55 protein-coding genes and 1 rRNA gene (1 of these 56 only partly in view) are annotated in these 56,991 nt (G+C 55.6%); 21 read left to right on the top strand and 35 right to left on the bottom strand.

The features are described from left to right. Window positions 1-725 carry the 3' portion of a DMT family transporter gene (locus H598_RS0111835; protein ID WP_028113209.1) on the top strand. It extends 160 nt beyond the left edge of the window, so the window shows 725 of its 885 coding nt (coding positions 161-885); the start codon falls outside the window, past its left edge; it ends in the stop codon at window positions 723-725. A 61-nt stretch (window positions 726-786) separates the two neighbouring features. On the opposite strand, the gene H598_RS0111830 is transcribed toward H598_RS0111835, so the two are convergent. The 19 genes from H598_RS0111830 to rpmH all read right to left on the bottom strand — a co-directional run bounded on the left by H598_RS0111830 (window position 787) and on the right by rpmH (window position 17,232). Further along, window positions 787-1,215 (bottom strand): F0F1 ATP synthase subunit epsilon, encoded by a 429-nt coding sequence (locus H598_RS0111830; RefSeq protein WP_028113208.1) that lies wholly within the window; start codon window positions 1,213-1,215, stop codon window positions 787-789. Window positions 1,216-1,236: 21 nt separating this feature from the next. After that, a complete protein-coding gene (gene atpD / locus H598_RS0111825) occupies window positions 1,237-2,640 on the bottom strand; it encodes a F0F1 ATP synthase subunit beta (protein WP_028113207.1) in 1,404 nt (467 codons plus the stop codon). A gap of 33 nt (window positions 2,641-2,673) precedes the next feature. Continuing rightward, entirely contained in the window at window positions 2,674-3,534 is an 861-nt protein-coding gene (atpG, locus tag H598_RS0111820; protein WP_028113206.1) for a F0F1 ATP synthase subunit gamma, read from the bottom strand. A gap of 16 nt (window positions 3,535-3,550) precedes the next feature. After that, window positions 3,551-5,092 (bottom strand): F0F1 ATP synthase subunit alpha, encoded by a 1,542-nt coding sequence (gene atpA, locus H598_RS0111815; RefSeq protein ID WP_028113205.1) that lies wholly within the window; start codon window positions 5,090-5,092, stop codon window positions 3,551-3,553. A 13-nt stretch (window positions 5,093-5,105) separates the two neighbouring features. Next, window positions 5,106-5,639 (bottom strand): F0F1 ATP synthase subunit delta, encoded by a 534-nt coding sequence (atpH, locus tag H598_RS0111810; protein ID WP_028113204.1) that lies wholly within the window; start codon window positions 5,637-5,639, stop codon window positions 5,106-5,108. Window positions 5,640-5,654: 15 nt separating this feature from the next. After that, window positions 5,655-6,125: a F0F1 ATP synthase subunit B gene (atpF, locus tag H598_RS0111805; protein ID WP_028113203.1), complete on the bottom strand. Its 471-nt coding sequence runs from the start codon at window positions 6,123-6,125 to the stop codon at window positions 5,655-5,657. Between the two features lie 77 nt (window positions 6,126-6,202). Continuing rightward, window positions 6,203-6,424 carry a F0F1 ATP synthase subunit C gene (atpE, locus tag H598_RS0111800; protein ID WP_028110369.1) on the bottom strand — a complete coding sequence of 74 codons (222 nt, stop codon included), beginning with the start codon at window positions 6,422-6,424 and terminating at the stop codon, window positions 6,203-6,205. 42 nt (window positions 6,425-6,466) lie between these two features. Next, the gene (gene atpB, locus H598_RS0111795) at window positions 6,467-7,270 is read right to left on the bottom strand and encodes a F0F1 ATP synthase subunit A (protein ID WP_028113202.1); all 804 of its coding nucleotides are present in this window, start codon (window positions 7,268-7,270) and stop codon (window positions 6,467-6,469) included. A gap of 3 nt (window positions 7,271-7,273) precedes the next feature. Continuing rightward, window positions 7,274-7,666: an ATP synthase subunit I gene (locus H598_RS0111790; RefSeq protein WP_028113201.1), complete on the bottom strand. Its 393-nt coding sequence runs from the start codon at window positions 7,664-7,666 to the stop codon at window positions 7,274-7,276. Between the two features lie 422 nt (window positions 7,667-8,088). Continuing rightward, the gene (locus tag H598_RS0111785; protein ID WP_028113200.1) at window positions 8,089-9,015 is read right to left on the bottom strand and encodes a ParB/RepB/Spo0J family partition protein; all 927 of its coding nucleotides are present in this window, start codon (window positions 9,013-9,015) and stop codon (window positions 8,089-8,091) included. Window positions 9,016-9,024: 9 nt separating this feature from the next. Further along, window positions 9,025-9,816, bottom strand: coding sequence for a ParA family protein (locus tag H598_RS0111780; RefSeq protein ID WP_028113199.1), 792 nt, complete (start codon window positions 9,814-9,816; stop codon window positions 9,025-9,027). Window positions 9,817-9,831: 15 nt separating this feature from the next. Next, a complete protein-coding gene (rsmG, locus tag H598_RS0111775) occupies window positions 9,832-10,455 on the bottom strand; it encodes a 16S rRNA (guanine(527)-N(7))-methyltransferase RsmG (protein ID WP_028113198.1) in 624 nt (207 codons plus the stop codon). Between the two features lie 84 nt (window positions 10,456-10,539). Then, the gene (gene mnmG / locus H598_RS0111770) at window positions 10,540-12,429 is read right to left on the bottom strand and encodes a tRNA uridine-5-carboxymethylaminomethyl(34) synthesis enzyme MnmG (RefSeq protein ID WP_028113197.1); all 1,890 of its coding nucleotides are present in this window, start codon (window positions 12,427-12,429) and stop codon (window positions 10,540-10,542) included. A 421-nt stretch (window positions 12,430-12,850) separates the two neighbouring features. Continuing rightward, window positions 12,851-13,288, bottom strand: a complete 438-nt coding sequence (mioC, locus tag H598_RS0111760) for an FMN-binding protein MioC (RefSeq protein ID WP_028113195.1) — start codon at window positions 13,286-13,288, stop codon at window positions 12,851-12,853. A 115-nt stretch (window positions 13,289-13,403) separates the two neighbouring features. Next, window positions 13,404-14,771 carry a tRNA uridine-5-carboxymethylaminomethyl(34) synthesis GTPase MnmE gene (gene mnmE / locus H598_RS0111755; protein ID WP_028113194.1) on the bottom strand — a complete coding sequence of 456 codons (1,368 nt, stop codon included), beginning with the start codon at window positions 14,769-14,771 and terminating at the stop codon, window positions 13,404-13,406. A 104-nt stretch (window positions 14,772-14,875) separates the two neighbouring features. Beyond that, window positions 14,876-16,492 (bottom strand): membrane protein insertase YidC, encoded by a 1,617-nt coding sequence (gene yidC / locus H598_RS0111750; protein WP_028113193.1) that lies wholly within the window; start codon window positions 16,490-16,492, stop codon window positions 14,876-14,878. Window positions 16,493-16,510: 18 nt separating this feature from the next. Further along, a complete protein-coding gene (gene yidD, locus H598_RS26010) occupies window positions 16,511-16,729 on the bottom strand; it encodes a membrane protein insertion efficiency factor YidD (RefSeq protein WP_084144436.1) in 219 nt (72 codons plus the stop codon). Next, window positions 16,684-17,088 carry a ribonuclease P protein component gene (gene rnpA / locus H598_RS26005; protein ID WP_084144435.1) on the bottom strand — a complete coding sequence of 135 codons (405 nt, stop codon included), beginning with the start codon at window positions 17,086-17,088 and terminating at the stop codon, window positions 16,684-16,686. Before rnpA ends, yidD begins: the two co-directional genes overlap by 46 nt. A gap of 9 nt (window positions 17,089-17,097) precedes the next feature. After that, window positions 17,098-17,232, bottom strand: a complete 135-nt coding sequence (rpmH, locus tag H598_RS26000) for a 50S ribosomal protein L34 (RefSeq protein WP_084144434.1) — start codon at window positions 17,230-17,232, stop codon at window positions 17,098-17,100. Between the two features lie 415 nt (window positions 17,233-17,647). On the opposite strand from rpmH, the gene dnaA reads away from it, so the two are divergent. From dnaA to gyrB, 4 genes are read left to right on the top strand one after another with little or no spacing between them, the layout of a single operon-like run. Further along, a complete protein-coding gene (gene dnaA / locus H598_RS0111740) occupies window positions 17,648-19,027 on the top strand; it encodes a chromosomal replication initiator protein DnaA (RefSeq protein WP_028113192.1) in 1,380 nt (459 codons plus the stop codon). Window positions 19,028-19,043: 16 nt separating this feature from the next. After that, the gene (gene dnaN / locus H598_RS0111735; RefSeq protein ID WP_028113191.1) at window positions 19,044-20,144 is read left to right on the top strand and encodes a DNA polymerase III subunit beta; all 1,101 of its coding nucleotides are present in this window, start codon (window positions 19,044-19,046) and stop codon (window positions 20,142-20,144) included. Beyond that, window positions 20,144-21,211, top strand: a complete 1,068-nt coding sequence (recF, locus tag H598_RS0111730; protein ID WP_028113190.1) for a DNA replication/repair protein RecF — start codon at window positions 20,144-20,146, stop codon at window positions 21,209-21,211. The genes dnaN and recF overlap by 1 nt, the downstream gene beginning before the upstream one ends. Before the next feature lie 14 nt (window positions 21,212-21,225). Next, window positions 21,226-23,640 (top strand): DNA topoisomerase (ATP-hydrolyzing) subunit B, encoded by a 2,415-nt coding sequence (gene gyrB / locus H598_RS0111725; RefSeq protein WP_028113189.1) that lies wholly within the window; start codon window positions 21,226-21,228, stop codon window positions 23,638-23,640. Window positions 23,641-23,932: 292 nt separating this feature from the next. On the opposite strand, the gene H598_RS0111720 is transcribed toward gyrB, so the two are convergent. The 3 genes from H598_RS0111720 to glyQ all read right to left on the bottom strand — a co-directional run bounded on the left by H598_RS0111720 (window position 23,933) and on the right by glyQ (window position 28,189). Next, window positions 23,933-24,970 (bottom strand): GMP reductase, encoded by a 1,038-nt coding sequence (locus tag H598_RS0111720; RefSeq protein WP_028113188.1) that lies wholly within the window; start codon window positions 24,968-24,970, stop codon window positions 23,933-23,935. Window positions 24,971-25,197: 227 nt separating this feature from the next. Then, window positions 25,198-27,270: a glycine--tRNA ligase subunit beta gene (glyS, locus tag H598_RS0111715; protein WP_028113187.1), complete on the bottom strand. Its 2,073-nt coding sequence runs from the start codon at window positions 27,268-27,270 to the stop codon at window positions 25,198-25,200. Between the two features lie 7 nt (window positions 27,271-27,277). Then, complete coding sequence (gene glyQ, locus H598_RS0111710; RefSeq protein ID WP_028113186.1) at window positions 27,278-28,189, bottom strand: glycine--tRNA ligase subunit alpha; 912 nt, start codon at window positions 28,187-28,189, stop codon at window positions 27,278-27,280. A 123-nt stretch (window positions 28,190-28,312) separates the two neighbouring features. Between glyQ and H598_RS0111705 the strand changes: the two genes are divergently transcribed. Then, the gene (locus H598_RS0111705; RefSeq protein ID WP_028113185.1) at window positions 28,313-28,891 is read left to right on the top strand and encodes a DNA-3-methyladenine glycosylase I; all 579 of its coding nucleotides are present in this window, start codon (window positions 28,313-28,315) and stop codon (window positions 28,889-28,891) included. A gap of 45 nt (window positions 28,892-28,936) precedes the next feature. On the opposite strand, the gene H598_RS0111700 is transcribed toward H598_RS0111705, so the two are convergent. The 4 genes from H598_RS0111700 to fadB form a co-directional block, all read right to left on the bottom strand. Beyond that, complete coding sequence (locus H598_RS0111700; RefSeq protein ID WP_028113184.1) at window positions 28,937-32,110, bottom strand: amidohydrolase family protein; 3,174 nt, start codon at window positions 32,108-32,110, stop codon at window positions 28,937-28,939. A 227-nt stretch (window positions 32,111-32,337) separates the two neighbouring features. Continuing rightward, complete coding sequence (gene tusA, locus H598_RS0111695) at window positions 32,338-32,583, bottom strand: sulfurtransferase TusA (protein ID WP_028113183.1); 246 nt, start codon at window positions 32,581-32,583, stop codon at window positions 32,338-32,340. Window positions 32,584-32,733: 150 nt separating this feature from the next. Further along, window positions 32,734-33,897, bottom strand: a complete 1,164-nt coding sequence (gene fadA, locus H598_RS0111690; RefSeq protein WP_028113182.1) for an acetyl-CoA C-acyltransferase FadA — start codon at window positions 33,895-33,897, stop codon at window positions 32,734-32,736. A gap of 11 nt (window positions 33,898-33,908) precedes the next feature. Further along, window positions 33,909-36,062, bottom strand: coding sequence for a fatty acid oxidation complex subunit alpha FadB (fadB, locus tag H598_RS0111685; RefSeq protein ID WP_028113181.1), 2,154 nt, complete (start codon window positions 36,060-36,062; stop codon window positions 33,909-33,911). A gap of 197 nt (window positions 36,063-36,259) precedes the next feature. On the opposite strand from fadB, the gene pepQ reads away from it, so the two are divergent. Genes pepQ through hemG (H598_RS0111665) form a run of 4 tightly spaced genes read left to right on the top strand, consistent with a single transcriptional unit; the run spans window position 36,260 to window position 40,218 of the window. Further along, the gene (gene pepQ, locus H598_RS0111680; RefSeq protein WP_028113180.1) at window positions 36,260-37,579 is read left to right on the top strand and encodes a Xaa-Pro dipeptidase; all 1,320 of its coding nucleotides are present in this window, start codon (window positions 36,260-36,262) and stop codon (window positions 37,577-37,579) included. Further along, window positions 37,579-38,190: a YigZ family protein gene (locus H598_RS0111675; protein ID WP_028113179.1), complete on the top strand. Its 612-nt coding sequence runs from the start codon at window positions 37,579-37,581 to the stop codon at window positions 38,188-38,190. The genes pepQ and H598_RS0111675 overlap by 1 nt, the downstream gene beginning before the upstream one ends. A 35-nt stretch (window positions 38,191-38,225) precedes the next feature. Then, window positions 38,226-39,683, top strand: a complete 1,458-nt coding sequence (locus tag H598_RS0111670; RefSeq protein ID WP_028113178.1) for a TrkH family potassium uptake protein — start codon at window positions 38,226-38,228, stop codon at window positions 39,681-39,683. Window positions 39,684-39,693: 10 nt separating this feature from the next. Next, a complete protein-coding gene (gene hemG, locus H598_RS0111665) occupies window positions 39,694-40,218 on the top strand; it encodes a menaquinone-dependent protoporphyrinogen IX dehydrogenase (RefSeq protein ID WP_028113177.1) in 525 nt (174 codons plus the stop codon). A 35-nt stretch (window positions 40,219-40,253) separates the two neighbouring features. Here hemG (H598_RS0111665) and H598_RS0111660 read toward each other — a convergent pair whose 3' ends face one another. Then, complete coding sequence (locus H598_RS0111660) at window positions 40,254-40,568, bottom strand: ArsR/SmtB family transcription factor (RefSeq protein ID WP_028113176.1); 315 nt, start codon at window positions 40,566-40,568, stop codon at window positions 40,254-40,256. Between the two features lie 182 nt (window positions 40,569-40,750). On the opposite strand from H598_RS0111660, the gene hemG (H598_RS0111655) reads away from it, so the two are divergent. Beyond that, the gene (hemG, locus tag H598_RS0111655) at window positions 40,751-41,290 is read left to right on the top strand and encodes a menaquinone-dependent protoporphyrinogen IX dehydrogenase (RefSeq protein ID WP_028113175.1); all 540 of its coding nucleotides are present in this window, start codon (window positions 40,751-40,753) and stop codon (window positions 41,288-41,290) included. 78 nt (window positions 41,291-41,368) lie between these two features. On the opposite strand, the gene H598_RS0111650 is transcribed toward hemG (H598_RS0111655), so the two are convergent. Genes H598_RS0111650 through def form a run of 5 tightly spaced genes read right to left on the bottom strand, consistent with a single transcriptional unit; the run spans window position 41,369 to window position 47,000 of the window. Next, window positions 41,369-42,811 carry a TrkH family potassium uptake protein gene (locus H598_RS0111650; protein ID WP_028113174.1) on the bottom strand — a complete coding sequence of 481 codons (1,443 nt, stop codon included), beginning with the start codon at window positions 42,809-42,811 and terminating at the stop codon, window positions 41,369-41,371. Between the two features lie 14 nt (window positions 42,812-42,825). Then, window positions 42,826-44,226, bottom strand: a complete 1,401-nt coding sequence (gene trkA, locus H598_RS0111645; RefSeq protein WP_028113173.1) for a Trk system potassium transporter TrkA — start codon at window positions 44,224-44,226, stop codon at window positions 42,826-42,828. Window positions 44,227-44,232: 6 nt separating this feature from the next. Next, on the bottom strand, window positions 44,233-45,537 hold the full coding sequence (rsmB, locus tag H598_RS0111640) for a 16S rRNA (cytosine(967)-C(5))-methyltransferase RsmB (protein ID WP_028113172.1): 1,305 nt from the start codon (window positions 45,535-45,537) through the stop codon (window positions 44,233-44,235). After that, window positions 45,534-46,478, bottom strand: a complete 945-nt coding sequence (gene fmt, locus H598_RS0111635; protein ID WP_028113171.1) for a methionyl-tRNA formyltransferase — start codon at window positions 46,476-46,478, stop codon at window positions 45,534-45,536. Before fmt ends, rsmB begins: the two co-directional genes overlap by 4 nt. Window positions 46,479-46,487: 9 nt before the next feature. Continuing rightward, the gene (gene def / locus H598_RS0111630; protein WP_028113170.1) at window positions 46,488-47,000 is read right to left on the bottom strand and encodes a peptide deformylase; all 513 of its coding nucleotides are present in this window, start codon (window positions 46,998-47,000) and stop codon (window positions 46,488-46,490) included. Between the two features lie 134 nt (window positions 47,001-47,134). Between def and H598_RS0111625 the strand changes: the two genes are divergently transcribed. Genes H598_RS0111625 through H598_RS0111615 form a run of 3 tightly spaced genes read left to right on the top strand, consistent with a single transcriptional unit; the run spans window position 47,135 to window position 49,655 of the window. After that, the gene (locus H598_RS0111625; RefSeq protein WP_028113169.1) at window positions 47,135-48,121 is read left to right on the top strand and encodes a LysM peptidoglycan-binding domain-containing protein; all 987 of its coding nucleotides are present in this window, start codon (window positions 47,135-47,137) and stop codon (window positions 48,119-48,121) included. After that, on the top strand, window positions 48,102-49,178 hold the full coding sequence (gene dprA / locus H598_RS0111620) for a DNA-processing protein DprA (protein ID WP_028113168.1): 1,077 nt from the start codon (window positions 48,102-48,104) through the stop codon (window positions 49,176-49,178). Before H598_RS0111625 ends, dprA begins: the two co-directional genes overlap by 20 nt. Before the next feature lie 3 nt (window positions 49,179-49,181). Then, window positions 49,182-49,655, top strand: coding sequence for a DUF494 family protein (locus H598_RS0111615; RefSeq protein WP_028113167.1), 474 nt, complete (start codon window positions 49,182-49,184; stop codon window positions 49,653-49,655). A gap of 58 nt (window positions 49,656-49,713) precedes the next feature. Here the strand turns inward: H598_RS0111615 and H598_RS0111610 are convergent, their stop codons facing one another. Continuing rightward, on the bottom strand, window positions 49,714-51,468 hold the full coding sequence (locus H598_RS0111610; RefSeq protein WP_028113166.1) for a collagenase: 1,755 nt from the start codon (window positions 51,466-51,468) through the stop codon (window positions 49,714-49,716). 146 nt (window positions 51,469-51,614) lie between these two features. On the opposite strand from H598_RS0111610, the gene H598_RS25995 reads away from it, so the two are divergent. From H598_RS25995 to hemF, 4 genes are read left to right on the top strand one after another with little or no spacing between them, the layout of a single operon-like run. Next, window positions 51,615-52,175 carry a DNA topoisomerase family protein gene (locus H598_RS25995; protein ID WP_084144433.1) on the top strand — a complete coding sequence of 187 codons (561 nt, stop codon included), beginning with the start codon at window positions 51,615-51,617 and terminating at the stop codon, window positions 52,173-52,175. Between the two features lie 53 nt (window positions 52,176-52,228). Beyond that, window positions 52,229-52,735 carry a 5-(carboxyamino)imidazole ribonucleotide mutase gene (gene purE / locus H598_RS0111600; protein ID WP_028113164.1) on the top strand — a complete coding sequence of 169 codons (507 nt, stop codon included), beginning with the start codon at window positions 52,229-52,231 and terminating at the stop codon, window positions 52,733-52,735. Window positions 52,736-52,740: 5 nt separating this feature from the next. Further along, window positions 52,741-53,307, top strand: coding sequence for an L-threonylcarbamoyladenylate synthase type 1 TsaC (gene tsaC / locus H598_RS0111595; protein WP_028113163.1), 567 nt, complete (start codon window positions 52,741-52,743; stop codon window positions 53,305-53,307). Window positions 53,308-53,325: 18 nt separating this feature from the next. After that, window positions 53,326-54,243 (top strand): oxygen-dependent coproporphyrinogen oxidase, encoded by a 918-nt coding sequence (gene hemF, locus H598_RS0111590; RefSeq protein ID WP_028113162.1) that lies wholly within the window; start codon window positions 53,326-53,328, stop codon window positions 54,241-54,243. On the opposite strand, the gene H598_RS0111585 is transcribed toward hemF, so the two are convergent. Further along, window positions 54,240-54,674, bottom strand: a complete 435-nt coding sequence (locus tag H598_RS0111585; protein ID WP_028113161.1) for a group II truncated hemoglobin — start codon at window positions 54,672-54,674, stop codon at window positions 54,240-54,242. The two genes, hemF and H598_RS0111585, sit on opposite strands and share 4 nt — an antisense overlap. Before the next feature lie 28 nt (window positions 54,675-54,702). Here H598_RS0111585 and aroE point away from each other — a divergent pair, with 28 nt between their 5' ends. Beyond that, window positions 54,703-55,524 (top strand): shikimate dehydrogenase, encoded by an 822-nt coding sequence (gene aroE / locus H598_RS0111580; RefSeq protein ID WP_028113160.1) that lies wholly within the window; start codon window positions 54,703-54,705, stop codon window positions 55,522-55,524. Then, the gene (locus tag H598_RS0111575; protein ID WP_028113159.1) at window positions 55,521-55,796 is read left to right on the top strand and encodes a DUF1488 family protein; all 276 of its coding nucleotides are present in this window, start codon (window positions 55,521-55,523) and stop codon (window positions 55,794-55,796) included. Before aroE ends, H598_RS0111575 begins: the two co-directional genes overlap by 4 nt. A gap of 26 nt (window positions 55,797-55,822) precedes the next feature. On the opposite strand, the gene H598_RS0111570 is transcribed toward H598_RS0111575, so the two are convergent. Next, entirely contained in the window at window positions 55,823-56,356 is a 534-nt protein-coding gene (locus H598_RS0111570; RefSeq protein ID WP_028113158.1) for a gamma carbonic anhydrase family protein, read from the bottom strand. Between the two features lie 415 nt (window positions 56,357-56,771). On the opposite strand from H598_RS0111570, the gene H598_RS0111565 reads away from it, so the two are divergent. Further along, window positions 56,772-56,991, top strand: a 16S ribosomal RNA gene (locus tag H598_RS0111565); the annotation flags it as partial.

The raw sequence follows: 56,991 nt of genomic DNA, 5'->3' as shown, positions 1-56,991 counted from the left end.
TGATGCAATACCACCGCCAGCTGCATTGGCCAGGCTGGGCCAATGTCGGCCGCTACAGCCTGATAAGCCTGCCGTTAACCGGCTTCTTCCTGCTGATGTTCATGGCCGGAGAAACCGCCTCATCCCTGGCAATGGGGAGCCTGTCGACACTGATTCCCCTGTGCAGCTGCTTGTTTGCCTGGCTGTTCTGGCGTCAACTGCCGCAACCACAGCGACTGCTGGCCCTGTGCTGTGGTGTCGCCGGTGCCCTGTGGGTACTGACCGGCGGTCAGTTACACCAACTGAGCCAGGGCGGATGGCCGCCGGGAAACAGTTTATTTGTGGTGGCGTGCTTGCTGATGGGGGCCTACCCACTGGTATTGAAATCCCTGCATCGGGGCGAACCGATGTTAACCGTAACCGGCTGGTCACTGATCACCGGCTGCCTGTGGCTCAGCCTGGCCCTAGCCCTGCTGCAGCCTCAATGGATTACGCCGACGACGCCACAACTGGCTGCCATAATGTGGCTGGCCACGGCCACCACCATGTTGACGTTCTTCCTGTTTCAGTCTGCCAGCCTGGTGGTCGGCGGCAGCTCTGCCAACGCCTACAGCCTACTGACACCGGCACTGGTGCTGGTCATCGATCTGTTGATGGGCAAACCGCTGCCATCGTTATGGGTGCTACCCGGCATCGGGCTTATCGTCATAACCCTGCTGGTGCTGTTAAAGCTGGACAGCGACTGAGCCGTCGCCGAAGCAATAAAAAAGGCGGCCAATGGCCGCCTTTTTGATGAGGTCTCCGAGCTTACTTGCCCAGGCCTCTTCGGATGGTATCAACAACGCGAAGTTGTGCCATCGCTTTCGCCAGTTCGATTGCGGCTGCTTCGTAGTCCATGTCCACAGAGGCGGTTGCCATCTGCTCTTCGGCTGCGCGCTTGGCTGCTTCCGCAGCCTCCACATCGATATCTTCACCACGTACGGCGACATCGGCCAGCACGGAGACATTATCGGGTTGAACCTCGAGAATGCCGCCTGACAGGTAGATTACCTCTTCACTGTCGTCCTGCTTTTTGATGCGAACCATGCCTGGCTTGATGGCGGTGAGCAATGGAGTGTGGCCATGCATAATACCCAGTTCACCCTCGGTACCTGTTACTTGCAGGTACTGAGCACGACCAGAAAAAATGCTTTCTTCCGCACTGACTACATCCAAATGAAGTGTCATAGCTGCCATCTCATCCTCCCCGAAGCCGGGTTATACAGTCTTCGCTTTCTCGACTGCTTCGTCGATGCCACCAACCATGTAGAACGCCTGCTCAGGCAGTTCATCGTACTCGCCGGACAGAATGCCCTTAAAGCCTGCGATGGTGTCTTTCAGCGATACGTACTTACCAGGTGCACCGGTAAATACTTCGGCTACGAAGAATGGCTGAGACAGGAATCGCTCAATCTTACGAGCACGGGCAACGGTCTGCTTATCTTCTTCAGACAGTTCGTCCATACCCAGAATCGCGATGATGTCTTTCAGCTCTTTGTAGCGCTGCAGTACAGTCTGTACGCCACGAGCGGCTTCGTAGTGTTCCTGACCGATGACCAGAGGATCCAGCTGACGAGAGGTGGAATCCAGTGGGTCAATCGCAGGGTAAATACCACGAGCGGCGATGTCACGGCTCAGTACAACGGTCGCGTCCAAGTGAGCGAAGGTGGTAGCTGGAGACGGGTCAGTCAAGTCATCCGCAGGTACGTATACCGCCTGAACAGAAGTAATGGAGCCTGTCTTGGTGGAGGTAATACGCTCCTGCAGAACACCCATCTCTTCAGCCAGAGTCGGCTGGTAACCTACCGCTGAAGGCATACGACCCAGCAGTGCAGATACCTCGGTACCGGCCAGGGTGTAACGGTAGATGTTGTCCACGAACAACAGTACGTCACGACCCTCGTCACGGAACTTCTCGGCCATGGTCAGGCCGGTCAGTGCTACGCGCAGACGGTTTCCTGGTGGCTCGTTCATCTGACCGTAAACCATGGCTACTTTTGACTGTACTTTGTCATCCAGGTTTACAACGCCGGATTCAGCCATTTCGTAGTAGAAGTCGTTACCCTCACGGGTACGCTCACCAACACCAGCGAATACAGACAGACCGGAGTGTGCCTTCGCGATGTTGTTGATCAACTCCATCATGTTTACGGTTTTACCTACACCCGCACCACCGAACAGACCGATTTTACCACCCTTGGCGAATGGGCAAACCAGGTCGATTACCTTGATGCCGGTTTCCAGCAGTTCAGTCGCGCTGGACTGATCTTCGTAGCTAGGTGCTTCGCGGTGGATTTCCCACTGCTCTTCCTCACCGATAGAGCCACACTCATCGATAGGGTCACCCAGTACGTTCATAATACGACCCAGGGTCGCAGTACCTACTGGAACTTTAATTGCGCTACCAGTGTTGGTAGCTACCAGTCCGCGACGCAGACCTTCTGACGCACCCATCGCAATAGTACGAACAACACCGCCACCAAGCTGCTGCTGAACTTCCAGCACCAGTTTGCCACCGTCATTGTCGATATTCAGGGCGTCGTATACCTTCGGTACGGAATCTTGTGGAAACTCCACGTCAACAACCGCACCAATCACTTGAACGACAGTACCTGTGCTCATGATTAATCCTCTGATTATCTCGTTTCCGCTGCCTTAAACTGCCGCAGCACCGGCACAAATCTCAGACAGTTCCTGCGTAATCGCAGCCTGACGAGCCTTGTTGTATACCAGTTCCAGGTCATTGATCAGGTCACCGGCGTTATCGGTTGCAGATTTCATTGCAACCATACGGGCGGCCTGTTCAGACGCGACATTCTCTACAACACCTTGATAAACCTGAGATTCGACGTAGCGAACCAACAGTTTGTCCAACAACGCTTTCGGATCGGGCTCATAGATGTAGTCCCAAGCGTGAGCGCGTTGTTTGGTGTCGTCTTTCGGCAACGGCAGAAGCTGATCGATCACTGGGTCCTGCTTCATGGTGTTCACAAACTTGTTGTACACCAGATACAGGCGGTCCAGCTTGCCCTCGTTGTAGGCATCCAGCATCACCTTAACGGAACCAATCAGGTCCGTCAGGGATGGTGCATCGCCCAGGCCAGAAGCCTGTGCAGCAACGTCACCACCAAAGCTCTGGAAGAATCCTGCGCCTTTGGAACCGATGGCCGCATAAGAGACGTTCACGCCCTTTTGCTTCCACTCGGTGGTTGCCTGAGCAACCTGTTTGAACAGGTTAATGTTCAAACCACCACACAGACCACGGTCAGTAGAGATGACGATGTAACCGACACTCTTTACTTCACGCTCTTCCAGGTAGGGATGCTTGTACTCCAGAGAGCCCTGCGCTACGTGACCAATCACCTTACGCATGTTCTCCGCGTATGGACGGCTGGCGTGCATACGATCCTGCGCTCTGCGCATTTTCGATGCCGCTACCATTTCCATGGCAGAGGTGATCTTCTGAGTGTTTTTCACACTCCCGATCTTGGTACGGATCTCTTTAGCGCCGGCCATCTTCTATCTCCCCCTGTTACCAGGTTTGAGTCGCAACGAACTTGTCCATAGCCGCTTGCAGCTGAGATTCGATGTCGGAGTTGTAGTCTCCAGTCTCGTTGATCAGCTTCAGCAGGTCAGCATGTTCGGCGTTCATGTAGGAGAGCAGGGACGCTTCGAAGTCACCAATCTTGTTTACTGCGATTGCGGACAGGAAGCCTTTTTCTGCTGCGAAGATGACAACGGCTTGATCAGCGACGCTCATTGGCGCGTACTGCTTCTGTTTCATCAGTTCGGTTACCCGCTCACCATGCTCCAGCTGGGCACGAGTGGCGTCGTCCAAATCGGATGAGAACTGAGCGAAGGCCGCCAATTCACGGTACTGTGCCAGAGCGGTACGAATACCACCGGACAGCTTCTTGATGATCTTAGTCTGAGCCGAACCACCTACACGAGATACCGAGATACCTGGGTTAACCGCAGGGCGCAGGCCCGCGTTAAACAGGTCGGTTTCCAGGAAGATCTGACCATCGGTAATGGAGATTACGTTGGTCGGTACGAACGCAGATACGTCACCAGCCTGGGTTTCAATGATTGGCAGAGCAGTCAAAGAACCGGTCTGACCCTTCACTTCACCGTTGGTGTAACGCTCAACGTAGTCGGCGTTAACACGTGCTGCACGTTCCAGCAGACGGGAGTGGAGGTAGAAAACGTCACCAGGGTAAGCTTCACGGCCCGGAGGACGCTTCAGCAGCAGTGAGATCTGACGGTAAGCAACAGCTTGCTTAGACAGGTCATCATAGATGATCAGGGAGTCTTCACCGCGGTCGCGGAAGTACTCACCCATTGAACAACCAGAGTAAGGAGCCAGGTACTGCAACGCAGCCGCTTCAGACGCAGAAGCAACAACCACAATGGTGTTCTTCAGTGCATCGTGCTCTTCCAGCTTACGTACCACGTTGGCGATGGTAGAGGCTTTCTGACCAATCGCAACGTACACACACTTAATGCCGGAATCTTTCTGGTTGATGATGGCGTCGATAGCCATCGCAGTCTTACCAGTCTGACGGTCACCAATGATAAGTTCACGCTGACCACGACCGATTGGAATCATGGAGTCAACGGACTTATAACCGGTTTGTACAGGCTGAGAAACAGACTGACGGTCAATTACACCCGGTGCGATAACTTCTACAGGAGAGAAGCCGTCGTTTTCGATTGGGCCTTTGCCATCAATCGGCTCACCCAGGGTGTTAACCACACGGCCCAACAGACCGCGGCCAACTGGCACTTCAAGAATACGACCAGTGGACTTAACTTTTACGCCCTCTGCCAAATCGGCATATGGGCCCATTACTACGGCACCAACGGAGTCACGCTCCAGGTTCAGTGCAATAGCGAAACGGTTGCCAGGAAGCTCAATCATCTCACCCTGCATCACGTCGGCCAGGCCGTGGATGCGGATAATACCGTCGCTTACAGATACGATGGTACCTTCGTTGCGAGCTTCGTTGACAACATTGAACTGCTCAATTCTCTGTTTGATCAGTTCACTGATTTCAGTTGAATTCAGTTGCATGCTTAAATCCCCGTTAGGATTGCAGCGTATCGGCCATGCGGTTTAATTTACCGCGTACCGAGCCATCAATGACCAAGTCACCAGCGTTGATTACAACACCGGCAATAAGCTGCGGGTCAACACTGCAGATCAGTTTCACTTTCCGCGCCAGTTTTTGTTCCAGCGATTCGGCGATCTTCTGCTGCTGTTGTTCGCTAAGTTCTGTCGCTGAAACCACGTGGGCTTCAACCAGCTTTGCCTGTTCGTCAGCAAACTCTTTGTACAGAGTCGCCACTTGAGGCAGCACCGCCAGACGTCCGTTTTCAGCCATCACCTTAATCAGGTTCTGACCGTGGTCGTTCAACTTGCCTTCACAGATCTTCAAGAAGATCTCAGCCAGTTGTTCCACCCCTACGGCGCCGGATAACAGATCCGCAATGGCGTCGTTTTGCGCTACTGCGGCAGCAAAATCCAGTTGGTTTTGCCACTCGTCAATAGCCTGACGCTCAACCGCAAACTCAAATGCAGCTTTGGCATAGGGGCGCGCAACGGTAGTCAGTTCAGACATATGCCCTCTCCCCTATTAAAGCTCCGCGGCCAATTTTTCAACGATGTCGCTGTGGGCGTCAACGTCGATGGTACGCTCAATGATCTTCTCAGCACCGGCGACGGCCAGAATAGCCACTTGCTTACGCAGGGCTTCTTTGGCGCGGTTACGCTCGGCTTCAATTTCCGCCTGGCCTTGAGCAATGATCTTAGCTCGCTCGGCTTCGGCTTCTTCTTTCGCTTCGTCGACAATTTGCGCTTTACGCTTGTTTGCCTGCTCAATGATCGCACCGGCTTGTACTTTGGCTTCTTTCAGCTGTTCGCCGACGTTCGCCTGAGCCAGTTCAAGATCTTTTGATGCACGGTCAGCGTTTGCCAGTCCATCCGCAATTGTCTTCTGTCTGGCTTCGATGGCACCCATCAATGGGGGCCACACATACTTCATGCAGAACCAAACAAAAACAATAAAGGCGATAGTCTGACCAATAAAAGTCGCGTTGATATTCACAACGGCTCCTCCTCAAAACCCATTCAAAGTCGGTCCCGGATTAGCGGAACACAAAGACATTGGATTAAAGGGTCGCCTTAAACACCAACAACGAACAGGATGTACAGGCCGATACCTACACCAATCATTGGAACGGCATCCAGCAGACCCGCCATAATGAACATTTTGGTTTGCAGTGCAGGAGTCATTTCAGGCTGACGACCAACACTTTCCAGGAATTTACCGCCCAGCAGACCGAAACCAATGGCAGTACCCAGAGCACCCAGGCCAATCAACAGAGCAACAGCAATAGCAGTCATCGTTTTCTCCAGTTTCTAAAAAATGTTACTTAATCTTAAAAATTAATGATCTTCATGAGCCATGCTGAGATAAACAATCGTCAGCATCATGAAGATAAACGCCTGCAGTGTAATCACCAGAATGTGGAAAATGGCCCACGCAATCTGAGCAACGCCGCCCAGGGCGCCAATTGCTGCATTACCGGTGTACATTAGAGCAATAAGAATAAAGATCAGCTCACCCGCATACATGTTGCCAAACAGTCGAAGGCCCAGGGATACAGGTTTAGAGATCAGTCCTACAATCTCAAGCAGGAAGTTAAAAGGAATCATTAACTTGTTGTTAAACGGCTGGAGCGTCAACTCCTTAACGAACCCAGATACGCCTTTGATCTTAATGCTGTAGAACAACATCAGGAAGAAGACGCTGAAGCTCATCGCCAGGGTAATGTTCAAATCGGTAGAAGGAACAACCTTCAGATAATGAACGCCCGCAGCGCCAGCAGCACTAGGTAGCCAATCGACCGGAATCAGATCCATCAGGTTCATCAGGAAAACCCAGACGAAGATGGTCAGAGCCAAAGGTGCGATAAGCTTATTCTTGCCATGGAAGGATTCTTTAACGCTGGTATCGACAAACTCAACCAGCATCTCGATAAAGCATTGCAGCTTACCGGGAACGCCAGTGGTCGCCTTCACACCAACACGGCGGAATAACCAAAGGAAGAAAACGCCGAGTCCAACCGAAAACAGCAACGAATCAACGTTCCAAGTCCAAAAACAGTACCCATCAGCCGGGCAGCTAGACGCCCGATACTGTAAGTTCTGCAAGTGGTGCAGAATATACTCCTGCGGATTTGCAGCCATGATTCATCCCAAATGTTTTCGTTGAAACAACAAAGGTGCCATCCATAACACCATCAGCGCTGATATGTAGCAGCCAAACACGGCCCTAGGGTCAGATTTAACTACTGCAAATGCCAGCACAAAGAGAGTTACGGTTAGCATCAGCTTAATCGCTTCCCCGCGGTAAAAGGCATTCACCACATTACCGGTTACTTTTTCCCACTTGTGAGAAAAAGTCAGAGTCGCGAAAACGAAGTTGGGGATTACGGCCACACTGCCGCCCATCAGGGCCGACAACGCCAGCTGTTCTCCCCATAATACGAAACAAAACGTACTGATCAGAGCTACCACTATGGCTTGGGAAGCGACCAACCTAAACGCGGTTAATCGGCCTTTTCGCTTCGGGTCTCGTTTCAACGCTTTGGCTCCGTAAGTTTTCCAAATTGATGGGTCAATCGACCCATAATCTGCCTAAAAGCAAGCGAAAGTATACCTACTTACCTTAGCGATGCAACCAAGTGGAGGTTGGGAAACTGTGATCTCAAGCCGCAGCAGCAGGGGATGGAGGTGGAGCCACCTCACAGGCAGTCAGTCATATTTGTTATTGATCAACAAGAGCTGATTATAACCTGTCAAAAACGACGGATATTGAGCACTTATCCACCGAGGTTGATTTGTTTTAACGATTCATAAATACAGTTTAAACGGATTTCTTATCAGAATTAATTGATAAAACCGAGGCCAGCAGCATTTATTCCCCCCCGCCTGCCGGATAAAAAAAACGAAGTTTGTGGTAAGGATCACAAGCACAAAAAAACCTCCCGAAGGAGGTCTTTATGTTAATCAGTGATTACGCGACTTATGATCCCATCAAGCTGGTCCAAACTGTCATAGTTAATCACCAGCCGGCCCTTGCCCTTACTGCCCTGCTGGATGGCGACCTGAGCCCCCAGCCGTTCCGTCAGCTGATTGATCAGCCGCGTCACATCGGGATCTTCCACCTTGGCGGGCTTTTCAGGCTTAGGCTGCAGTTGGTTGGCCACCAGTTTTTCGGTGTCTCGAACCGTCAGGCCTTTGGCCACCACCACTCGAGCCGACAGCGTCTGAGCATCGCCGTCGAGCCCCAGTAGGGCACGAGCATGGCCCATTTCCAGATCACCATGTTCCAACAGGGTCTTAACCTCGTCGTTAAGGTTATTCAGACGTAACAGGTTGGTCACCGTGGCTCTGGACTTGCCCACCGCCTTGGCGACGTCGGCATGAGTCATCTCAAACTCGTCCGCCAGTCGCTGCAACGCAATGGCCTCTTCCATGGCGTTGAGGTTTTCACGCTGAATGTTCTCTATCAGGGCGATGGCCACCGCCGCTTCATCGGCAACATTCTTAACGATGCAGGGAACGGTCTCCAGACCGGCCATCTGCGAGGCCCGCCAGCGACGTTCGCCCGCCAGAATCTCATACTGTCCCGGTTGCAGAGGTCGAACGACGATGGGTTGCAATATTCCCTGGCTGCGAATGGAATCCGCCAACTCTTCCAGGGCTTCGGTGGACATGTCCCGACGCGGTTGGTACTCACCACGCTGCAACAACTCCAAGCGCAAGTGCACCAGGCCATCCTGTGAATCTGCCGGTACCGCAACCTCAGGAGCAGGGGCAGGTGACGGTTCCGGGGCCGATGCGATCTGCTCCCGGCGATCCATCACCGACTTACTGGTTCCCAGAAGGGCATCCAAGCCTTTTCCTAAACCGCGTTTTTTCGCTGACATGATTTCCCCTTATGCCTCTTCGGTCTCAGGCTCGCTGCGTTCGGCGCGGCGCAACATCTCGCCCGCCAAAGCCAGGTACGCCTTGGCGCCGGCACTGCTTTTGTCGTAATAGATGGCCGGTGATCCGAAGCTGGGTGCCTCCGCCAGGCGGACATTGCGCGGAATCACCGTCCGGTAGACTTTGTCACCGAAGTGTTGTTTTAGCTGATCGGACACATCATTGGCCAACCGGTTTCGAGGGTCGTACATGGTCCGAAGAATACCCTCGATGCCGAGATTCGGATTGACCACTGCCGCCAATTTACTGATGGTGTCAATCAACGCGGTCAGGCCCTCCAGGGCATAGTATTCGCATTGCATCGGGACTAATACCGAATCGGCGGCCCCCATGGCATTGACCGTCAGCATGTTCAAAGCCGGCGGGCAATCGATAAAGATGAAGTCGTACTGGTCTTTGATCGGCTCCAGCGCATTACGCAGCCGCAACTCGCGAGCAAAAAACTCCATCAGTTTAATCTCCGCCGCGGTCACGTCACCGTTGGCCGAGATCAGGTCATATTTGCCGTTGGTGTCTTTAACGATTACCTGCTCAGCAGGAACCTCGTCCACCAGCAGATCGTACGCGGTATGCTCCACCTCGTATTTATCGACGCCGCTGCCCATGGTGGCGTTCCCTTGCGGGTCGAGATCGATAACCAGCACCCGACGACGGGTAGCGGCCAAGGATGCGGCCAGATTGACACAGGTGGTGGTCTTACCGACTCCGCCTTTCTGGTTGGCTACTGCTATCACTCTTGCCATCAATAAGTCCCCAAACTATGACACTTTTCGAACGTTGACCAGATGCCGCTGGGCATCCAGTTCAGGCACCAGCAGCGGTTGCTGGCCAATCACTTCGAATCCCGACGGGATGTCGGCCAGCTCCTGCGGATCCAGTTGCCCCTTCAGAGCATAAAACTGCCCATGAGCGGCTGGCAGGTGATGGCACCATTGCAGCATATCAGACAATGAGGCAAAGGCTCGGCTCAGTACGCCGTCAAACCCCTGCTCCGGTTGATAGGCTTCCACCCGACTCTGTACCGGGGTGACGTTCTTCAGTCCCAGGGTGTGTACCACAGTAGTGATAAAGCGAATGCGCTTACCCAGGCTGTCCAGCAGTACAAAGGATTTATCAGGGTTGCAGATAGCCAACGGCAATCCGGGCAATCCCGGACCGGTTCCCACGTCAATGAAACGACTGCCCTGAAGGTGAGGGCCGACCACCACGCTGTCGAGAATATGGCGAACCAGCATCTCCTTGGGGTCGCGGACCGAGGTCAGGTTGTAGGCCTTGTTCCATTTGTTGAGCAACTCCACCAGTTGAACCAGTTGTTGCTGCTGTAGGTCGGTGAGGTGCAGATCGGTTTGCGCGATCAAATCGGCAAGCCTGGTGGCTAACACGTGTTGATATCCTTCGTCTGAGAAAAATGACAATTGGGTATTATGCGGGGATGAGCGGGGCTTGGAAAGCCCCGCGTGCGGTGGTTAAGCGGTTTTTCGCAGCAGACCGTGTTTTTTAAGGTAAACCAGCAGCAAAGAGATGGCGGCCGGAGTAATGCCAGAGATACGGGACGCCGCTCCCAGGGTTTCCGGGCGATGTTCCTTGAGTTTGGCTACCACTTCGTTGGACAAACCGGAAACCTGTTCGAAATCGATGTTGTCTGGCAACAGCGTCTGCTCATTGCGCAAGGTCTTGGCAATCTCATCTTTCTGGCGCTCGATGTAACCGGCGTACTTGATCTGAATTTCCACCTGTTCAGCAGCACGGCGATCCGCCAGTCCCGGTCCCAGATCCGTCACCTGCATCAGGGTCTGGTAGGTCAGTTCCGGCCGTCGAATCAGCTCTTCAAGATTGGCTTCTCGTGATAACGGCGTTTTTAACTTTGGATTCAGTTCGTCGGCCTGCACGCCGGTTTTTTGCACATAGGTGCTACGCAGTCGCTGCCGTTCCTGCTCAATGGCTTCCACCTTGTCGTTGAACGCCGCCCAGCGGTGATCGTCCACCAGACCCAGTTCCCGCCCTTCGGCAGTCAGTCGCATATCGGCGTTGTCTTCACGCAACAACAAGCGATATTCCGCCCTGGAGGTAAACATTCGGTAGGGTTCTTTGGTTCCCAGAGTCGACAGATCGTCCACCAGGACCCCCAGATACGCTTGATCGCGCTTAGGCGCCCAGGCCTCCAGCTCCTTGACCCGACGTGCGGCATTGAGGCCAGCCAGCAGCCCCTGGGCCCCGGCTTCTTCATAGCCTGTGGTGCCATTGATCTGGCCAGCAAAGAATAAACCCTCGATAAAGCGGGTTTCCAGACTGGATTTCAGATCCCGAGGATCAAAGAAATCGTACTCGATGGCGTAACCGGGACGCAGAATCTGTGCCTGTTCAAACCCGGTAATGGATCGAATCAGTTTTAACTGCACATCAAAGGGCAGGGAGGTGGAGATGCCATTGGGGTAGATTTCAATGCTGTTCAGCCCTTCTGGCTCAACGAAAATCTGGTGGCTGTTCTTATCGGCAAAACGCATCACCTTATCTTCGATGGACGGACAGTACCGTGGCCCAACGCCCTCGATGACGCCGGCATACATTGGGCTGCGATCCAGGTTGGCACGAATGATTTCGTGAGTCCGCTCATTGGTGTGGGTGATGTAACAAGGGATCTGCTGCGGGTGATCCGATGCCTTACCGATGAAAGAGATGGTTGGAATCGGGGTATCTCCAGGCTGTGCCTGCATCACCGAGTAATCCAGAGTACGGGTATCCAGACGGGCCGGGGTACCAGTCTTGAGCCGATCTACCCGAAAAGGCAGTTCACGCAGGCGGCGAGCCAGTGCGTTGGATGGCGGATCGCCGGCACGGCCGCCCTGATAATGATCCAAGCCAATATGAATCTGGCCACCGAGGAAGGTGCCTACTGTCAGTACCACCGTGGCCGCATCGAAACGAACGCCAGCTTGAGTGATCACTCCAACCACTTTGTCCTGCTCGACCACCAGGTCGTCCACCGCCTGTTGAAACACAGTGAGGTTAGGTTGAGCAAACAGAATCGATTGAATTGCCTGACGGTACAGGGCGCGATCGGTCTGAGCCCGAGTCGCACGCACAGCCGGCCCCTTGGAAGCATTCAAAGTACGGAACTGAATGCCGGCTCGATCGGTTGCCAGTGCCATGGCACCACCGAGGGCATCGATCTCTTTAACCAGGTGACCTTTACCGATCCCACCGATCGCCGGGTTGCAGGACATCTGACCCAGAGTATCCAGGTTGTGGGTTAACAGCAGCGTGTTCACCCCCATACGTGCACTGGCTAATGCTGCTTCGGTGCCTGCATGGCCTCCACCCACAACAATAACGTCATAACGATCCTGTGCCTGCATCAGATAGTCACCCCTTCATCGATCGGTCTGAAAAAAAGCGCGCCATTCTATCACTGGATCGCTAAGAGATAAATGGTCATTTTTTAGCCTTGGCGATCCGGCTCCAGACTAATAGATCTTAAGATCTTTATATAAAGATCTTTATTATTTTTACTCTTAGGGATCGCGATCTCTGTGGTTAAGTCATTTTTCATCTTAATGATCATGATCTTAAGTGCGATCGATCCCTGTGGGTAGAGGGCGATCTTATGGCGTACAGGGTGGGGGTAGATCGCCCTTTTATACACAGGCACCAAGGCTTGTGATCGGGGCCGTGGATTAATCCCTAAGTTGATCCCAGTTTGATCCAATGTTACCCACAGTTCCCTGTGAATTAAGATCTAAACTGTGAGTAACTTTGTGAGCCTTGTGCATAAGGATCTCAGTTAAAGATCGAGATAAGCTCGTCGATCCACTCCAAAGCCCGATCCTCCGGTAGATCGACCGCCTGTACATCGATCTCGATCTTATTCACAAGCGGCTGAGCACCGGCCTGTTGAAGAAGTCGATCCAGGGTTCGAGCAGCACCACAGAATGTGTCGTAGCTGCTGTCGCCAATGCCGCAAATCGCAAACTGAGTGCCGGATAATTGAGCGGATTCCAGGCTGTTGGCGAAAGGAAGCAGGTTATCCGGAAGATCACCGGCACCGTGGGTAGAGGTGACAATCAGCCAATGGGGGAATGGGGTCAACTGCTCCAGAGTCGGATCCAGGAACTGCTGGCACTGGATCTGATGTTGAGCCAGCTTGTCTGCCAGTTCGTCTGCCACGGCTTCTGCACCGCCCATGGTGGTACCGACAATAACGGCGAGTGGAGTCATAGATGGGGTCCTGTGTTTGAATGTGACGCCATTATGGCAACTTCCCAGACGGTCACAACAGGGATTTCAGGCATTAAAAAGCCCGCACGATGGCGGGCTTGCTGTCGGAGCGAAGTTATTTGCCGATGCAGAAGGAGGAGAAGATGCGCCCCAGCAGATCGTCGGAGCTGAATTCGCCGGTGATCTCGGTTAATGCCTGTTGGGCCAGTCTTAACTCTTCTGCCAGCAGTTCTCCTGCCTGAAACACTTCCAGTTGCTCGCGTCCCATCAGCAGGTGGTCATCGGCTTGAGCCAGGGCTTCCAGGTGTCTACCGCGAGCCATAAAGCCGCCTTCTCCGCTGCCCTGGTAGCCCATACAGGCTTTCAAATGCTGCTTCAATGCCTGCAGGCCATCGCCGGTCTTGGCGGATAGCTTAAACAGCGGGTAGCGATGATCATCGTCGGTCAATTGGGCTTCGCCGGTGAGATCGACCTTGTTGCGGATGATGGTCAGGCCCATGTCATCCGGCAACTGCTGAATGAACTCTGGCCAGATCTGTTCCGGCTGGGTTTCACTGGTTTCGGTACCGTCGACCATCAGCAATACTCGATCCGCTTGGTTGATCTCTTCCCAGGCGCGCTCGATGCCGATGCGTTCCACTTCATCACTGGCTTCGCGAAGTCCGGCGGTATCGATGATGTGCAGCGGCATGCCATCGATGTGAATGTGTTCGCGCAGTACATCTCGGGTGGTGCCAGCGATGTCGGTGACGATGGCCGATTCACGGCCGGCGAGGGCATTAAGCAGGCTGGATTTGCCAGCATTGGGGCGGCCGGCAATCACCACCTTCATCCCTTCGCGCATTAAGGCACCCTGACGGGCACTGGCGCGAACTTCGGCCAGTTGATCCTGCACCTGTTGCAGGTCGGCAGAAATTTTGCCGTCCGACAGGAAGTCCACCTCCTCGTCGGGGAAGTCGATGGCGGCTTCGACGTAGATGCGCAGCACCGTCAATTGCTCAACCAGTTCGGTGACCTTGCCGGAAAATTCCCCCTGCAGCGATTTCAAGGCACTGCGGGCGGCTTGTTCCGAGGAGGCTTCAATCAGATCGGCGATGGCTTCGGCCTGAGCCAGATCCAGTTTGTCATTGAGAAAAGCCCGTTCTGAAAACTCGCCAGGTCGAGCGCTTCGGGCCAACCCGGTGGCAATAATTGCCCGTTGCAGCATGTCCAGTACCACCGGACCGCCATGGCCCTGCAACTCCAGTACATCCTCACCGGTAAAAGAGTTCGGGGCCTTGAACAACAGTGCAATGCCCTGATCCAGTTCCATCCCTTGATGGTCTTTAAAGGGCAGGTACTCGGCATAGCGGGTGCGGGGAATCCGACCGAGCAGGGCCTGGGCCAAGGCTTCGGTATTGGGGCCGGAGATGCGGACGATGCCGACGCCACCGCGCCCGGTGGCCGTCGCTTGGGCGACGATGGTGTCTGTAGTGGTAGTCATGAGAATCTATGGGTTGCCGTAGTAAAAGCCAGTATATCAATCCTGAGCTTGGGAGCGGACATAAAAAAGGCGGCATTGCTGCCGCCTCTCGTGTGGGGTCAGGGTTACTTCAGACCCTGTTTCGCCAGTGAGCGGTAGATAAACCACTGCTGGGTAATCGCAACCAGGTTACCGAACAGCCAGTACAGAACCAGACCGGACGGGAACCACAGGAAGAACACGGTAAAGATGACCGGCATGTACTGCATCATCTTTTGCTGCATGGGATCCATACCCGGTGCGACCGGCTGCATCCGCTGCATAACAAACATGGACAGGCCCATCAGCAATGGCAGGATGTAGTAGGGGTCTTTCACCGACAGATCGGTAATCCACAAAGCGAACGGTGCATGACGCAGTTCGACGCTTTCCAGCAGTACCCAGTAGAAGGCGATGAAGATAGGGAACTGAAGCAACATCGGCAGACAACCGCCCATGGGGTTCACTTTCTCTTTCTGGTACAGCTCCATCATGCCCTGGCTCAGGCGTTGACGGTCGTCACCAAACTTCTTCTTCAGCTCTTCCATTTTCGGCTGCAGATTACGCATCTTCGCCATGGAGGTGTACTGGGCCTTGGTCAGTGGGTACAGGGCACCACGAACCAGCAAGGTCATGCCGATGATGGCCACACCCCAGTTAACGACCAGAGATTGCAGCATGGTCAGCAACCAGTGCAGCGGTTGGGCGATGAACCACAACCAGCCGTAATCGACCACCAGGTTAAGGGAGTCAGACAGGGCCGACAGGGCTTCCTGGTTTTTAGGGCCGATGTACAGTTCGCTGGAGAAAGTCTCGCTGCTGCCGGCGGCCACGGTGGTTACCGGTTGTTTAACGCCGATGGCGCCTTCGCTGCCGTTGTTGTAGACCTTGGTGTACAGGGCGTTTTGTTGCTCTGCACCAGGTACCCATGCGGTCACGAAATAGTGCTGCAGCATCGCAACCCAACCGCCTTGAGTCGGTTTGTTGAGTGCGGCGTCTTTCATGTCATCGAAGTCGTACTTCTTATAACGTGTGTCGGCCGTGCTGTAGGCACCCCCACGGTAGGTGGGCATCATCATGTTACTTTTGTCGGCGGTGATGCTTTGACGCAGTTCACCGAACATCTGCATGGATGCATTGTTGGCAGACTGGTTGTTCACCACATATTCCACCCGGACATCGTATTTGCCCTTGGTGAATACGAAGCGCTTCTCAAACTGAATGCCGTTGGCATCCACAAAGCTCATGGGGACGACCAGTTGATCCTGACTGCCCATGTCGTAGCTGTTGCTGGCAACTTGGTACGTCGGACGTTCGGCAGCTGAATCTGGCCCTTGGGCACCGATCAGTCCGCTGCGGGCGACGTAGTTGAAGCCGTTGTGGCGTTGCAGCAGTTTCAGTGGCTCAGGTTGATCCTGTTCCAGCGGGAACTGCAGCAGTGAAGATTCGATAATGTCACCACCTTGAGTGTCGATCACCAGCTTCAGGGTGTCGGTGGTAACGGTGACCAGTTTGCCACCGGTGGCGGCTTGCTCCGGCAGGGTGTCTTGGGAGACGGCACTGTGAGGGACGTCATTAGACACCTGGGTGGCTGTAGTTTGAACAGCTTCAGGTTGAGGATTCTGGTCCAGTTGCCATTGTTGCCACAGCAAGTAGCTGACGAACAATAGGCCTACCAGAAGTAGATTACGTTGAGATTCCATGGCCGGTTAAGCTCTACCTTATTTAGATGGAGGTACGGGATCACGTCCACCCGGGTGCAAAGGGTGGCACTTTACTATGCGTCTTAATGCTAACCAACTTCCTTTCAAACAGCCATGCACAGTGATGGCCTCAATCGCATAATGCGAGCAAGTTGGCTGAAATCGGCAATTTGGCCCCAAAAGCGGGCTAATCAACCTTTGGTAGAGTCGGATGAATCCGATGAGCAACTTTTGCATCGTTTCGTCAGCTTTCGAAAAAGCTTCTCTACCAATTTATGAAGTGTGGCATTGTCCAGTTCATCTACGCCTCGTTTTGCAATGGCGACAATGTCGACTGCGGGGAGATCGTGTTGATGGCGGCGGAAGTCGTCTCGAACGATACGTTTGATGCGATTTCGCTGACAGGCCTTTTTGACATGCTTTTTCGCCACCGTCAATCCTAAACGGGGATGTGACAGTTCATTAGGGATGGCGAGAAGGGTCAAGTGGGGGTGTGCTGCCCGGACGGGATTAGCAAAGACAGATTTGAATTGAGCGGGAGTTAACAGACGTAACTCCCGCTCAAAGGTATAACGCACCGTTGATGCGCTGTGCATAATCAATGATTAAGCAGACAGGCGGCTACGGCCTTTGGCACGACGACGTGCCAGGATTTGACGACCAGCTTTAGTGGCCATACGAGCACGGAAGCCGTGGTTACGCTTACGCTTCAGTACGCTCGGTTGAAAAGTACGTTTCATAGCTTCTTTACCGTTAGTTAAGCTTCGACTCCCGCGACATGCGGTGGAATCGGTTCAAAAAAGAGGCCGAATTTTACTAAAAGTCGACCTGCATAGTCAATCTGAGGATGAGGTTTTTTCAATAAAGTTCCTCACCCCCCATTTCTTGTGGATAACACTGTGTGTTGACCCCAAGATATAGACAGCGCGATCGCGATCGGATCCCGCGGATGCGAAGTATAGAGATTTTTTTGATCCCTTTCCAGTCCTTGTGTCATCTGGGATTTGGTCAGGATCGCAACGATCCTTTTGAGGCGATCATGGCGGTAAGGATCTCTGATCTAAATTGGGGATAACTTCGGTAAATGGCTGGCTATCGACCAGTTTGAGGAGTAGAATTACGCCTTTGGGTGATCTTTATTTCGGAGTATTTACGGTGACTTTGTCTGTTTGGCAGCAATGCATAGCAACCCTGCAGGAAGAGCTGCCGGCTCAGCAATTCAGTATGTGGATTCGACCGCTTCAAGCTGAGTTCGACAACCAAACTCTCACCTTATACGCCCCTAATCGGTTTGTGCTGGATTGGGTCCGGGATAAGTATCTGGATCAGATCAACCGCTATTTCCAGGGGGTGATGGGGGATCAGGCTCCGATCCTGAAGTTCGACATCGGCAGTCGCCCGGTGGCGGCGCCCGCCGCTCAGCCTCGCCCGGCCCAAACGGTGTCGGCCCCTGAGCCGGTTCCGCCCATGGGCAGTGTCGAGCCACCGCCGGTCAGCCCCAATGCCGCCAATACCCGAAGCAACATCAATCGCACCTATCAGTTCGACAACTTCGTCGAGGGTAAGTCCAACCAACTGGCCCGTGCGGCAGCGACCCAGGTGTCCGATAATCCCGGCGGTGCTTACAATCCGCTGTTTCTGTATGGCGGTACCGGTCTGGGTAAGACCCACCTGTTGCATGCGGTAGGTAACGGCATTCTTAAGAACAACCCCAACGCCAAGATTGTCTACATGCACTCCGAGCGGTTTGTGCAGGACATGGTTCGGGCATTGCAAAACAACGCCATCGCTGAATTCAAACGTTACTATCGCAGTGTCGATGCCCTGCTGATCGATGACATTCAGTTTTTTGCCAATAAGGACCGCTCCCAGGAAGAGTTCTTCCATACCTTTAATGCTCTGTTGGAAGGCAATCACCAGATCATCCTGACCTCGGATCGCTATCCCAAGGAGATCGACGGGGTGGAAGATCGGTTGAAGTCCCGTTTCGGCTGGGGCCTGACCGTGGCCATCGAGCCGCCGGAACTGGAAACCCGAGTCGCCATCCTGATGCGCAAGGCCGAAGAGAGCAAGATTCATCTTCCCGATGAAGTTGCTTTTTTCATTGCTAAGCGGTTACGTTCTAATGTTCGGGAACTGGAAGGCGCCCTCAACCGGGTTATTGCCAATGCCAATTTTACCGGACGGCCAATCACCATTGATTTCGTGCGTGAGGCGCTGCGGGACTTGCTGGCGCTGCAGGAAAAGTTGGTGACCATCGACAACATTCAAAAGACGGTTGCCGAGTACTACAAGATTAAGGTGGCCGACATTCTGTCTAAACGTCGCTCCCGTTCCGTTGCCCGCCCGCGGCAGGTTGCCATGGCGCTGGCGAAAGAGCTGACTAACCACAGCTTGCCCGAGATTGGCGATGCCTTTGGTGGCCGCGACCACACGACGGTGCTGCACGCCTGTCGTAAGATCGAACAGTTGCGGGAAGAGAGTCACGATATCAAAGAAGACTACGCGAATCTGATTCGGACCCTTTCCTCCTAAATTCTGAGAATTGACGATGAAATTTACCATCAATCGCGAAGCATTATTGAAACCACTGCAGTTGGTCTCCGGTGCCGTTGAACGACGTCACAACCTGCCAATCTTGTCAAACGTGCTGTTGGAGGTTAGTGACCACTTACTCAAGCTGACGGGTACCGACCTGGAAGTGGAGTTGGTGGGCCAGTCACCGCTGGAAGGCAATGTGGTGCCGGGGCGCACGACAGTGCCGGCCCGAAAGTTCCTCGACATCTGCCGCAGCTTGCCGGATCTGGTGGACATCCAGATAGAGCAGCAAGACAACCGGCTGATGATTCGTTCCGGTCGCAGTCGTTTTAATTTGACCACCTTGCCCGCCGAAGACTACCCCAACATGGGGGATTGGCAGGAGGAGGTGCAGTTCACTCTTAAGCAGGGTGTGCTGAAACAGCTGATCGAAGCCACTCAGTTCTCCATGGCCAACCAGGACGTGCGCTATTACCTCAATGGCATGTTGTTTGAAACCGACAACAACGTCTTGAGGACGGTGTCCACCGATGGTCACCGTCTTGCCGTCAGTTATCGCACCATCGAGGCGCAGCTGCCAGAAAAGCAGGTCATTGTGCCTCGTAAAGGCGTGGTGGAACTGGTGCGCCTGTTCGGTGAGGAAGACGCCGACATTACTCTGTGCATCGGCAATGGCAGCATTCGGGCCATTACCGAAGACGCCATTTTTACCTCCAAGCTGGTGGATGGGCGTTTCCCCGATTATCGCCGAGTGTTGCCACAAGGTGGCGACAAGGTACTTATCGCGGATCGGGAGGTGCTGCGTAATGCCTTTGCACGGGCGGCGATTCTGTCCAACGAGAAGTTTCGCGGCGTTAGGCTTAATCTGGCCGACAATGAACTTAAGATCACCGCCAACAATCCTGAGCAGGAAGAGGCGGTGGAGATGCTCGATGTGGAGTTTCCCCATGGCGAGCTGGAGATTGGCTTTAACGTCAGCTATGTCCTGGATGTACTGAATGCCCTCAAGCGGGAACAGGTTAAGCTGATCATGAGTGATGCTAACAACAGTGCACTGTTTGAGAACGTGGAAGATGACGAGGCACTGTACGTAGTGATGCCGATGCGCTTGTAATGGCCATTCAACAGCTTTCGCTGACTCACTTCAGGAATATCAAGGCCGCCGACATTCGCCCTGCTGGCGGCCTTAATCTTATCCACGGCGCTAATGGCAGTGGCAAAACCAGCGTGCTGGAAGCGATCTGGTTTTTAAGCCTGGGACGGTCATTCCGCAGTCATCAGTCGCAACGGGTCATACAATATGAGCAGGATGCGTTTACCCTGTTTGCCCGGGTAGGAGACGAGCAGCGGTTGGGCTTCAGGCGCAACCGTCAAGGTGAAGTCGAGGCCAGAATTAACGGCGAGCGACCGGAAAAGCTGGCTCAGTTGGCCAAACTGCTGCCGTTGCAATTGATCACTCCAGAGAGCTTTGCCTTGTTGCTCGATGGCCCTAAGGCTCGGCGGGAATACATCGACTGGGGAGCGTTTCACAGTGACCCTCAGTTTCATCTTATCTGGGCCCGTTGCCGGCGTTTGCTTAAGCAGCGGAATCAATTGTTACGCAGTCAGGCGGATGATCGACAGATCGCCATCTGGGACAAGCAATTGGCCCATTATAGCAATGAATTAACCCTGAGACGGCGAGCGTGGGTAGACTCGTTAAATGACGTATTGAAGGGTATAATAGGGGCGTTTTTACCCAACGTTCCGGTACGGGTATCGTTCAGTCAGGGCTGGGACTCAAAGACCCCGATAGAACAGATACTGGAGTCACAGCTCCACCGTGATAAGCAATTAGGCTACACAGTATCCGGACCACATAAAGCCGATCTGAGACTGAGGGTCAGTAACATACCCGTTCAGGATGTGTTATCCCGTGGCCAGCTTAAGTTGCTGGTCTGCGCCCTTAAGATCGCCCAAGGTGTGTTGCTGAGCGAGCAACACCAGAAACAATGCATTTATTTAGTTGATGACTTGGCATCAGAGTTGGATTCGGAGAAACGGACTCAGCTGTTGAGTCAACTGGAGCAAACCGGCGGCCAGGTTTTTGTTACCGCCATTGATCCAGAACAGTTGGCAATGATGAGTTGGCAGCGAGTGTTCCACGTGGAACACGGCCAGGTCACCACAAAGGATAGTTAACCAGAGACAAGCGTATGTCAGAACAAAGCTATGGATCCTCAAGTATTAAGGTCCTGAAAGGTCTGGACGCAGTGCGTAAGCGTCCAGGTATGTATATTGGCGACACCGATGATGGCACCGGCTTGCACCACATGGTGTTCGAGGTGGTCGATAACTCCATCGATGAGGCATTGGCGGGTCACTGTAATGACATCATTGTCACCATCCATCTCGATGGCTCAGTGTCGGTACAGGATGATGGACGCGGTATCCCCGTGGACATTCACCCGGAAGAGGGAGTCTCTGCTGCCGAAGTGATCATGACCGTGCTTCACGCCGGTGGTAAGTTCGATGACAACTCCTATAAGGTGTCTGGTGGCTTGCACGGTGTGGGTGTCTCGGTTGTAAACGCCTTGTCTGACAAGCTGGAACTGACCATTCGTCGTCAGGGTAAGGTGCATCAGCAGATCTACCGTCTGGGTGAGCCAGAAGCGCCGGTTGCGGCCGTGGGTGATACCGATAAGACCGGTACCGCCATCCGTTTCTGGCCGAGTCCTGGTACCTTCTCTAATATCGAGTTTCACTACGAAATTCTGGCCAAGCGTCTGCGTGAGTTGTCGTTCCTGAACTCCGGTGTCTCCATTAAGTTGGTGGATGAGCGTGACGATAAGAACGACCACTTCTGCTACGAAGGCGGCATTCAGGCATTCGTTGAATACCTGAATCAAAACAAGACTCCGATCCATCCCATGGCCTTCAGTTTCAACCTGGAGCGGGAAGACGGCATCGCAGTAGAAGTGTCCATGCAGTGGAACGACGGTTTCCAGGAGAGCATCTACTGCTTTACCAACAACATTCCACAGCGTGACGGTGGTACTCACCTGGCGGGTTTCCGGGCGGCATTGACCCGGACCCTGAACTCCTACATGGAGAAAGAGGGCTTCAACAAGAAGAACAAGACCAGCGCTACCGGTGACGACGCCCGAGAAGGTCTGACGGCGGTGATTTCGGTGAAGGTGCCGGATCCTAAGTTCTCATCACAGACCAAAGACAAGCTGGTGTCTTCGGAAGTGAAGACGGCGGTTGAGCAGGCGATGGGTGAAAAGCTGTCCGATTACTTGCTGGAAAACCCCAATGATGCCAAGGCGGTGGTGAACAAGATCATCGATGCTGCGCGGGCTCGGGAAGCGGCACGTAAGGCTCGAGAGATGACCCGTCGCAAAGGGGCGATGGATCTGGCCGGATTGCCCGGTAAGCTGGCAGATTGCCAGGAGAAGGACCCGGCCCTGTCGGAAATCTACATAGTGGAGGGTGACTCGGCCGGCGGTTCCGCCAAGCAGGGTCGTAACCGTAAGACACAGGCGATTTTGCCGTTGAAGGGTAAAATCCTCAACGTTGAAAAGGCCCGCTTCGATAAGATGCTGTCTTCTCAGGAAGTGGCGACACTGATCACCGCATTGGGTTGTGGCATCGGCCGCGAAGATTATGATCCGGAGAAGACCCGTTACCACAACATCATCATCATGACCGATGCGGATGTCGATGGCTCGCACATTCGTACGCTGCTGTTGACCTTCTTCTATCGGCAGATGCCTGAGTTGATTGAGCGCGGTTACATCTACATTGCTCAGCCGCCACTGTATAAGGTGAAGAAGGGTAAACAGGAGCGTTACATCAAAGACGATGAGGCGCTGACCGAGTATCTGACTACCCTGGCACTGGAGAAGTCCGCGTTGCACGTGAATGCCGAAGCACCGGGTATCAGTGATACTGGCCTTGAAGCCTTGGTGAATCAGTTCCGCAGTGTTGAGTCGGTGATTGACCGTCAGAGCCGTCGTTTCCCACGCAATCTGGTTAAGGCTTTAATCTACGCGGGCGCCCTGACCGATGAAGGCATCAAGTCGGAATCGGTGGTGCTGGATTGGGCCGAAGCCTTTGCCAACGACGTCACCGAAACCGAAGGCGATGGCTCTTACTACCGTGCCGAAGTGGAGTTTGATGCCGAGCGTGCCGTGTACGTGCCGAAGCTGATCCTGCGTCAACACGGTATCGACCATGAGTACCTGCTGACTTACGACTTCCTTCAGTCTCCGGATTACAAGGCCATTGTCGCCCTGGGTGAGCAGGTGGCGGATCTGATCGAAGAGGGCGGGTACATCAGTCGTGGTGAGCGCCGTTACCCGATCACCACCTTTGAGCAGGGCCTCAACTGGCTGATGAATGAATCCAAGCGTGGTCTGTACATTCAGCGCTATAAAGGATTGGGTGAGATGAACCCGGAGCAGTTGTGGGAAACCACCATGGATCCGGAAGCCCGTCGTATGCTGAAGGTGACCATTGAAGATGCCATCGCCTGTGACCAGTTGTTTACCACATTGATGGGTGATCAGGTGGAGCCGCGTCGTGACTTCATCGAGCAGAACGCGTTGTTGGCTAACCTGGACGTATAATTCCGGTTTGCACACCCACAAAAAGGGGCCCCGACAGGGCCCCTTTTTTTGTCTCTACTCGGTGTGTGCGTTGGGCCTGGCAGCGCAGGGATAGGCCCTCGTCGTCTACCTGTGGTCTTTTGAGGCATGTCCTAGATGGGATGGGTCGTAAAAAAGGGCAGTGAATACCGTCATCCCTGACTTTGTGAGACGAGGTTCCACGTGAAACAATCAGGCGGGTCATTCGATACTATCAATAAGGCACTGCCGTTTCCGGCAGTGCTTTAATTCGCTAGGGGTTCCACGTGGAACATCAGTTAAAGACGCGATTTTCCTGTTCTTGTACACGAATGAAAGTGGTGCGTTTGGTCAGTTCCTTCAATTTGGCGGCGCCTACATAAGTACAGGTCGAACGCACGCCTCCCAGGATATCTTGCACGGTGAACTCGACATCACCCCGGTAGGGCACCATCACGGTCTTACCTTCAGAGGCGCGGTAGTTGGCCACACCGCCGGAGTATTTGTCCATGGCGGTGGAGGAACTCATGCCGTAGAAAGCGCGATAGGCTTTGCCGTCTTTATCGATGGTCTCACCACCACTTTGATCGTGACCGGCAAACATGCCGCCAATCATGACGAAATCGGCTCCGCCACCAAAGGCCTTGGAGACGTCGCCGGCGCAACTGCAGCCACCATCACTGATTATCTGACCACCTAGGCCGTGGGCGGCATCGGCGCATTCAATCACGGCAGACAACTGAGGATAGCCAACCCCGGTTTTCACTCGAGTGGTGCACACCGAGCCGGGACCGATACCGACCTTAACAATGTCGGCGCCACTGATCAGCAACTCCTCCACCATCTCGCCGGTGACCACATTACCGGCGACGATCACCTGGTCCGGGAATTGCGCTCGTACACGACGAACGAAGTCGACAAAACTCTGTTGATAGCCGTTGGCGACATCGATGCAGATGAATCTCAGGCGAACGTCCAATGCCATGATTTGACCGAGTTTGTCGAAGTCATTGTCGGACACGCCGGTGGACACCATGATGCGTTCGAAGAAATCGGCGTCTTTATCCTGTAGCCATTGCTGCCACTGGTCGACGCTGTAGTGTTTGTGCACGGCGGTCAGCATGCCGTGAACGGCCAGGGCTTCGGCCATCTCAAAGGTGCCGACGGTGTCCATATTGGCGGCGATCACCGGTACCCCGGTCCAGCTGTCTTTGGCGTGCTTAAATAGGAAGGTACGGCGAATATCAACTTGCGAACGACTGGCCAGGGTAGAGCGCTTGGGTCTGAACAGAACGTCTTTAAAACCCAGTTTGATGTCAGCTTCAATATGCATGATCGATTCCCGAATACTACGAAATAGGGGGGCTCAGGAATCGGTACTTTAGGAGGGATGCACCGATGCACTGAGACCATAAAAGTGGTCGTACGCACCGGTTTTCGACATTCTATGTCGAAACCGCTAGAAGGCAACAGAAATCGAAAGAACGCTTTGTTCTGATGAGTGGATAATAAAAAACCGCCCGGAAAAGGGCGGTTTATCGATGTCACGGCAAAGGAGCTTTACTGTTGCAGCAGCGAGATGTCCGCCACCTGCAGGAACAGGCCTCGTAGTTGGTTCAGCATCGCCAGACGGTTGGCTTTGAGGGCCGGATCGTCGGCGTTGACCATCACCTCTTCAAAGAAGTTGTCGATGGTCGCTCTCAAGCTGGCTAACTGGCTCAGGCCATCGCTGTAGTTGCCGTCGGCAAACAGGGGCAGCACCTTGGCCTGAGCGGCCAGAATGGCCTCTGCCAGGGCTTTCTCGGCACCATCCTGAAGCAGGTTGGCATCGATGCTGTCTGCCAGAGGGGCGTCCGATTTAGCCAGGATGTTACCCACACGCTTGTTGGCGGCTGCCAGAGCCTGAGCGGCATCCAGAGAGCGGAAGCTTTGCACCGCTTTAACACGGCGATCGAAGTCCACCGGACGGGTGGGGCGCAGGGCCAGTACCGCTTGAATGACGTCGACCGGGTAGCCTTCATCCTGGTACCAGGCTCGGAAGCGGCCCAGCATGAATTCGATGACGTCGTCGCAGACCTTGTCGTTGGTCAGCTTGTCGCCGAACAGAGATTGAGCCTTAGCGGTCAGGTCAACCAGGTCCAGTTCCAATCCTTTCTCTACGATGATCCGCAGCGCACCGATGGCGGCCCGGCGCAGGGCAAACGGGTCGGCGGCGCCTTTAGGGGCCTGACCGATACCGAAGATGCCCACCAGAGTGTCGAGCTTATCGGCCAAGGCCAGGGCTTGTGCTACCCCGGAGTGTGGCAGATCGTCACCGCTGTAGCGGGGCATGTACTGCTCGTTCAGGGCAACGGCGACCTCTTCGGCTTCGCCGTCATGGCGGGCGTAGTGCATGCCCATGATGCCCTGGGTGTCGGTGAACTCGAACACCATGGAGGTCATCAGGTCACACTTACACAGCAGGCCGGCTCGTGAGGCGTGGGCAGTATCGGCGCCGATGCCGGCAGCAATGTACTCTGCCAGTGCCTGAATCCGATCGGTCTTGTCTTTCAGGGTGCCCAGTTGCTTCTGGAACAGCACGCTGTCCAGTTTTGGCAGCTGCTCAATCAGCTTCTGCTTCTTATCGGTATTGAAAAAGAACTCGGCGTCGGCAAGGCGGGGACGAACCACCTTTTCGTTACCATCGATAACCTGGGCCGGGTCTTTGGACTCGACGTTGGCAACGAAGATGAACTTTGGCATCAGCTCGCCGTCTTGGTCGTAGACCGGGAAGTATTTCTGATCGCCTTTCATGGTGTACACCAGCGCTTCAGCCGGTACCTTGAGGAACTCCGGTTCGAACGAGGCGATCATGACCACCGGCCATTCCACCAGCGAGGTCACCTCTTCCAGCAGTTCGTCATCCAGGTCGGCACAGCCGCCAATCTGTTGCGCCGCGGTTTCGATGTCGGCCTTGATGGTGGCTTTACGCTGTTCGTAATCGGCCACGACTTTGCCGGTTTCCAGCAGACACTGCGGGTAGTCATCGGCATGATTCAGGGTCAGTTCTTGGGCGCCCATAAAGCGGTGACCTTTGATGGTCAGGCCGCTGCGAATACCCAAAATTTCGGCATCCAGGCTGGTGTTGCCCAGCAGCAGAGCCAGGGTATGAACTGGGCGGATAAATTGAATATCACTGGAGCCCCAACGCATCGCTTTGGGGATTGGCAGTTTGGACAGCGCATCGGCCACCAGGGTGGGGAGCAGTTCGGTTGCCGGTTTACCCTTCACTTCGGCGCGGTGCAGCAGCCATTCGCCCTTGTCGGTGACCAGGCGTTCAGCCTGGTCGACACTGATGCCGTTACCCCGGGCCCAGCCCTGGGCTGCCTTGGTGGGGTTACCATCGGCATCGAAGGCTGACTTGATGGCAGGGCCGCGCTTCTCGACGACTTTGTCTTGTTGAGCGTCGGTCATGGCGGCAATCTTGACGGCCATGCGGCGGGGAGCGGCGAACCACTCGACGTCGCCGTGGCTCAGTTCAGCCTTGGCCAGCGCGTCAACCAGGTTGTCGCGAAACGCCTCGCCCAGGGTGCGCAAAGCTTTTGGTGGCAACTCTTCGGTGCCCAGTTCTACCAGAAAGGTTTCAGTAGCCATGATTCTATCACTGCTCCTTTTGACACATTGGGAAACCCAGGGCTTCACGGGAAGCGTAATAGGCTTCGGCTACGGCTTTGGTCAGGGTGCGGATGCGCAGAATGTAGCGCTGACGCTCGGTGACGGAGATTGCCTTGCGGGCATCCAGCAGGTTGAAGGCGTGACCGGCCTTGAGGATCCGCTCATACGCCGCCAGCGGCAGCGGCTTGTCCAGATCCAGCAGATGACGCGCTTCTTTCTCACACTGGTCGAAGAAGGTGAACAGGAAGTCGACGTCGGCATGCTCGAAGTTGTAGGTGGATTGTTCCACCTCGTTCTGATGGAACACGTCGCCGTAGCTGGTGGTGCCCAGCGGGCCGTCGGACCACACCAGGTCGTAGACGTTATCTACACCCTGAATGTACATTGCCAGACGCTCGAGGCCGTAGGTGATTTCCCCGGTTACCGGTTTGCAGTCGAGGCCGCCCACTTGCTGGAAGTAGGTAAACTGAGTGACTTCCATGCCGTTGAGCCAGACTTCCCAGCCCAGACCCCAAGCACCCAGAGTCGGGTTTTCCCAGTTGTCTTCAACGAAGCGGATGTCGTGGATATCAGTGTCGATGCCCAGTTCGCGCAGGGACTCCAGATACAGTTCCTGAATCTCGGCCGGGGACGGCTTGATGATGACCTGGAACTGGTAGAAGTGCTGCAGACGGTTCGGGTTTTCACCGTAACGACCGTCCGTCGGGCGACGGGAAGGCTGCACGTAAGCAGCGGCAAACGGCTCGGGGCCGATGGCACGAAGGCATGTAATGGGGTGGGACGTGCCCGCTCCCACTTCAATGTCCAGTGGCTGCACCACGGTACAGCCCTGGCGAGCCCAGAAGTCCTGCAGTTGCAGGATCAGACCCTGGAAGGTCTTGACGTCAAACTTTTGCATGGGGTATCACCTGGATACGTCTAAAATGGCGTGAAACTTGCGCGAAATGCTGGTTAGTATACCTTCTGAGAGGGCTGGTATGTAGGCTAATTTTTGTCGTGTTAATAAAGGTATGGCCAATAGATGGATAAACAACGTTGTTCATGGTGTGGAACCGATCCCCAGTACGTCGAATACCATGATACCCAGTGGGGGCGTCCGGTACGGGATAAGCGGGAACTGTTTGCCAAATTATGCCTCGATGGCCAGCAGGCGGGGTTGTCCTGGCTGATCATTTTGCGAAAAACACCCCACTACTTCGAGGTGTTCGAACAGTTTGATCCGGCGAGGATTGCCGAGTTCGACGAGGCCCGGGTTGAGCTGTTGCTGCAGGATCCCGGTATCGTCCGTAATCGGCTAAAGGTCAACTCGATCATCAAAAATGCCAAGGCCTATTTGGCGCTGCAGCAGCAGGGCGTCGATTTCTCCGACTACTTGTGGTCCTTCGTTGGCGGCCAGCCCATCGATAATGCCCTGAAGCCTGGCGATGCGTATCCGACTCGAAGTGTCGAATCTGATGCCATGAGTAAGGCATTGAAGAAAGCGGGCTTCAGCTTTGTGGGCACCACCATCTGTTACGCCTTTATGCAGGCGGTGGGGATGTTCAATGATCATCTGGTCAACTGTCCCAGCTATCGCGAGTGTCAGCAACTGAGCCAATAGAAAGGCCGCCATTGCAGGCGGCCCGGACTGGGACAGTTTTAACGGCTACTCGAAGTAGAATGGGGCCCGTTGTCGACGTTTGCCGTTCAACTCATTCATGGTGGCCGCATCGTACAGTCGGCCACCTACCATGGTGTAGTGCACCTTGTCGGAGTCGCGGATGTTGGCCAGTGGGTCGCCGTCGATGACAATCAAGTCCGCCAGCTTGCCAGTTTCGATGCTGCCGATCTGTTGGTCCATGGCGAAGTGACGGGCCGGGTTGATGGTGGCGGTCTTCAGCGCCTCCAGGTTGCTCATTCCACCCTGGGCAAACATCCAGATCTCCCAGTGGGCACCCAGGCTTTCCCGTTGGCCGTGAGCGCCAATGTTGCTGCTGATACCCAGTTGCCTGAGTTCATTGGCCACTCGGGCCACGTTGAAGTGGTTGTAATGCTCGTCCGGTGCCGTGGTGCGACGCATCGCTCGTGGACGTAAGATCTCCTGAGGGACGAACTTGGACAGGCGAGGGTGTTTCCACACCTCGGTCTTGTCGTACCAATAGTTTTCTCCCCAGATTCCACCGTAGGCCACCACTAATGTTGGCGTGTAGCCAACCTCGGTCTGACTCCAGAACTGTTTAATGTCGTCATAGATACTGGCAGCTGGAAGGGCGTGTTCAATGCCGGTGTGGCCATCGGCAATCATGGTCAGATTGTGTTGCAGCAGGCTGCCTCCTTCTGGCACCACCATCATCTCCAACTCTCTGGCGGCAGCGATGATCTGCTGGCGCTGATTTCGCCTCGGTTGGTTGTAGCTCTTCACCGAGAACGCACCCACTTTTTTCAGCCTTTCCAGGTGGAATTTGGCGTCTTCGAGGCTGTCCACATGGGCGGTGTATCCGGGCCCGTTGGCGCCGTACAGTATGGTGCCGGTGGAGAAGATTCTCGGTCCGATAATGTCGCCGGATTTTTGCAGTTCACTGGCAGCAAAAATCTCGGTGGTGTCGTTGGAGGGGTCGTGAATGCTGGTCACGCCGAGCGCCAGGCTGGCGAAGTTAATGCGATTCTGCTCGGGGATGATCTCGTTGTTGCCCTGACTGCCGTGAGCATGGGCATCAAACAGGCCGGGCATCAGAGTTTTGCCCTTAATGTCGATGGTTCGGGTGCCGGCGGGAATACTGACCTGATCACGACTGCCGACTGCGGTGATGCGGTTGTCCTCGACGATGACCACACCGTCTTGAATGATGTGGTCGCCGTTCATGGTGATTACCTGGCCGCCAACAAAGGCGATGGTTTCACGTGGAACATAGGTGTCGGCTTGAAAGCCGATGTCGGTGACCGATGCCGGCTCGACCTCGGGCTGACTGGGGTCAAACAGCTGTTCAACATTGGCCTGGTACAACTCCGGCCCTAGTGACCAGTACAGACCGGTGCTGGCCAGATTCCAGCTGAGGTTTTCTCCCGCTCGTTGTGATAACTGCTTGACCGGCAAACCGCCGCCGTTGGGACCGATGTGCTGGGTCTCGCCGTGGCTGGCAAAGGGGGTCAGGAATACCTTGAAGCGTTCGGCGAACGCCAGTTTGTTTCCGTCGGGAGACACATGAAATTCGGTGGCGTGATCGGAAGTAAAATGAGTTCGACGGTCGAAACCATCCAGGTTAACACTGGCCAGAGCCGGTTTATCGTCGGCGCGGGTGGTCAGGAACAGTCGGTCATTACGGTGACCAAAGTGGGGCATGGTGCCCCAGTCGCTGATCATCAGCGGGGTGCCGCCCTCGGCGCTAACCCGGTAGATACCTGGAGCGTTGTCCCAGGTTGCCGGAGTAATGTAACCGCCGTCTACTTTGCGGTACACCACGGTGCGGCCGTCGGGACTGAAGGTGGGTTCGACGTATTTGCCCGGCAGGGTCGTCAGGGTGTTGACCTTGCCTCGCTTCAAATTGATGACCTTGATGGCGCCCTGTTGGTCATCCTGCCAACTGGCAAAGACCAGGTGTTTGCCATCGCGGGAGAATTGCGGGAACAATTCAAACCCATCCTGAGTGGTGGTAACGCGCTGCGGTTTGTCACCCTTTATCGGCCGTTGCCATAGCTTACCCAGAGCCTCAAACACCACGGTGTTGCCGTCGGGTGACACCTGAACCTGACGCAGCATTTTGACGTCAAATTGATCCGGATCCAGTTGCTGGCTGAAGCGCACCGCCGGCTGCACCTGTTTGTCGGTCGCCACATGAAATGGCACCACCTGTGAGACACCGGAATGCACGTTCAGTTTGTGAATCTGGCCGCCGGCCCAGAACAGCAGTTGTTGATTGTCCGGGGTCCAGGCCAAGGTTGGGTAGACCCCATGAATGGCCCAGGTCTCCTGCATGTCCCGATCCAGTCGGTCATAGATCTTGCGCTTTTGTCCTGATTGAAGGTCATACAGATACAGGCTGGTTTGAAAACCATCGCGGCTGATGTAGGCCAGGGTTTTGCCGTCTGGGCTGGGGGTCGGCCTGATGGCGCCGCCGGTGCCGCTGAGCAATACCTCGATGTCACCGCTGTGGCGGTCGTAGCGCTTGATCTTATAGATCCCCTGTACGGAATCTTTTGAGTAGTGGAACGTCTTGCCCGGAGTCGCATCCTGGGAAAAATACAGGTAACGACCGTCGGGAGAAAAGGCCGGCTCGCCGAGATCTTTCTGGTCGTTGGGGCGCTCTGTCAGCTGAATGCCGTCGCCACCCTGGACATGGTACATCCATACCTCGCCGGCGCCCAGGCTGCGCTGGGCGGTGTAGTGTTTCCGGCCCACCAGATACTGGCTGTCCGGACTCCAGGCCGGGCTGTTGAGCAGGCGGAAGTTTTCTGAGGAGACCGGACGCGGCTCGCTGCCATCGGCGTTCATAATCCAGATGTTATCGCCGCCATCCTGGTCGGAGGTAAAGGCGATGTAGTTGCCGTCTGGACTGAACCTGGGCTGCATATGCCAGGCAATGCCTTTGATAAGCGGTGTCGCTTCACCGCCTTCGATGGGCATCTGGTAGATATCGCCAAGTAAATCAAATACCAGGGTGGTACCGTCCGGGCTGATGTCGACGTTCATCCAAGTGCCTTGAGTGACGTCGATGCTGATGGACTGCAGCGGCCCCTGGGGCTGATTGACGTTCCAGCTTGGGGCGTCGGTGGCCAAGAGTTGGCTACTCAGAAACAATCCGGCGGCCAGCAAACTGGCTCTGAGGGGGGATAAGGCTGACATTGGACTCCCTGTCGTTGTTCTCATTCTATGGAATTGCGATGAGTCTACTGAATGGGACGGATATTGAATACAGTCCTCCCTGAGGAGGTGTCAGTGGCTTATGCTACTCAGGTTTTAGGTGGCGGTGGCCTGTTCGGTGTTTCGGCGGCGATACTGAATTTACGCGAGGAGAGATCAAAAAAGCCGCGATAAACGGCTTTTTTGCAACGGGGTGTGTGCGTCGGTGATCAGCGCCCTTTCTGAATCAGGTACTGGTAGGGGGCGTTGTCCACCTGACTGGCCAGCAGGGTGTGATCCATAAAGCGACAAAAGCTTGGAATGTCGCGGGTGGTGGAGGGATCGTCAGCTGTAATCAGCAAGGTGTCGCCCTGTTCCATTTTTCGCACCGTTTTCCGCACCATCATCACCGGCTCCGGGCAACGCAGGCCGATGGCATCGAGGGTGTGGGTGGCATCGGTAAAGCTGTGTGACATCAGGGGAACCCATTCTGTAAAACTGGGCGAATATGATACGCCGCTGGGTCGGTGACGCAAGCCATGACGACGATTTGAACACGGTTTGACCTGCGCGATCACAAAAAAGGGAAGCCGAGGCTTCCCTTGTTGTGGCAGTTGATGAGCTGGTTATACCCGCTCAAATACCGTGGCGATGCCCTGACCCAGGCCAATGCACATGGTCGCCAGTCCCAACTCGACGTCGCGATGTTCCATCAAGTTGATCAGGGTGGTGGAGATACGGGCTCCGGAGCAGCCAAGGGGGTGACCAAGGGCGATGGCTCCGCCATTGAGGTTGACCATCTCATCCATCTTATCCAACAGCCCCAGATCTTTGGCACACGGCAGGGACTGGGCAGCAAACGCCTCGTTCAGCTCGACCTGCTGAATGTCAGCCATGCTCAGGCCGGCACGTTTCAGCGCTTTGTGAGTGGCGGGTACCGGGCCGTAACCCATGATGGAGGGATCGCAGCCGGCGATGGCCATGGAGCGGATTCGGGCACGAATCGGCAATCCCAGAGCCTTGGCCTTATCTTCGCTCATCAACAGCATCGCGGACGCACCGTCAGACAGCGCCGACGAGGTGCCTGCGGTGACGGTGCCATTGACGGGATCAAACACCGGCCGCAGGCCACTCAGGCTGTCGACGGTGGTTTCGGGGCGAATCACTTCATCTTGAGTGACTCGAACCAAGGCACCATCGGCATCGTGGCCTTCGATGGCGACGATTTCGTTGTTGAAGCGGCCTTCGAGGGTGGCCTGGTGGGCGCGCTGGTGAGAGCGGGCACCAAACTCATCTTGAGCTTGGCGGCTGATGCCGTGCATCTTGCCCAGCATCTCGGCGGTCAGTCCCATCATGCCGGCGGCCTTGGCGACGTTGTTGGCGAGGCCGGGGTGGAAGTCGACCCCATGGTTCATGGGGACGTGACCCATGTGCTCGACGCCACCGACGATAAAGATGTCGCCTTCGTCCAGCATGATGGCGCGTGACGCGTCGTGTATCGCCTGCATCGACGAGCCACACAGACGGTTAACGGTGACACCACCGACGGACTTGGGAAGGCCGGCCAGCAGGGCGGCGTTGCGGCCAATGTTGAAACCCTGCTCCAGGGTTTGCTGGACACAGCCCCAGATCACGTCTTCTATCTCCTCCGGATCCACCTGGGGGTTGCGCAGCAACAGCTGTTTCATCAGTTGTGCTGACAGAGTCTCAGCACGAACGTTGCGGAATACCCCACCCTTGGAACGGCCCATGGGGGTGCGGATGCAATCTACGACTACCGCGTGTTTCATTGCCAATCTCCTTATTTCGCTGAATAGAAACGGTCGCCGTTGGCAGCCATCTCACGCAATTTGTCGGTAACCTGGTACATCTCGCCCAGGTGTGCAAAGCGGTCGGCCATGGCCACGTACTGCTTCAGTCCCAGGGTGTCCAGATAGCGGAATACGCCGCCCTGGAACGGTGGGAAACCGATGCCGTACACCAACGCCATGTCCGCTTCCGCCGGAGTGGCAACGATGCCTTCTTCCAGGCAGCGTACGGTTTCGTTGATCATGGGAATCATGGTACGTGCGATGATTTCGTCGGCCTCGAACGGCTTACTGTCACCGTAGGCCTGTTTTAGTGCCGCCAAGGTAAATTCATCGACGCTCTTCTTCGGCTTGCCCTTACGATCCGGAGCATATTGATAGAAGCCTTTACCGTTCTTTTGACCATAACGTTCGGCTTCAAACAGGATGTCGACAGCGTCGCGGAAGGTTTTGCTCATGCGGGTCGGGAAACCCTCAGCCATAACGGCAACCGCATGATGGGCGGTATCGATGCCAACCACGTCAAGTAGGTAGGCGGGGCCCATGGGCCAGCCAAACTGCTTGCTCATCACCTTGTCGACCTGCTGGAAGTCGGCACCATCACGTAGCAGCAGGTTAAAACCGAAGAAGTAGGGGAACAGCACTCGGTTAACAAAGAAGCCGGGGCAGTCGTTGACCACGATGGGGGTTTTTCCCATCTTGGCGGCGTAGGCGACCACGGTGGAGATGGTTTCTTCACTGCTGTGTTCGCCGCGAATGATCTCGACCAGAGGCATTCGATGAACTGGATTGAAGAAGTGCATACCGCAGAAGTTTTCTGGGCGTTTCAGGCTTTTTGCCAGTGCGTTGATGGAGATGGTGGAGGTGTTAGAGGTCAGGACCGCATCGTCACGCAGGGTTTGCTCGACTTCAGCCAGGACAATGGACTTCACCTTAGGATTTTCCACCACGGCCTCGACCACCACATCGGCATCTTTGATGGCGGTGTAGTCCAGAGACGGTACGATGTTGTTCAGCACCTTGGCCATGGCCGCGGGTTTCATCCGCCCGCGCTCAACCTGCTTTGCCAGCAGCTTGGCCGCTTCATTGAGGCCAAGATCCAGTGCCGGTTGGGCGATGTCCTTCATGACCGCGGGGATGCCCTTGCGTGCCGACTGGTAGGCGATGCCGCCTCCCATGATTCCGGCGCCGATCACCGCCGCACTCTTGAATTCACGGGCTTGCTTGCCGGCCTTTTTCGCTTTGCCCTTAACGAATTGGTCATTGAGGAATATGCCGACTAAAGCCTGTGCCACATCGCTTTTCGCCAGCTTGATGAATGCGGCGGCTTCGGCGTTAAGGGCCTCGGTGCGGCCACAACCTGCGGCGGTTTCCAGCAGGCGGACGGCGGCGTGGGGAGCCGGGTAATGGGGACCTGCCTTCATTGCTACCATGCCTTTGGCGGTATTGAACGACATCGCCGCTTCAATCTGGGACAGGTTCAAAGGGCTCAGTTTGCGTTGACGACGGGCTTGCCAATCGATCTCTTTGGTGATGGCTTGCTTCAGCATCTTGGTGGCCGCGTCCATCAGTTTGCCGTCGGCAGCAACCGCATCCAGGGCACCCACGGCCAGGGCGGCATCGGCCCGGTTTTCCTGGCCGGTAGTGATCCACTCCATGGCGTTATCGGCGCCAATGACCCGAGGCAGGCGCACGGTGCCACCGAAGCCGGGAATGATTCCCAGTTTGGTTTCCGGCAGACCGATGCGAGCAGTGGTGTCGCCGACACGCAGGTCACAGGCAAGAATGGCTTCGCAGCCGCCACCCAGGGCATAGCCCCGTACGGCGGCGATGGTGGGAACCGGCAGGTCTTCCAGCTTATTGAAGATGGCGTTGGCTTCCACCACCCAGTTATTCAGGGTTTGTTCCGGCTCGGCGAACAGGCCCAGAAATTCGGTGATATCAGCGCCAACGATGAAGGCATCTTTACCACTACTGACCACGACCCCTTTGAGGTCGTTTTCCTGGGCCAGGGCGGTCAGCGCCTGGTCGAAATCGTTCAGAGTGGATTGGTCAAACTTGTTGACTGAACCGGCCGAGTCAAAGCACAGGTTGGCGATACCGGGTTCCAGCCAGCTGACCACGATGGAGCTGCTTTGAAAAATCATGCTTGGTTTCCTTTTTACCGCGAGGGGTCACGTCCAATTAGTGACCGATTACTCAAAGTGTGTCCTGCGTCACAATAAATTGCAACACCTATTTAAAACGCCTGTTTAACATCGGCTGAATGAGCGAGGGATTGTCGGCAAGGGGACTGTGTTACACTGGCGGCCTATTCGACACCGGTAAATAAGAAGAGATGGTCATGGAACGTTTAGCGCCACTTTATCAGGCTCACATTGCAGAGTTGTCCCGTCGCAGTGACACCATACTGGCCCAGCAGGGGCTGGATGGCATGGTGATTCATTCGGGACAACCGCTGCGGATCTTCCTCGATGATATGGACTACCCGTTTAAGCCGAATCCTCACTTTAAACACTGGCTGCCGGTCACCGATGATCCACACTGCGTTTTATTGATCCGTCCCGGTCAAAAACCGACGCTGCTGTTTTATCGTCCGGTGGACTTCTGGCACAAAGTGCCGCCGTTGCCGACTGAATTTTGGACCGAGTTTGTCGATCTGCAGGTCATTGAGAAGCCTGAGCAGGCAAGGGCGCTGCTGCCAGCCTCATTGGCTAATTTTGCCTACATTGGTGAACACCCTGAATTGGCCTCAGAGTGGGGACTGACGCAGATAAACCCTAAGCCGGTGATGGATTACCTGCATTATCACCGTGCCTATAAGACCGATTATGAACTGGCGTGCATGCGCATCGCCAGCGAAGTGGCGGTCTGTGGTCATGAAGCGGCAAGGGATGCCTTTTTTGGTCAGAAGAGTGAATTTGACATCCAGTTGGCCTACCTCAGTGCCACCCAGCACGGTGAGAATGATGTGCCTTATGGCAACATTGTGGCCCTCAATGAAAACAGCGCCATTTTGCACTACACCAAGTTGCAGAAGACCGCCCCCGAGAAAATGCGCAGTTTCCTTCTTGATGCCGGAGCCAGCTTTCACGGTTATGCCTCGGACATCACTCGGACCTATGCGTTTGACTCGCAGTCGAAGTTTGCCGAGTTGGTGGCAGCCATGGACGCCCATCAGCAAGCCTTGATCGCCACCATGACTCCGGGAATGCGTTACACCGATCTGCACTTGGCGATGCATCAGCGGGTGGCTCAGATGCTGCGTCAGTTTGATTTGGCGGCCGGATCCGACGAGGCATTAATTGCCAACGGAGTGACGGCGGCGTTCTTCCCCCATGGCCTGGGTCATCAAATCGGTCTTCAGGTTCACGATGTCGGTGGTTTTATGCAGGACCCGCAGGGTACTCATCTGGCCGCGCCTGAAGCGCACCCGGCACTGCGTTGCACCCGGGTGATTGAGCCGGGAATGGTGGTGACCATCGAACCGGGTTTGTACATCATTGACACCCTGCTGGATGGCCTGAAGGACGAAGCAAGCTCGATGCTGAACCGGACGGGCATTGATGCCTTGCGGCCTTACGGTGGTGTGCGCATCGAGGATGACGTTGTAATTCATGCGGACAGAATCGAAAATCTGACCCGGGATCTTGGTCTGGCCTGATGTCTGGCAGTTTTCTCGTACCCAGTGGCCATTACGAAGTCGAAGAAGTGGTTAAACGCAGCCGCTTTATCACCTGGGTGGCCCCGGTGACTGAGGGTAAGCAGGCGCGGGCGTTGCAGCAACGGGCTCGCCAGCTACACCCGGAAGCCAGTCATCACTGCCTGGCGTTTAACGCCGGGCCACCCGGCGATACTCGGGACATTGGTGCCAGTGACGATGGCGAGCCAGCAGGATCGGCGGGCCGTCCGATGCTCAACGTGGTGTTGGGGGCGGACGTTGGTCAGTTGGCAGTGGTGGTGATTCGCTATTTTGGCGGCACTAAACTCGGGGTTGGCGGGTTAGTACGCGCTTACTCCGGTGGCGTGAAGCTGGCGCTGGAAACCCTGCCTACCGAACCCTTTGTGCCTTTGATTGAGGGGGCGATTCAGGTCAGTTACGCCGATCAGCCGAACCTGGAACACTGGTTGTCGCAGTTTGATGGCAAAATAGTTTCCCAGTCCTTTGAACAACAAGTAAGTTATAGGCTGGCTTTGCCGTTGGAACATAAACACAACTTCACTCTGCAATTGGCTCAAAGCAGTCAGGGACGGTTGCAGGTAGAGTGGGATTAAATGCAGTACGCCAACAATAGAAATCAAAAACTCTGATGCAATATCGTTCGATTGTTCGCATTATCGGCTTGCTGGTGATGCTGTTTAGCCTCACCATGGTGCCTCCGGCATTGATTGCCGTGATCTACAAGGACGGTGAAGGGTCGACCTTTATGCAGGCGCTGGTGATCAGTTTGATCATCGGCTTGCTGGCTTGGTACCCCAACCGCCACACCAAAGAGGAATTGAAAGCCCGGGAAGGGTTTCTGATCGTGGTGTTGTTTTGGACGGTACTGGGATCCATTGGTGCCATTCCTTTCCTGCTCTCTTCCGAACCGGCGCTGTCGACCAGCGATGCCTTCTTCGAGTCGTTCTCTGCCTTGACCACCACCGGTGCGACGGTGATCACTGGCCTGGATCACCTGCCCAAAGCGGTGTTGTTTTATCGACACCTGCTGCAATGGCTAGGGGGAATGGGGATCATTGTTCTGGCCGTGGCCGTCCTGCCGATGCTGGGCATCGGCGGCATGCAGTTGTATCGCTGTGAGACTCCCGGGCCGGTGAAAGACAACAAGATGACGCCGCGGATTGCTGAAACGGCCAAGGCGCTGTGGTACATCTATCTGGCGCTGACTATTGCTTGTGCCAGTGCCTACTGGCTGGCGGGCATGAGTACCTTTGATGCCATTGGCCATGCGTTTTCCACCGTCTCCATTGGTGGCTTTTCCAGTTACGACGAGTCCATGGGGGCGTTCAACAGCCAGTTGATCAACACCATCTGTGTGGTGTTCTTGTTGATTGCCGGCGTCAACTTCAGTCTGCATTTTGGCGCGTTTAGCCGCCGGGGACTGAATCTTCGTAACTACTGGCGCGATGCCGAAGTTCGAGTGTTTCTGCTGTTTCAGTTGTCACTGACCCTGCTGTGTTTCCTGGTGTTGCTGGACAGTGGCATCTATGACTCGCCGGAGTCGACACTGGATTACGCCCTGTTTCAGGCGGTGTCGATCTCTACCACCGCCGGCTTTGGTACCCACAGTTTTTCCGAGTGGCCGTTGTTCTTGCCGGTGCTGCTGATCCTGTCCAGTTTTGTCGGTGGCTGTGCCGGTTCCACCGGGGGCGGCATGAAGGTGGTGCGTTTTGTGTTGCTGTTGCTGCAGGGGGGGCGGGAGTTGAAGCGGTTGGTTCACCCTCGAGCCATGTTCTCCATTCGCCTCAATAACAAGGCGGTGCCGGATCGGGTCATCGATGCGGTGTGGGGATTCTTTGCCGCCTATGCCCTGGTGTTTGCCTTGTGTCTGGTGGCGCTGCTGGCCACCGGCATGGATGACATCTCGGCCTTCAGTGCCACCGCGGCGTGCTTGAATAACCTGGGGCCCGGGTTGGGCCAGGTCGCGTCCCATTATGGTGACATCGGTGATGTTTCCAAGTGGATCCTGATATTGGCGATGCTGTTTGGCCGCCTCGAGATTTTTACCCTGTTGGTGCTGTTTACACCGGCGTTCTGGAAGAGTTGAGGACAAGACTGTGAGACGGATAGTGGTACTGTACTCCACCGTAGATGGCCAAACCCGGAAAATCGCCCAGCGATTGCAGGCCAGACTGCAGGCAACGGAAAATCAGGTTCAGGTGGCCGACATCGAGACTCCGAACCTGGATCTGAACAGTTTCGATACCGTGGTCATTGGTGCCAGTATCCGTTATGGCAAGTACCGGCCGGCGGTGATCGAGTTTGTGGAGCAACATCAGGGCTTGCTGAATCGCAAGCGCAGCGCATTTTTTTCGGTGAACCTGGTCGCCAGGAAGCCGCTTAAGAACACCGCCGATACCAATATGTACGTGGCCAAGTTCCTTAAGCAGGTTAGCTGGAAGCCTCAGTTGCTGGATGTGTTTGCCGGCGCCATAAACTACCCGTCGTTAACCTTCTGGGACCGGAATATCATCCGTTTCATTATGTGGATGACCAAGGGGCCGACGGCAGCGGATACGGTGATGGAATACACGGACTGGGGGCGTGTTGAAGCCTTCGCCGATCGATTGAGCAGCGAATAGAGAGTCACTAGGGCTTCCTGCCCGGTTGGATGGGGTTACTGACCTTTGCCGCAGTACAGATCGTACAGCAGGTTAATGACGGCTTCGACTTCCGGGCTGTCCAGTTGATACCAAACCTGTTGCGCCTCTTTGCGGGTCGTGACCAGGCCTTCGTTGCGCAGTACCGCCAGATGCTGAGACAGTGCCGACTGGCTCAGTGGAACCTGTTCATTCAGTTCGCCCACGGTTAACTCCTGCTTGCCAATCAGGCACAACAGCATCAACCGATGTGGGTTGGCGATGGTCTTTAGCAATTTCGACGCTTGTTGAGCATTCCCTGTCATGGTTTCCAAGTCGATTGTGAGTGCCATAGTGTTCCTCAGAGTTTAGCAATAACTAATATTAAGCCCATTGCGTCGTTTTGTTAAGCGGTGCGAGATCTCGATTCTGAAGTAATCTGACTATTTTGCTAGTAAAAATGTGATCTTTTGCCATACCTAACGGCATGAATTGCCCCATATTATGATGCGATACTGAAATTTCTGGAGGTTTTGTGAAACGCTTACTTGTTCTGTATATGAGTCGAGGGGGCCATACCGCCCGAGTGGCGCGGGTGATCATGGAATCCGTGCGGGCCGAAGGCCACGAGTGCGACATGATGGACATCAACGAAGCGGTTCATGAATCGGTTGATTGGGACCGCTACGACGCCATTGCCTTGGGAGCACCGGTGTTGTACGGCACCTATGACAAAGGCTTCTTTAAGTTCATTGATGACCACGCCATGCAGATTGAGGCCAAGCCCAACAGTTTCTTTAACCTGTCGGTGGTGGCGCGCACACCGGAGAAAGCCACGGTCGAAGGCAATCGCTATATGCAGAAGTTCCTGGAGCTGTCTCCGTGGAAGCCCAAAGACATGAAGGTGATTGCCGGTAAGGTCAATTACCCGGCCTGGGGCTGGCTGGATACGCTGGCGATCCAGATGATCATGAAGATGACCAACGGCCCAACGGATAAGAACGCGGTTATCGATTACACCGACTGGGAAGATGTGAAGGCCTATGGCCGTCACCTGATCACCCTGGCGCAGTAAGCGTGTTGGAGAATTGACCTCGGGTGATGCGGCGCCGGTGAATAGCGACGCCCAATAGTCACCCGAGGCTAGTTGATCCTAGTAGCGCCAGAAGGTCGGCAGGAGCAGCACCGCCACGGTAATGATCTCTAGTCGGCCCAGTAACATACCCAGGCTGAGTGCCCACTTGGCCGCGTCCGGCAGGCTGGCAAAGTTCCCCGCCGGGCCGATCACTTCGCCCAGTCCCGGCCCCACATTGGTAACTGCGGTTACCGCGCCGGTGAGACTGGAGACCGGATCCACGCCCACCAAGACCAAAAACAGTGCCAGCACTACGATGGTGGCGATAAACAGCATGCTGAAACTCACCAGAGAGCGGACGATGTCCTCGCTGATGGTGCGGCGGTTGTAGCGTTGCGGAAACAGGGCCGATGGGTGAATCTGTTGCCGCAGTGCCTTGTGCAGCACGGCGCCGGCGAGTTGAAAGCGGAATATTTTAATGGCACCAGACGTCGATCCGGAACAGGCTCCTACGAACATCAGGAAAAAGAAGATGATGCTGGCGGCGGGGCCCCAGGCGCTGTAATCGGTGGAGGCAAAGCCGGTGGTGGTTACCACCGAGATCAGGTTGAAGGTGGCCAGGGTCAGTGCCGGAAAGAACTCCATCTGCTGTTGGTGGCTCAGCCACCAGCCCAGCAGCAGCGATGCACAGATGACAAAGGCCAGGTAGCCTTTTACTTGCTGGTCATTCCACACCGTCACCGAGCGCATGTGCACCATCTGCACAAAAATCAGCATCGGCAGGCCGCCGAGAAACATAAACAGGCTGCCATTCCAGTGGGCCAGGGTACTGAAGTGAGTCATGGAGCTGTCGGTGGTGGAGTAGCCGCCGGTGGACAGGGTGGTCATGGCGTGATTGATGGCTTCAAACGGCGTCATGCCCGCAGCCAAATAACCTAGGCAACACAGGGCCGTCAGTAGCAGGTAGACCTTAACCAGACCGCGGCCGATAAGCTGGGTGCGCGGCATCCATTTATCGGACCAGTCTGAGGATTCGGTTCTGAACAGGCGCATGCCACCGACGTTGAGCATCGGAAAGATCGCAACTCCCATGACGATGAAGCCGATGCCGCCAAGCCACTGCAGCAGCGACCGCCAGATCAAGATCGACCAGGCGGTGTCATCCAGCCCAGACAGTACCGTTGAACCCGTGGTGGTGATGCCGGACATGGTTTCAAAGAAGGCATCGGTATAGCTGATGTGGTGATAGAAGGTAAACGGCAGTGCCGCAAACAGGGACACCACCACCCAGGTCAGGGTGGTAAACAGATACAGATCCCGGGTGCTCAGGGTCAGTTGGCTGCGAAAGCCGGTGCTCGCCGCCATCATGGCGGCGATAAAGGTGATCATTGATGACTTGAAAAATTCTCCGGCCAGTCCTTCGGCGTGGTACAGGGAGACGCCTGCCGGAATCAGCATCAATCCGGCGACCACCGCCAGAAATAGCCCCAGCAGGAAAGAGAGTGGCCTGATATTAATCATGATGGTAACTGGGGCTAGATGAACAGCGCACTGGGCTGAAACAGCTTTTCGACCTCGGTGATGTACTTCTTGTCCACCAGGAACATGATCACGTGGTCGTCGGCTTCAATAACGGTACGGTCGTGGGCAATCAATACCTGATCTTTGCGCACCACGGCGCCAATGGTGGTCCCCGGCGGCAGGCGAATGTCCTGAATCTGTTTGCCCACCACCTTAGAGGTGGCTTCATCGCCGTGAGCGACCGCCTCAATGGCTTCGGTGGCGCCGTCCCGCAGCGAGTACACGTTGGTGATGTCGCCTTGGCGGACGTGGGTCAGCAATGACGAGATGGTGGCCTGCTGAGGTGAGATGGCGATGTCGATGTTGGCGTCTTTGACCAGGTCGACGTACGCCTCGCGCTGAATCAGCACCATCACCTTCTTGGCACCCAAGCGCTTGGCCAGCAGTGCCGACATGATGTTGGCTTCGTCGTCGTTGGTGACCGCGATAAACACGTCGGTCTGGTTGATCTGCTCTTCATTGAGCAGCTCCTGATCCGAAGCGTCGCCGTGGAACACCGTGGTGGAGTCCAGCCACTCGGACAGGGCTGCCGCCCGCTGAGGATTGCGCTCGATAAGCTTAACGTCGTGGTAGGGTTCCAGCGCTTTGGCCAGACCAAAACCGATGTTGCCGCCGCCGGCGATCATGATATGGCGGTAGCTGGACTCCAACTCCTGCATCTCACTCATCACCGCTCGAATGTGTTTGGAGTCAGCGACGAAGAAGACCTCGTCGTCCGCCTCGATCACCGTGGTGCCCCGGGGCAGTATCGGCCGCCCCTGGCGGAAGATGGCGGCGACCCGAGTATCGATATTGGGCATGTGTTCCCGCAATGCCGACAGGGCGTTGCCGACCAGAGGTCCACCGTAATAGGCTTTCACTGCCACCAGGCTGACTCGACCTTCGGCAAATTCCACCACCTTGAGGGCGCCGGGGTACTCGATCAGGCGTCGAATATAGTGGGTAACCAGTTGCTCAGGGGCGATCAACTCATCGATGAAGAACCGACCGCGGCAGTCGTTATTGTGACCACCACTTTGGAACAGCACGTCCTGACGGGCCATAAACTGCTCGGAACGAATACGGGCAATTTTGGTGGGAGTGCCATACAGGGTGTACGCCAGATGGCAGGCCACCATGTTGGTTTCATCGGAGTTGGTGACCGCAATCAGCATATCGGCATCTTCGGCTCCGGCCTCCTGCAACACCCCTGGATGGGCCGCGTGGCCATGGACAACCCGCAGGTCATACTTGTCCTGCAGGCTGCGCAGAGTGTCCTGATGGTTGTCGACAATGGTGATGTCGTTATTTTCGCCGACCAGGTTTTCCGCCAGCGTGCCGCCGACCTGGCCGGCTCCAAGAATGATGATTTTCATCGCAACTTATTGTTTTTTCTTCAACCTGGCGTAGTAAAAGCCGTCGCCGCCTTCCACTTGAGGCAGTAACTGCCAGCCCGGTTTTTCCTGTGAGTCGTCCGGATTGATGCTAAGCAGCATAGCATCCGGTACCTGTTGAAGAAATGTCTTGATCTGGTTCACATTTTCTTCGGGAAGTATCGAGCAGGTGGCGTACACCAGAGTGCCCCCTGGTTTCAGCATTCGCCAGTTGGCATGCAGAATGCGCTGTTGCAGCTGCGCCAGAGCGTCGATGTCGTCATTGCGGCGCAGCCACTTGCTGTCCGGATTGCGGCGAATCACACCGGTGGCGGAGCAGGGTGCATCCAGCAGTATGCGATCAAAGGGGATGCCGTCCCACCAGGCTTGTGGATCGGCGGCATCGCCAGCCACCAGTTGCGCCTGCTGGCCGAGGCGATCCAGGTTTTGCTGGACTCGGGCCAGGCGACGGTCGTCGATGTCCAATGCCACCAGGTGCTGCAGCTCGGGCTGCCGCTCCTGCAGGTGGCAGGTTTTTCCTCCCGGGGCCGCGCAGGCATCCAGAATGCGTTCTCCGGGCTGCGGATCCAACAGGTACGCTGCCCACTGAGCCGATTGATCCTGTACCGACAGGCCCCCTTCGGCAAAGCCGGGAAGCTTGGTGACGTCGGTGGCCTTGAGCAGACGCAGGGCATTGTCACTGTCACCGGCAACGGCGTCGATGCCTTGCTCCGCCAGTTGAGCCAGGTAGGTCTCCCGGCTTTGGTGGCGGACGCTATTGCGCAACCAGAGTGGCGGATGCTGGTTGTTGGCGTGCAGAATCTGTTGCCATTGATCCGGGTAGGCGGCCTTAACCCGTTCGATGAACCAACGGGAGTGCAGGTGTGTGCGGGCATCGTCGTCAAACTGCGCCGCCAGCAGGCTGTCCAACTCGCGACAGCAGCGGCGCATGATGCCGTTCACCAGGCCGGACATGCCTGAGGCTTTTAGTTGGCGGGTGGCCTCGACGGTTTCGGTTACGGCCGCATGTTGCTTAACCCGCATGTGCTTGAGCTGGTACAAGCCGGCCAGCAGCAGGCAGTGAATGATGCGCTTCTTGCCCTTCAGGGGTTTTTCTAGGCAGTCGAGCACCTGGCTGTCGAGTACCGGCAGTTGGCGCATGACGCCATAGCAGATCTCCGCCAGCAGACCTTTGTCCTTGGGATTGCTTAGTTGGCTCTGGGCTTGAGGCAGGCAGGTAGCCAGCGATTGGCCCTTATCGATGACCTGTTCGATGACCCAGGCGGCCTGGGCGCGGACATTGCGTTTACTCATTGCAGTTGTGACCCTGTATCGAACCACTCTTTGCGGGCATTCAACACCTCGGTGGCAGACATCGCCTTCTTACCCGGGATTTGAATGGTGTCCAGTTTCAGCGCCTGGTCGCCACAGGCGATAATCAGTCCCTGCTTGTCGGCTTGCAATACGGTGCCGGGAGCGGCGTCGCCTTCGTAATGACTCACCGAGGATTGCCAAAGCTTAATACTGTGTCCGGCGGCTTCAAAGTGGCTGATTGGCCAAGGGTTAAAGGCGCGAACGCAGCGCTCAATAAACTCAGCAGGTTGGCTCCAGTCGATGCGAGCTTCCTCTTTGGACAGCTTGTCGGCGTAGTTGGCCTGGGTGTCGTCCTGAACTTCGGCGCTGGCGTTGCCGGTGGCAATGTTCTCCAGTGCCTGCAGTAGCCCCTGAGGGCCCAGTTCCGCCAGTTTGTCATACAGACGGGCAGACGTGTCATCGGCGTCGATGGCCAGCTCAACCTTGTGCAGCATGGCGCCGGTGTCCAGGCCTTCATCCATCTGCATGATGGTGACACCCGTGCGTTGGTCGCCGGCCCAGATGGCGCGCTGAATCGGAGCCGCCCCCCGCCAGCGCGGCAGCAGGCTGCCGTGGACATTGATGCAGCCCAGCCTTGGGGTGTCCAGCACCACTTTAGGCAGGATCAGGCCGTAGGCGACCACCACCATGATGTCGAAATCCAGCTCAGCCAGTTGCTGTTGTGCCTCTGGTTGGCGCAGAGATTTCGGCTGCAAAACCGGAATGTCATGACTCTGGGCCAGGGTTTTTACCGGGCTGGCGGTGAGCTTTTTGCCGCGGCCTGCCGGGCGATCCGGCTGAGAATAGACGGCCACTAGTTGATGGTCACTGTCAATCAGGGCCTGCAGATGGCGAGCGGCAAAATCCGGAGTACCGGCAAAAACAATTTTTAATGGGGTCAAGGCCTTCTCCTAGGCGTGTTTGGCGTCGAGGCGTGCCTGTTTTTCCAGCTTCTGGCGAATGCGCTGGCGCTTCAACGGCGACAGGTAATCGACAAACAGCTTACCGGCCAGATGGTCCATCTCATGCTGAATGCAGATGGACAACAGCTCATCGGCGTCCTGGGTAAAGGTGTCGCCATTGCGGTCCTGAGCGGTGATGGTCACGGTCTCATGACGATCCACTTTGGCATAGATGCCGGGTACCGACAGGCAGCCCTCTTCATTGCTGAAGCTGCCTTGTTGGTTGGACAGGCTGGGGTTGATGAAGACCATCGGCTTGGATTTGTCCTCGGAGTGATCCATCACGATCACCTGAACGTGGCGGTCCACCTGGGTGGCGGCCAGACCAATGCCTTTCTCTTCGTACATGGTGTCCAGCATGTCATCGATCAATTGCTGCAGGCTGTCATCAAATTCGGTTACCGGCTTGGCAACGGTACGCAGGCGCTCGTCTGGGAAACGCAAGACTTCCATAATGGCCATGGTTTATCTCATCTTCAAAATCGTAAAAACACTCAACCTGTCTATATTTAGGTTGTCATTGGCCTAATTTTAACTGTTTGGCGACGCCTTTAACAGGCACAGACCGAGTGGTTAATGATCGACAAGGATGTTCGATGCCCCAATTGCTGCTGATGTTGCTGTTGTTGTTCTCACCCATAGCGTGTTCTCAGGCTCTTTTTTTACGATCCGATTTCCCGCACACCTATACCGTTAAGCAGGGAGATACCCTGTGGGACATTGCCGGCCTCTATCTGGATGATCCCTGGAGATGGCCACAGTTATGGCAAATCAATCCGGCCATTGCCAACCCGCACCTGATTTACCCCGGTGATCGATTGACCATGGCGCTGGTAAATGGCCAACCCAGGTTGAGGGTAAGCAGAGCCGGTGTGTCGCCGTCTCAACCCATTAAACTGCTGCCATTCTCCCGGCTACGGCCATTTCTTCAACGGGTCACCGTCGTGGACCCGCCATTGCTGGAGCCTGGCAGTCGGGTGGTGGGGGCCAGTCGCGACGGGTTGCGCTATGTCGAGGGTGACACGCTGTACAGTTCAGAGCCGCTGGTGGCGGGGCAGAGTTATGGGGTGTATCGGCAGCGCCAGTCTCTGCGAGACCCTGAGTCCGGGCAGATGCTGGGCACCGAACTGGTGCTGGCGGCCTCCGGCGTGGCTCAGGCCGATGGTCAAGGACTGATGCTGACTCACAGTCGCCTCGAAGCCGCTTCCCAGGCACCGCTGTATGCGCTGGCCCCTCAGTTAGAGGCGCCGCTGTTCTTTCATCTCGGTGCGGCGCCGGCGACATTAGAGGCACAAATTATCGCCAGTCCTCAACAGATGCGGGAGATGGGGCCTGGGGAGTTGCTCTACCTCAACAAAGGGACTCAAGACGGGGCCCGGCCTGGTCAAGTGCTGTTTGCCTATCATCGCCGCCCATTGCCGGATCAGCGAACTGTCATGGTCTACCGGGGTAGGGTGGTGTTGGCTGAGTGTTTTCAGCGGGTGTGCCTGGCGGTGGTGACCTCGGCTCGGCATCCTCTGAGGCTGACTGACTGGTTGTTACCGCCATCGCCGGAGTCTGGTTATGCCCAATACTCTGACTGATTGGGCGGCATTGATGATGGCACCGCGGTTGGGGTTGATGAAAACCCTGTCGTTGCTGCAGTTGGCATCGCCCTCGGTATTGCGCCAGTGGGCATTGGCGGGGGATCTGCCGGGAGTCAGCCCTGCCACGGCTCAGCAGCTTGGGTATCCGGATATGGCCAGAATCGATGCCTTACTGGCGTGGGCAGAGCAACCCGGGCAGCACATTTTGCCGTTGGATCACCCGGACTACCCTCAGGCTCTGAAGCAGATTGCCGATCCGCCGTTAATGCTGTTTGTTCAGGGGCAGCTGGCGGCACTACAGGGGCCGGCACTGGCGATGGTGGGCAGTCGTCGGGCGACGGTGGCGGCCAAGGAGCGCACGCTGCAATGGGCGGAGCAGTTGGCATCCCTGGGGTGGGTGATCGTCAGCGGATTGGCGGAAGGTGTGGATGCGCAGGCACATCGGGGCGCATTGCGCAGCGGATTCACGGTGGCAGTGGTGGGATCTGGTCTGAATCACTGCTATCCCCGTATTCATACTGCATTGGCTGAGCAGATTCGTGAGCGAGGGGCCATGGTGTCGTCGTTTTTACCTTGGCAGCGCCCCAGGCGGGAGTTTTTCCCCCAGCGCAACCGCATCGTCAGCGGCTTGAGCTACGGCACCGTGGTGATGGAGGCGGGCATTAAGTCTGGGTCGCTGATCACCGCCAGGCTCGCCGCCGAGCAGGGACGGGAGGTGTTTGCAGTACCCGGGTCGGTGGACAATCCCGGCTGTGAAGGCGGGCATTATTTGATTAAACAGGGTGCCAAACTGGTGGATGATCCGGTCGATATCTATGAAGAGTTGCTGCCCATGGGGGTTGCACCAGCGATCGAGCCCGTGGTGAAGGCAGGTTCCGAGTTGCCTTTGCCGAAGTTGTTGGATAGTGTGGGTTATGAGGCCACTCCAGTAGATGTAGTGGTTGCTCGGAGCGATTTACCAGTAGATGTTGTGCTTGAACAGCTGTTAATGCTGGAGTTAGAGGGTCGGATAGCACAAGTGTCCGGCGGTTACATCCGGCTTAGGGGAGGGTAACGCATGTTTGACATACTGATGTACCTATTTGAGACCTATGTCCAAAGCGATGTTGAGCTGTTATTGGATCGTGAAGAGCTAACAGAGGAGCTAAGCAGGGCGGGCTTCAGAACCGAGGAGATTGGCAAAGCGCTGGTGTGGATAGAGAAGCTGGCGGATCTGCAGGACGGTGATGACAAGCCCTATCTGTACACCACTCCGATGCGCAGTGTGCGAGTGTATACCGACGCCGAGCAGCGGCAGTTGGACACCGGTTGTCGCGGGTTCCTGTTGTTCCTTGAGCAGGTGCAGGTGCTCAGCGGTGAGACTCGAGAGATGGTCATCGACCGGGTGATGGAGCTCGAAGGGGAGCCTCTGAGCCTGGATGACTTGAAGTGGGTGGTGTTGATGGTGTTGTTCAACGCCCCGGGCAACGATGATGCCTACCGGCAGATGGAAGACCTGGTGTTTGAACAACCCGAGGGTCTGATTCACTGACCGTGCTGGATGTGCGTGACTCGAAAAGGGCAGCCAGAGCTGCCCTTTTTCATGCCTGTCAGATGTGCAGGTGGCTGTCGTCCAGCGCCAGGTGCGCGGGTTTAAGATAGTCGCGATAGGCGTAACGATTCTGCTTGCGGGGCGTCGGCCCCATCGTTTCCACGGGGAGGGTCTCCTGGGGCAATGCATCGACCAGGCCTTGCAACCAGTGGTTGTAAGCCGCTTGGTGCTTGGCTGCCAAGGTGGTTAATCCCTGTTGATATCCCTCAAAGTCATCGTTTTTGAGTGCCTGGCCCAGTTGCTGCAGCCCGGCTCGGTCGTATTCGCACAGGTAACGCACAACCAGGTAGCTCCAGCGGTAGGTCATGTCCAGGCCGTCGTGGTACTCGGTGTTGAAGATCGCTTCCAGGCTGGGCCAGCTGTCGCTGCCATAATCCCGGGCCAGCGTCAGTGCCTGGTCGTTATCATGACCTTTGGAAACGTATTCGGCCATGCCTTCGGCCCACCAGACCTGCTTGCTGGCAAAGTGGCCAAAATCGCCATACTTAACGTAGCGCCCGTCCAAGTAGTGAACGTACTCGTGGTTGAGGTTCCAGACTTGAAATTCTGACGTCAGCCACCAGGCCCGATAGGCGTAGAAGGTGGCTTGGTTGCCAGGCATCTGAGAGTTACCTTCGATGTACATACCGCCGTTGTCGGTAGCGATGTCGTACAACAACTGACCGTAAGCGTTGTATTGACTCCAGTTTTTAAATACCACCACCTTGAGGGCCTGGTTCTGATCGCCGGGTACCGGTTCGCGCATGGTGGCCAGCAGCTCATGAAACTCGGACTCCTGCGAGGTGAGTCTGTTGCAGGTTTGGGCCAATTCTCGCGGCGTCAGGTCCTGAGTGCGGATGAACAGGCTATCGGAGCATCGATGCTCGATGGGCAGAATCTCAGACTCGTCCGGCAGGCGGCACAGGTTGGCAAACTGGCCGGTACAGCCTTCCATGCCGTAGAACGCGTTGACCAGAAACCCCAAAGTAAAGGCATCTTTACCGGCATCGCCGCGTTGGCTGACGTCAGACTCGGCGATCTGGGTAACGCTTTGCTCCAGCTGTGGCCATTGTGCTTGGGGTTGATTCAGTTGCCACTGGGCCAGTGCCCAGTAGGCATTTTTCAATGGCCAGTCCCCAGAAGGGCGGCGGGCGCCATCGCTGGCGGCAAACTGCAACAGTGCCTGATCCAGGTCGGTTGCCAGCAGAGCCTGCTTTAATGGGCACTCTGGGGACTCCCGCCGAACTGAGTCCAGCAACAAACCGGCGCTGCGAATCAACTCCCACAAGGCGTAGTCTTGAACCATCGAGGGGTTGTCGATTTGCTCAAACTCTGCCAGAAGCCTTATCTGGCTTTGTGGCAGCGATCCCAGGTCACGACCGAGACCGTTTTGAGCGTAATAGCGATACAGCAATACGCTCCATTGCTCAATCAGGGCTGGAGTAGTGCGGTCGAGATTCTGGCCCAGGGTTTCCATGGCGGAGTGAAACGCGTCGGATTGGGGCTGGTCGATAAAGTCGATGTCGGCGTAATAGCTGTAGGCTCGCAGATACTGCATCTGATTGAGCAGGGCATCGTGATGCTGCTCCGGCTGAGCGACCAGTTGCGAAAAGGTGGCGATGGTGGTGGCCAACTGATGATCGTTGATGACCTCGGCATTGCCTCTGTTCGCCAGCGACAGATCCACCAAATCCGGCGCGGGGGCCTGGGTGGCACAACCACTGAGGGCTGCCAGGGTCAGTAGGCTCAGAGTGAAAGTTCTGAGTGTCATCATCAGTCGCTCCTGTATATTGGGGTATACAACATCCTGAGTGGCTCACCGAATCGCAAACTCCGTGCCCCCCGGCTTGGGCACTGGTACTATATCAACGACGAAGTTATTGTCGATTATTGTTCATTTTTTGTGCGGAAAAGTGTGACGTGAGTAGAATTGATACCGGTTTATTCAATGCCCATGAGCATGCTTTGGAGCGAGAGTTCGAGGTGTGTCCCCAGTGTGGCTCCGAGTTGCACATCCTCCATGGCAAGCGTGGACAATTTCTCGGCTGCCAGAGTTATCCGGGCTGCAGCTACAGCCGTCCTCTGACTCATCAGGAGGTTGGCATTATCGAGGTGATGGAGGATCAACTGTGTCCCGAGTGTGAGCGGCCATTGGCGCTGAAGTCGGGTCGCTATGGCATCTACATCGGCTGTACGGGTTATCCTGAGTGCAGTTTTATTGTGCGGGAAGAGGAGCCGCAGACCGACATTACCTGCCCCGAGTGCCGCAAAGGGCAACTGGTGGCGCGCTCTGGACGCACCGGAAAAACCTTTTATGGATGTAACGCTTACCCTAAATGTAAGTATGTGGTGAACGAGCCTCCACACCCGCAAACTTGCCCGGACTGTGGCTGGAAAATTCTGGTGGAAAAACGGATTCGGGGAGAATTGAGGTTAATTTGTCCACAACGAGCCTGTAAATATCGGGGGGAAGCGATATAATCGCCGGCGAAGTACCCTACCCATAATAAAACGGTATAAAAAGGAAGTACCCGATGACTACACCCTTTGTCGCAGTGCTGATGGGATCGGATTCCGATCTGCCCGTCATGCAATCCACCCTGGACGTACTGTCCAGCTTTGATATTCCCTTTGAAGTGAAAGTGACTTCGGCTCACCGAACTCCGGCAGCGACCCACGCCTATGTGCATGGTGCCGAAGAGCGCGGCTGTAAAGTCTTCATCTGCGCCGCCGGTCTGGCTGCGCACCTGGCTGGCGCGGTTGCCGGTATCACCACTCGTCCGGTGATTGGCGTGCCGATCGATGCGGGCCCGCTGCAGGGGCATGATGCGTTGCTGTCCACCGTGATGATGCCTGGTGGCGTGCCGGTTGCCACCGTGGCCATCGGTAAGGCTGGTGCCAAGAACGCCGGTTACCTGGCGGCTCAGATGCTGGCGGTTGCCAGTGATGAGATGGCTGAGCGCGTGAAGGCGGATCGTCAGAAGAACGCCGAAGCGGTGATGGCCAAAGACGCGGCGCTGCAGGAAAAGCTGGGGCGCTAAGCAGTATGAGTGAACGCGTTACCCTTGCCCAGGGGGCTGAATTGGTGCGTAACGGCGGCGTGATTGCGTATGCCACCGAAGCGGTGTTTGGCCTGGGGTGCGATCCCGATAATCGAGACGCGGTAATGCGTTTGCTGGCCATCAAACAGCGGCCGGTAGAGAAAGGCTTAATTCTGCTGGCCGCAGATTTTGATCAGTTGCGCCCCTATGTGGATGAGTCGGCGCTGTCTGCCGAGCAACTGAGCCGAATGTTTGATAGCTGGCCCGGCCCGTTTACCTGGGTGGTGCCAGCGAAAGCCGGAGTTCCGAATTGGATTTCCGGCAAATTTGATTCCATTGCGGTACGAGTGACCGCCCATCCCGAAGCGGCCGAACTGGCGCGCTTATCTGGAAAACCTCTCATCTCTACCAGTGCGAACCTAAGCGGTCAGGCGCCAGGGCGCAGTGTGTCGGAGGTACAATCGTGTTTAACGGGCTTGTTGGACGGGGTTGTTGACAGCACAACAGGAGCGGCATTGTCGCCCTCTACCATTCGAGACGCCATCAGTGGCGACATACTGCGCGGCAATTGATGCCCCAAAGAGGGATCCATGGATCAACGGATTGAACAGGTAAAACAGTTTTTGCTGTCACTGCAAGACAGCATTTGTCAGAGTCTGGAAACCGCCGACGGTGATGCTCATTTTCAGCAGGATCAGTGGCAACGTGCTCAGGGCGGCGGAGGCCGTAGCCGGGTGCTGACAGACGGAGCCGTGTTTGAGCAGGCCGGGGTTAATTTCTCCCACGTCTTTGGCGACAAGATGCCGGCCTCGGCGACGGCCCAGCGACCGGAGCTTGAGGGCTGCCATTTTCAGGCCATGGGGGTGTCGTTGGTGATTCACCCCAAGAACCCGCATATTCCCACCTCCCATGCCAATGTTCGCTTCTTTATCGCTCAGAAAGAGGGGGCAGACCCCATCTGGTGGTTCGGTGGCGGCTTCGATCTGACTCCCTATTACGGCTACGACGACGACGTGCTGCACTGGCACCGGGTGGCTAATACGCTGTGCCAACCATTTGGTGATGACGTGTATCCGCGATACAAAGCATGGTGCGATAGCTATTTCTTCCTCAAACACCGCGATGAAACCCGTGGTGTGGGCGGATTGTTTTTCGATGATCTGAATCAGCCCGGGTTTGAGGACAGCTTTGCCTTTATGCGAGCGGTGGGCGAGGGTTTCATTCCCGCTTACGTTCCCATTGTCGAACGTCGCAAGGCCACCCCTTATACCGAGGCGCAGCGTCAGTTTCAGCTGTATCGACGTGGCCGTTACGTTGAGTTTAATCTGGTGTATGACCGCGGCACCCTGTTTGGGCTGCAATCCGGCGGCAGAACGGAGTCGATTCTGATGTCGATGCCACCGTTGGTACGGTGGCAGTATCAATATGCACCTGAGGATGGGACTGAAGAAGCGCGGTTGTACCGTGATTACCTGCGGCCCCGGGATTGGCTGGCGGAGCTCGGCTAATCCTCTTCCACATTGCGCATGTGGTCGGCCAGAGAGATCAGGGCCTTCAGTATGGCCTGGCGGCCCTGCTTGTGTGACACCGTGTCATTCAGGGCTCGCCGCATGCAATCCAGCCATTGATCACGTTGCTGGCGGTCGACCCTAAAGCTCAGATGCCTCGCTCGTAATCTTGGGTGGCCATAGGCCTGCTCAAACAACGGCGGCCCCCCTAGCCAGCCCGATAAAAACATCCTCAACTTCTCGGCGCTGTCACTTAAATCCTGAGGGTGCTGCTGGCGTAGCGCCTGGTACTTAGGATCCTCATCCATCAGTTGATAGAAACGGGTCGACAGCGCACGGATCACCGCTTCGCCACCGACAGCATCATAGGCATTAGAATCTTGAGCATTTCCTTGCTTGGCGCCCAGTTTGCGGCGTATAACAGATAGCATCGAACCTCCTTTTACAATGACAGCATCAATGGACAGATACGCCGTATTCGGCCATCCCATCAATCACAGTAAGTCGCCGCTGATCCATCGGGAGTTTGCCCGTCAGACTCAGCAGACGCTCAGCTATGAAGCGATTCTAGCACCCCTGGATCAATTTCCTCAGACCCTGGCTCAATTTCATCAGCAAGGGGGGAGGGGGGCGAATGTGACCCTACCGTTCAAGCAGCAGGCGGCGGAGCTGTGTGACCGATTGAGCGAACGGGCCCGACTGGCCGGGGCGGTCAATACCCTGTATTGGCAGGACGGCACGCTCTGCGGGGACAATACCGATGGCGAGGGGTTGGTGCGGGATCTGCGTCATCATGGCATTGAGTTGGCGGGGCGGGATATTTTGGTACTGGGGGCTGGTGGTGCGGTCAGAGGCGTCTTGCCGGAACTGTTGGCGATGGCTCCTCGAAAGATTGTGGTCGCCAATCGCACTGCGTCCAAAGCTGAGTCCCTGGCGAAGGCATTTCATTCCCTGGGCCAGATAGAGGGCGGCGGCTATGCTGACATAGAGGGGCAGTTTGATGTGATCATCAATGGCACCTCGGCATCGCTGGCTGCGGCCATGCCCCCGGTCGATCCCAAGGTCGTGAAACCGACAAGTTGGTGTTACGACATGGCTTACGGTGATAAACCCACCATTTTCCAGCAGTGGGCCGAGCGAGCGGGAGCCGAAGGGCAGCTGGCCGGTCTGGGAATGCTGGTGAATCAGGCCGCGGTCAGTTTCGAACTCTGGACCGGGAAAGCGCCGGATCCGGCATCGGTGCATGAGTTGTTGTTGCAGCAATTGAGGCAAACATCATGAATCAACAAATCCTGTTTAATGACCAGTTGTCGGTAGACTGGCAGCAACAGTGGTTAGAGTTTACGGCGATGGTTGCAGGCCAGCGGGTTGGCTGTTTCATCGCTTTGCCAACTCTGGCGCATTTGAGTGATACCGAAATCGGTAATGAGGAACAGGCGATTCAGGCGTTTGAACGGCTCAGGTTTGATCTGGAAGAGGAGGCCGAGACTTTGATCGAGGAGGAGAACTTCGATGCCCAGGGGCGCATCTGGTTGCACCACCCGGCCATCTGAGCAGGTTTTAAATCTCGACCTTTGCGCTAGGCCTGACTCAGGTATTCGTTTTTTAGTTTTACATAGTTGGCAGCGGAAACGGCCAGAAACGCCAGTTCTTTGTCATTAAGAGGGCGAGCCTGCTTGGCCGGACTGCCGACATACAGGTAGCCGGATTGCAGGGTTTTCCCTGGTGGTACCAAACTGCCAGCCCCCAGAATCACATCGTCCTCTATGACCGCGCCATCGAGGACGATGGCGCCCATACCCACCAATACCCGGTTGCGAATGGTGCAGCCGTGCAGCATGGCTTTGTGTCCCACAGTGACGTCTTCCCCAATGATCAATGGGTAGCCGTCGGGGTTGGCATCGCTGCGACGGGTAACATGGAGAACGCTGCCATCCTGAACGTTGCTGCGAGCGCCAATGGTGATTTGGTTAACATCGCCCCGGGCGGCCACTAGAGGCCAGATGCTGGCGTCGTCATAGAGGGTGATGTCGCCGTAGAGAATGGCGCTGGGATCCACAAAGGCGGTATCGGCCAGAGTGGGGGTGATTCCTGAAAACGGTTTTATGGCCATGGCTAGCTCCCTAAATGCCCAAATTGATTACTTTATCACTGTGCGAGTCGGTTTTCTGAACAAACAGATGTAAAGCACCATATTAGCCCTTGCCAGCGCAAATTAACCCCCTATAATGCGCCTCCATCGACACGGCAAACGGCGTAAAACGCTTGCTTGGTCGAAGAGTTCGAGTCAGAAACGAGTTTCTCAAATTAGTTTTGAAAAAAATCACTTGACTTGAACGCTGGGAAGCGTATCATTCGCATCCCGCTACGGACGAAAATTCGTGGCTGTTCTTTAACAATTAGTCAGACAATCTGTGTGGGCACTCGCGCAGGATTGATATCTCATATATCAATGTTGCACTGAGTGACTATAACAAGTTAATTCAGTAATTCATTGAGTCGGAGTTTTCGGATTTCAAAAAGCTTTTTAATTGAAGAGTTTGATCATGGCTCAGATTGAACGCTGGCGGCAGGCCTAACACATGCAAGTCGAGCGGAAACGACAACAAAGATTCTTCGGATGATTTGTTGGGCGTCGAGCGGCGGACGGGTGAGTAATGCTTAGGAATTTGCCCAGTCGAGGGGGATAACCATTGGAAACGATGGCTAATACCGCATACGCCCTACGGGGGAAAGAGGGGGATGCTT

Origin of the sequence: Ferrimonas kyonanensis DSM 18153 (assembly GCF_000425405.1) — a bacterium.
Taxonomy (GTDB): domain Bacteria; phylum Pseudomonadota; class Gammaproteobacteria; order Enterobacterales; family Shewanellaceae; genus Ferrimonas; species Ferrimonas kyonanensis.
Note: the sequence above shows the minus strand (reverse complement) of the source record. Positions and strands in the feature narration are given on the sequence as shown.

Bases quoted from the DNA above. Each gene is read 5' to 3' on its own strand.
- recF (WP_028113190.1), top strand. From the start codon at position 20,144: ATGGCCATTCAACAGCTTTCGCTGACTCACTTCAGGAATATCAAGGCC.
- mioC (WP_028113195.1), bottom strand. From the start codon at position 13,288: ATGACTCCACTCGCCGTTATTGTCGGTACCACCATGGGCGGTGCAGAA.
- purE (WP_028113164.1), top strand. From the start codon at position 52,229: ATGACTACACCCTTTGTCGCAGTGCTGATGGGATCGGATTCCGATCTG.
- glyQ (WP_028113186.1), bottom strand. From the start codon at position 28,189: ATGCAAAAGTTTGACGTCAAGACCTTCCAGGGTCTGATCCTGCAACTG.
- def (WP_028113170.1), bottom strand. From the start codon at position 47,000: ATGGCCATTATGGAAGTCTTGCGTTTCCCAGACGAGCGCCTGCGTACC.
- H598_RS0111830 (WP_028113208.1), bottom strand. From the start codon at position 1,215: ATGGCAGCTATGACACTTCATTTGGATGTAGTCAGTGCGGAAGAAAGC.
- H598_RS0111610 (WP_028113166.1), bottom strand. From the start codon at position 51,468: ATGATGACACTCAGAACTTTCACTCTGAGCCTACTGACCCTGGCAGCC.
- mnmE (WP_028113194.1), bottom strand. From the start codon at position 14,771: ATGACTACCACTACAGACACCATCGTCGCCCAAGCGACGGCCACCGGG.
- atpH (WP_028113204.1), bottom strand. From the start codon at position 5,639: ATGTCTGAACTGACTACCGTTGCGCGCCCCTATGCCAAAGCTGCATTT.
- rpmH (WP_084144434.1), bottom strand. From the start codon at position 17,232: ATGAAACGTACTTTTCAACCGAGCGTACTGAAGCGTAAGCGTAACCAC.
- mnmG (WP_028113197.1), bottom strand. From the start codon at position 12,429: ATGCAGGCACAGGATCGTTATGACGTTATTGTTGTGGGTGGAGGCCAT.
- hemF (WP_028113162.1), top strand. From the start codon at position 53,326: ATGGATCAACGGATTGAACAGGTAAAACAGTTTTTGCTGTCACTGCAA.
- atpB (WP_028113202.1), bottom strand. From the start codon at position 7,270: ATGGCTGCAAATCCGCAGGAGTATATTCTGCACCACTTGCAGAACTTA.
- dnaN (WP_028113191.1), top strand. From the start codon at position 19,044: ATGAAATTTACCATCAATCGCGAAGCATTATTGAAACCACTGCAGTTG.
- glyS (WP_028113187.1), bottom strand. From the start codon at position 27,270: ATGGCTACTGAAACCTTTCTGGTAGAACTGGGCACCGAAGAGTTGCCA.
- atpG (WP_028113206.1), bottom strand. From the start codon at position 3,534: ATGGCCGGCGCTAAAGAGATCCGTACCAAGATCGGGAGTGTGAAAAAC.
- H598_RS0111705 (WP_028113185.1), top strand. From the start codon at position 28,313: ATGGATAAACAACGTTGTTCATGGTGTGGAACCGATCCCCAGTACGTC.
- atpA (WP_028113205.1), bottom strand. From the start codon at position 5,092: ATGCAACTGAATTCAACTGAAATCAGTGAACTGATCAAACAGAGAATT.
- tusA (WP_028113183.1), bottom strand. From the start codon at position 32,583: ATGTCACACAGCTTTACCGATGCCACCCACACCCTCGATGCCATCGGC.
- H598_RS0111780 (WP_028113199.1), bottom strand. From the start codon at position 9,816: ATGGCAAGAGTGATAGCAGTAGCCAACCAGAAAGGCGGAGTCGGTAAG.
- H598_RS0111720 (WP_028113188.1), bottom strand. From the start codon at position 24,970: ATGCATATTGAAGCTGACATCAAACTGGGTTTTAAAGACGTTCTGTTC.
- H598_RS0111615 (WP_028113167.1), top strand. From the start codon at position 49,182: ATGTTTGACATACTGATGTACCTATTTGAGACCTATGTCCAAAGCGAT.
- H598_RS0111670 (WP_028113178.1), top strand. From the start codon at position 38,226: ATGCAATATCGTTCGATTGTTCGCATTATCGGCTTGCTGGTGATGCTG.
- H598_RS0111785 (WP_028113200.1), bottom strand. From the start codon at position 9,015: ATGTCAGCGAAAAAACGCGGTTTAGGAAAAGGCTTGGATGCCCTTCTG.
- yidC (WP_028113193.1), bottom strand. From the start codon at position 16,492: ATGGAATCTCAACGTAATCTACTTCTGGTAGGCCTATTGTTCGTCAGC.
- pepQ (WP_028113180.1), top strand. From the start codon at position 36,260: ATGGAACGTTTAGCGCCACTTTATCAGGCTCACATTGCAGAGTTGTCC.
- yidD (WP_084144436.1), bottom strand. From the start codon at position 16,729: ATGCAAAAGTTGCTCATCGGATTCATCCGACTCTACCAAAGGTTGATT.
- fadA (WP_028113182.1), bottom strand. From the start codon at position 33,897: ATGAAACACGCGGTAGTCGTAGATTGCATCCGCACCCCCATGGGCCGT.
- H598_RS0111585 (WP_028113161.1), bottom strand. From the start codon at position 54,674: ATGCTATCTGTTATACGCCGCAAACTGGGCGCCAAGCAAGGAAATGCT.
- gyrB (WP_028113189.1), top strand. From the start codon at position 21,226: ATGTCAGAACAAAGCTATGGATCCTCAAGTATTAAGGTCCTGAAAGGT.
- aroE (WP_028113160.1), top strand. From the start codon at position 54,703: ATGGACAGATACGCCGTATTCGGCCATCCCATCAATCACAGTAAGTCG.
- atpE (WP_028110369.1), bottom strand. From the start codon at position 6,424: ATGACTGCTATTGCTGTTGCTCTGTTGATTGGCCTGGGTGCTCTGGGT.
- dprA (WP_028113168.1), top strand. From the start codon at position 48,102: ATGCCCAATACTCTGACTGATTGGGCGGCATTGATGATGGCACCGCGG.
- H598_RS0111570 (WP_028113158.1), bottom strand. From the start codon at position 56,356: ATGGCCATAAAACCGTTTTCAGGAATCACCCCCACTCTGGCCGATACC.
- H598_RS0111700 (WP_028113184.1), bottom strand. From the start codon at position 32,110: ATGTCAGCCTTATCCCCCCTCAGAGCCAGTTTGCTGGCCGCCGGATTG.
- H598_RS0111675 (WP_028113179.1), top strand. From the start codon at position 37,579: ATGTCTGGCAGTTTTCTCGTACCCAGTGGCCATTACGAAGTCGAAGAA.
- trkA (WP_028113173.1), bottom strand. From the start codon at position 44,226: ATGAAAATCATCATTCTTGGAGCCGGCCAGGTCGGCGGCACGCTGGCG.
- rnpA (WP_084144435.1), bottom strand. From the start codon at position 17,088: ATGCACAGCGCATCAACGGTGCGTTATACCTTTGAGCGGGAGTTACGT.
- rsmB (WP_028113172.1), bottom strand. From the start codon at position 45,537: ATGAGTAAACGCAATGTCCGCGCCCAGGCCGCCTGGGTCATCGAACAG.
- H598_RS0111625 (WP_028113169.1), top strand. From the start codon at position 47,135: ATGCCCCAATTGCTGCTGATGTTGCTGTTGTTGTTCTCACCCATAGCG.
- fadB (WP_028113181.1), bottom strand. From the start codon at position 36,062: ATGATTTTTCAAAGCAGCTCCATCGTGGTCAGCTGGCTGGAACCCGGT.
- tsaC (WP_028113163.1), top strand. From the start codon at position 52,741: ATGAGTGAACGCGTTACCCTTGCCCAGGGGGCTGAATTGGTGCGTAAC.
- atpD (WP_028113207.1), bottom strand. From the start codon at position 2,640: ATGAGCACAGGTACTGTCGTTCAAGTGATTGGTGCGGTTGTTGACGTG.
- H598_RS0111650 (WP_028113174.1), bottom strand. From the start codon at position 42,811: ATGATTAATATCAGGCCACTCTCTTTCCTGCTGGGGCTATTTCTGGCG.
- H598_RS0111575 (WP_028113159.1), top strand. From the start codon at position 55,521: ATGAATCAACAAATCCTGTTTAATGACCAGTTGTCGGTAGACTGGCAG.
- H598_RS0111660 (WP_028113176.1), bottom strand. From the start codon at position 40,568: ATGGCACTCACAATCGACTTGGAAACCATGACAGGGAATGCTCAACAA.